This is a genomic window from Streptomyces iranensis (assembly GCF_017874715.1).
Classification (GTDB): Bacteria; Actinomycetota; Actinomycetes; order Streptomycetales; family Streptomycetaceae; genus Streptomyces; species Streptomyces iranensis.
This window is the reverse complement of the sequence record NZ_JAGGLR010000010.1, coordinates 230,686-288,133: the sequence shown is the minus strand read 5'-3', so window position 1 is coordinate 288,133 and position 57,448 is coordinate 230,686. Positions and strand designations below refer to the sequence as shown.

Genomic DNA, 57,448 nt, shown 5'->3' with positions numbered 1-57,448 from the left:
GGCGCCGTCCATGGCCGCGGCCTCGTGCAGTTCGCGCGGCACATTCGAGAGCCCGGCCAGCAAGGTGACCGTGACCTGCGGAAGCCGTGCCCAGATGCCGACCACGACGACGGCGGGCAGGGCGGTGGACAGACTGCCGAGCCAGTCGCGGTGGGTGCCCAGCGTCTCGTTGAGCACCCCCGCGTCGGGGTGGTACACCAGCCGCCACATGATGCCGACCACGACCTCCGGCATCGCCCAGGGGACGATCGCGAGCGCCCGCGACAGCCAGCGGAACCGCAAATCCTGGTGGAGCAGCAGCGCGAGGCCGAGCGCGAGCAGGAACTGCGGTACGGAGACGGCCACCGCCCACACCAGGCCGATCCGGAAGGACTCCCAGAAGAGGGTGTCGCGCAGCAGGTCCTGGAAGTTGAGCAGCCCGATCCACTGAGTGGGGTCGGTGCGGCCCGCCTGGGAGTCGGTGAATGCGAGCGCGATGCCGTAGAGGAGCGGGCCGACGCTGAGGAGGAGAATCGGGATCAGCGCGGGCAGGACCAGGAACCACGCCCCGTGGGCGGAGCCCTGTCGGCGCGTCACGCCGCTGCCCGAACCCTTGGCTGAACCCCGGCCCTTGGCGGAGCCCCGGTCCGAGCGCGCCGGGTCGGCGGTCACGGGTATCACGGCAGGGCCCCCTTCGGACGCGGTGGGAGGGCGGTCCGGGAGGGAGAGCCCACGTCATCGTGCGGAGGGTGGGCGGTGCAGTCAAGCGGTTCTACCTGCGAAGTCGATGCGGCCGTCGGTACGGCGGTCGGTACGGCGGTCGGTACGGCGCTACGGACGTCGATGCGGACGTCGATGCGGCGGGGGTCGCACGGCTCGATGCGAGACTTGGCCGTCGGCAGGGAGAAGTCGACGACGAGAAGTTGGCGACGAGAACTCGGCGAGGAGAAGGGGCATGCGGTGGCGGAGGTCGCGTTCACGGAGGAGCGGGCGCGGGCGGTGCTCTCGGCCGCGCTGCCGCCCTACCGGGCCGGTACGGCGGAGGCCCGGCTGCTGGCCCTCGGTGAGAACGCCGTCTTCGCCGTCGACAGCCTCTCCCTGGTGGTCCGGATCAGCCGCGACCTGGAGGTGTGGGACCGGGCCGCCCGGGAGCTGAGGATCGCCGACTGGCTGGCCCGGGAGGGGCTGCCCGCGGTCCGCCCCGACCGGCGCTTCGGCCCCGAGCAGCCGCTTCCGTTCGCCAACCATCTCGTCACGTACTGGCAGCGGCTTCCCGACCCGGTACGCCCCGCCGGGGCGCGCGATCTCGCGGAGCTGCTGCGGATGGTGCACGCCCTGCCCGACCCGCCCGGCGACCCGGCGCCGCTTCCCCTGCCGCGCCGCGATCTGCTGGGCGGGGTCGAGCGCTGGCTGCGGCTGGCCGGGGACGCGATCGACCCGGCGGACGCGGCGTATCTGCGCGCCCGCCGGGACGACTTCGCGGCCGCCGTCGAGGAGCTGACCCCGCGCCTCACCCCCGGCCCGATCCACGGCGACGCGCTGCCGCGCAATGTGCATATCGGCCCGGAAGGCCCGGTGCTGGTGGACCTGGAGACCTTCTCGCACGATCTGCGCGAGCACGATCTGGTGGTGATGGCCCTGTCCCGGGACCGCTATGGGCTCGACGCGGCGGAGTACGACGCGTTCGTGGCGGAGTACGGCCGGGACGTCCGCGAGTGGCCCGGCTGCGCGGTGCTGCGGGGCGCGCGGGAGACCGCCAGCTGCGCCTGGGTCTCCCAGCACGCCCCGGGCAACCCGGCGGCCCGCGCCGAGTTCGCCCGCCGCATCGCCTCCCTGCGGGAGGGTGACACGGCGGTGCGCTGGCACACGTTCTGAACGAACGGCTCCGCTTCAGGGCCCACCCCGCGGCTGAGCCGCCGATCGATGCTTTCCCCTCCCCGCCCCTTCCCGATACCAGGGGCTCCGCCCCTGGACCCCGGGGCCCAGGGCCGGAGCCCCTGCCACCCGCCGGACCCACATGTCGATGCTGCGGGAAGGGACGAAGCCCCGGCCCGGGGTCCGAGGCGCAGCCCCCGCCCGAGGTCTGAGGCGGAGCCCCGGTCCGGGGTCCGGGGCGCAGCCCCACCCGGGGTCCGAGGCGGAGCCCCGGTCCGGAGTCTGAGGCGGAGCCCCCGCCCGGGGTCCGAGGCGAAGCCCCGGTCCGGGGTCCGAGGCGAAACCCCCACCCGGGGTCTGAGGCGAAGCCCCCACCCGGGGCCTGGGGCGAAGCCCCGGTCCGGGGTCCGAGGCGCAGCCCCCGGTCCGGGGCCCGAGGCGAAACCCCCACCCGGGGTCTGAGGCGAAGCCCCCACCCGAGGCCTGAGGCGAAACCCCGACCCGAGGCCCGACGCGAAGCCCCGGTCCGGGGCCCGAGGCGAAACCCCCACCCGGGGTCCGAGGCGAAACCCCCGCCCAAGGCCCGAGGCGAAACCCCGACCCGAGGTCCGACGCGAAGCCCCCACACCCGAGGTCTGGGGCGAAGCCCCGGTCCGGGATCTGGGGCGAAGCCCCCACCCGGGGTCTGGGGCGCAGCCCCTCGGGGTCTGGGGCGGAGCCCCAGATTTGGGAAGGGGCGGGGAGGGGAACAGCCCGCCGCAGGCGTCCAGATCCGCCGCGCACCCCACACCGGGACGAACGGCCCGGGGCTGCCAAGCGAGCCCCGGCCCGACCGACCGCACGCCGACACGCGGACCGACCAACGCGCCGTGCGGCATTCGCTCAGGCGCGCCATCCCGGGTCGCGGCCGCTCAAGGCGATCGCGCGGTCCAGCCGCGGCGCGTCGGCCGGGACGGGGATCATGGGGCCGAACAGCTCCTTCGGGCGCTCCTCGTCCGGGACCGCCGCCAGCCATTCGATGATGGTCTCGACGCTGCGGGGATCGCAGTCGTAGGGCTGGCCGGTGGCGCGGGCGAGATCCCAGCCGTGGATCACCAGCTCGTCCAGCGCCACGATGCCCATCATCTGGGCGGGCATGGTGACGCCCCCGGCCTCCGTGGTGCCCAGCCAGGCGGACGGCTCGCGCCAGGCCACGGCCAGCGCGTCCAGGCGGCGCGGCAGTTCCTGCCGCCAGTCGGGGTCCAGCCGGTCGGCCGACCCCTGCCCGGGGGCGGGGCCCGCCACGGCCGTGGTCTTCTCGGCGGCGTGGCGCATGGCGAGGGCGAGCCCCATGAAGTGGTCGAGCAGATCTGCGACGGAGTAGGCGCCACATGGTGTGGGCGCGCTGAGCTGCTCGTCCGTGACGCCGCGGAGCAGCGCCGTCACCCGCTGCGCTGTGGGTCCGAAATCGATCATGGTGGTCTGTTCGTCGGTCACGGTCGTCTTCTCCTCGCTCGAGTCCGTGGGCCGCGGTCCGTGGGCCGCGGTCCACGGTCCGTCCCCCCTACCCGTACGGACCGGCCCGCCGCCGGAAACTCATCGGTGCGGCGCGCTCCGATATCCGCCCGGCGGGCCGCTACCCCACCACGGCCCCCGCCGCCCGCAGCGGCCAGCCGCCGTCCACGACCGCGTCCGGCGTGCCCTTGCGGCGCAGCCAGGACTGGAAGTCGGCCGCCCAGTGCGCGTACCACCCCACCTGCTTGCGGTGGAGGTCCCACAGCTCGAGCCCGGCGACCTCGCCGTACCGCTCGGCGAGCGCGCAGGCGACCCGCACCGCCGCCAGCGCGTCCGCCCCGGCGTCATGGGCGCGGTCGTGCACCACCCCGTACTCCCCGCAGACGGCCTCCAGCGTGCGCTTGCCCTTGCGGTAGCGGTCGACGGCGCGGTCTATCGTGTACGGATCCACGACGGGGCCGGTCTCGGTGCCCTCCAGCCGCTCGCTCAGCGGGCGCAGTCCGTGCCGCCCCAACTCGGCGGCGAGCAGGCTGAGATCGAACGCCGCGTTGTACGCCACCACCGGGGCGCCGGCCCGCCAGTGGGCCACCAGCACCTCGGCGACCTCCTCGACCACCTCGCGCGCGGGCCTGCCCTCCGCCGCCGCCCGCTCACCGGTGATCCCGTGCACCGCCACGGCGTCCTCGGGGATGGGCACTTGGGGGTCGGCCAGCCACTCGCGGCGCCCGATCGACTCCCCGCCCCTCACCTCGACCACGGCCGCCGTCACGATCCGTGCCGTGCGCGGATCGGTGCCCGTCGTCTCCAGGTCGAATCCGATCAGCAGCCCCCGGTGCCAGCCCATGGCCGCCCCTCCCTTTGTCGTACTTCCCCCATGTGTGCACCACCTTCCCATGCACCACTGACAACGGCCGGGACACCGGACCAAGTCCTCAGACGTCTGAGGACTCTGTGTTAGAGTCCCCGCCGTCCTCGGATGATCGTTCAGGGAGAGGCGGCGCGGTGGCGGCGGAGACGGCACGCTTGCGGCACGGACCCGTGGTGCCACGGGTCGAGAGCGCCCTGCGCGCGATGCTCGGCGAGGGCCGCTGGCGGCCCGGCGAGCGGCTGCCCAACGAGGTGGCGCTCGCCGCCGAACTGGGCGTCGGCCGCTCCTCGGTGCGGGAGGCCGTACGCCTGCTGGCCCATGACGGGCTGGTCGAGGTGCGCCACGGCTCGGGCACCTACGCCGCGCGGCCCCCGGCGCCCGCCGGGGAGGGCGATATGCGGCGGCTGCTGCGCCGGGCCCGGCTGCGGGAGGTGTACGAGGTGCGCCGCGCCCTCGAGGTCGAGGCCGCCCGGCTGGCCGCCGGGCGCATCCGCCCCGAGGACATCGGGCGGCTGCGGGACCATCTCGCGCTGCGCGAGAAGCGGGCCGGAGGCGATCCGGCCGCCTTCGTGGACGCCGATCTGGCCTTCCACCGGACCGTGGTGGAGCTGTCCGGGAACGCCGTGCTGCTCGGCCTGTTCACCTCCGTCCTGCCGGTGCTGCGCGAGGCGCTGGTGGAGATGGTCAGCCATGAGCCCGCCCTGCCCGATGTGTCGTGCGCCCACGCCGAGCTGCTGGACGGGCTGGCGCGCGGGGACGCCGACACCGCGATCGCGGCCACGGTCTCCCACCTCGAGGCCGTCATGGAACTCTTCGGCGGCGACGACGACGGCGGCGGCGGCAACGACGGCGGCGGCAGCCGCGGCAGCAGCAGCGACACAAGCGAACTCGAAAGCGACAACAGCGAAAAGGAGGTGGCGGCCCCGTGACCGCCCCTGCCGTCCCCGTACTCAGGCTGCGCGAGGTGGATGTGGTGCGCGACGGCACCCCGCTGCTGCGCTCGATCTCGCTCACCGTCCACCAGGGCGAGCACTGGGCGCTGCTCGGCTCCAACGGCGCGGGCAAGTCCACCCTGCTCAGCCTGGCGGGCGCGCTGGTGCACCCCACACGCGGCACGGTGGAGGTCCTCGGCCGCACGCTGGGGCGGGTGGATCTGCGGGAGCTGCGGTCCTTCGTGGGCCATGTGGACCCCCGGCATCCGCTGCGCTCACCGCTGCGGGTGCGGGACGTGGTGCTCACCGGGCTGACCAACACCGTGGAGCCGGTCCCCCGCCACCACCCCACCCCCGACCAGCGCGACCGGGCCGACCGGCTGCTGACCACCCTGGGCATGGGCGGGAAGCTGGACGCGCGCTGGCCGACCCTGTCGCAGGGTCAGCGCGGCCGGGTGCTGATCGCACGGGCGCTGATGCCCCTCCCCCGGCTGCTGCTCCTCGACGAACCGGCCACCGGTCTGGATCTGGCCGCCCGTGAGCAGCTGCTGGAGAGCCTGGACACCCTGCGCCGGGACCACCCCGAACTGGCCACGGTCCTGGTCACCCACCACCTGGAGGAGCTGCCCGCCAGCACCACCCACGCCATGCTGCTGCGCACCGGGGAGTGCCTGGCGTCGGGCGCGGTGGACGAGGTGGTGACCACGGACCACATCACCAAGTGCTTCGACCACCCGGTGCACATCAGCCGCACCGACGGCCGCTGGGCCGCCCGCGCCCTGCGCCCCCCGTACCAGGGCACCGGCTCATAGCGTGAGTTCAGGACACTCATAGCGTCAATTCACGACACCGCCGTCAGTTCAGGACACCGACGTCAGTTCAGGACACCGGCCGGGAGTCCGCCCAGACGCTTTCGAACTCCTCGCGGTAGGTGCCGAAGAGCCCGCCCTCGCCCTCCTCGGCCGCACCCTCGCGGACGACCTCACGGCCCCGTCCGCCGCCGCGCAGCACCAGGACCGGGGCCTCCATGCCCCGGGCCTTGCGCAGATACGACTGGACGACGGCGAGGCCGTCCGCGCCGTCGCCGTTGACCAGGTAGGCGGTGAAGCGGGGCGTCTCGTCGAAGACATGGATCTCGAACGCGTCCGGGTCCCGCAGCCGGGCGCGCACCCGCCGCATATGGAGGATGTTCATCTCCACCGAGCGGCTCATCTCGCCCTTCTTCAGGCCGAGCTCGCGCTCCCGCCGCCGCACCGCGCTGCTCGCCGGGTTGAGGAAGAGCAGCCGGGCCCGGCAGCCGGATTCGGCCAGCCGGACCAGCCGGCGGCCCGAGTAGTTCTGGACCAGGAGGTTGAGCCCGATGCCTACGGCGTCGAGGCGGCGGGCGTTGCCGAAGAGGTCCTCGGCGGGCAGCTGGCGCTGGAGCCGCACCCGGTCGGAATGGACGCCGACCACATCGGCGTAGCGGTCGCCGACGAGATCCTCGACGGCGTCGATGGGCAGCCGGTCGGCGGAGGGGGAGCCGGTGCCGCTGCCGAGGATCTCCAGCAGCCGGGCGGAGGCCCGCTCGGCCTGGGCGAGGACCGTCTCGGACAGGGCGCGGTTGCGGGAGACCACGTTGCGGGAGACTTCCAGCTCGTCCAGGGCCAGCTCCACCTCGCGGCGGTCGTCGAGGTACGGCTCGAAGCACGGCCAGTGCTGGACGAGGAGCTCACGCAGCTGCGGCAGGGTCAGGAAGCTGACGACATTGTCGTCGGCCGGGTCGAGCAGATAGCCCTTGCGCCGGCTGACCTCCCGTACGGCGACCGCCCGCTGCACCCACTCCTGCCCGGCGGGGCCGGCCGCGGCGATGACCCAGTCCTCGCCGTGGACCGGTTCGTAGATGGGCCGCAGCACGGCGCTGACGACGGCGCGCAGCCGCTGTTCCACGAGGTTGAGCCAGATGTAGGCCCGCCCGGCCCGGCGTGCGCGTGTGCGCACCTCGCTCCAGGCTTCGGCGCCCCAGTCCAGTTCCGCTCCGATCTCCATCGGCCGCACCACGGACACCGCGCCGGGAGGTGCGTCGGTGGAGCCGTCACCCCCGGGACCTCCGTCACCGGGGGGCAGCTCCAGCCCGCCCGAGCTCACCTGTGCACCGCCTTCCGCCCCCATCCAACGATCACCGCAGACTACTGCGCTGGCGGGGGCGGTGCGACACTCAGGTCCTGCCTATCAGGTCAACGTTCCTCTTCTGTATGGCCGTTGTGTCCGGACAGTGCAGGCGGCGTGAGGGGATTCATAGCGGTGACATCGCGCGGGGAGAGCTGGAAGCCCTGCCAGTGCACCGGCATCGGCTCCTGGTCCTCATCCCGGGCGATGTGATGGAACCCGATGTTGACCCACACGATGGGGTGTTTGAGGGTCTGCGCGTTGACCCACTTGTCGACGCTCTTACCGGCACCGGCGCCGCAATTGCGCAGATTGTTGCTGGCGAACTGCTCACACTTGTTGTACTCGGTGAAGTAGACGTCGTGTTTGGTGAAACTACGCCCCTGGTACTTGGTGGTGTGGCCCGGAACGATCTCGTAGCTGCGCGGATGGCCGTCCTTGTTCTTGCCCGCCGTGCTGACCACGCGCCACCACCGCGCCGCCGCCGCGTCACCGGCCAGCTCCTTGCCGACCGAGGTGCGGGTGGTCTTGGTCTTCGGGATCCGTCCGGGGGTCGCGGTGGTCTTGGAGTCGTACTGCTCGACCTTGCTCTTGGGCGAGCCGTCCAGCCCGAAGTTCAGCCGCCAGAAGACGTTGTGCGCATGGCTGGTGGCGTAGTCCTTGGCGCCCTTGCCGATGGGCCAGCCGCGGCCGTCGCCCGCGTCGTAGTCCATCGGGGAGAGCGTGCCGGTGGCGCCGGCCTGCATGGTCATGGTGCCGTCGCCGGCGAACCGCCACTCGGTGATGTACTCGTACCAGCCGACCTGATTGACGGTGTAGAGCAGCAGATCCTTGCCCTGGAGCTGGTAGACCTTGTTCTCACTGCCCGCTCCGAAACCGCCCTCGCCCATGCGGTAGGCGTGGCCGCGGGCCCGGGTGGTGGCGCACAGGCCCTTCACATTCGGGTGGTCGGGGTCCCAGGCGTCGGGCACCCGCACGGTCTTGATGGTGCCGCCGGGGCACTCGGCCGGATCCAGCTGCTGCAGCCCCTGGGCGAAGTCCTGCCCGGTGAGGTCGTCGTACTCATTGCTGCCGTCGTCGTAGGGCACATGGATCTGGCCCAGCTTCGCCGAGGTCAGCACCTTGATCGGGGCGCTTTCGCCCTTGGGCTGGTACGAGACGTCGTCGAGTACAAGACCGGCCTTGCTCTCGTAGTGCCAGCACATCCGCCAGGTGGTGCCGCCGTCGAGCTTCTGTTCGATTCTGTACGGGGCGCTGCAGTCCGCCGCGGCAGCGGTCCGCGGGGCCGCCTGGGCGCTGCCGACCGGCCCGGCGGCGATCGCCACGGTGCCGAGCAGCGCCGAGGCGCCGATGGCCGCCGCGACCCGGGCACGGGCGCGGCGGAGCCTGCTGTCAGGCATGGGGAGACTCCTGTAGTGAAGCGTTGAGAGGTGTGCGAGACGCTGGGGCCGGGCCCTAGCCGAGCTTGGTGACCTTGTGGGCGCTCAGGTCGACCACCATCTGCCGGGCGTCGATCCAGGGGCCGTTCACCACCCGGGTGAACAGCCGTACGCAGCGGTGCTTGCCGCAGTCCTGGACCGAGGCCGGACCGGGGTTGCTGCCCTCGCCCGCGCGGTAGACGAAGCCGGTGACGGTCAGCTGGTCCGGTCGGGTCAGCGCCTTGCCGGTGGCGTCCTTGAAGTCCTTCTTCAGCCCCTCGCCCAGCTTGTCGGCCATCAGCAGCCGCGCGGCCTCCATCACCTCGTCGCGGTTGGGCGGCGGCTGCACCGCGCGCTGGGTGTCGGTGCCGGTGACCTTGCCGCTGCCGAGGTCGACCGTCTTGGTGACGTAGGTGTCGTCCTTGTAGTCGTAGTACGTCACCTCGGCGCGGCGCGGCGGGTCGGCGGCCCCCACCTCGTCGGGACTCAGCTCCGCGAGGTCGGTGGAGAGCCGCTCGGGGCCCTTGGCGCCCTTGACGTCCTCGCTGCTCATACGGAAGTCGCGCCCGGCCGCGAGGCTCTGGGCGCGCTTCATCTCGTCGTCGGTCAGCGGATCGCGGCCGCTGCCGGTCTTGCGCTGCTCGGGCGCCTCCTCCACCACTCCGGGCTGCTGCCGGGCCGCCTGGCCCTGCTCCGCCGAGGAGCTCTGGGGTCCCCCACCCGAACCTTCCTCGCCGGACGCGCTCCCCGGGAGCGTCACCCCGACCATGACCGCCGTGGCGGTGATGGCCACGGCCGCGCCGGCCACCACCTTGCCCAGGTGGCGGTGCATCATCTTGCGCACATTCTCCCCCAACCCCCTCTGTCGTCTTATCAGAGCGCATAGCGGGATACGCGTATGCCTCCGGGTCACCCGGTAGGACGAACCGATATGGCCGTAGGTTGCCTCACTTTTGAGGAAGTTCTGCCGAAAGAGCGGATGGCTCCGGCCAGTTGGGAAAGGATTCAGGGTCGGTCATGTTCCGTCCGGTGCCTGGGGTGCTCGCGGCCCCCGGAGAAGAAGTGGAAGAGTCGACGCATGCAGGTCTGGCCGGGACAGGCTTATCCCCTTGGCGCCACCTACGACGGCGCCGGAACCAACTTCGCGGTGTTCTCCGAGGCCGCTGTCCGCATCGAGCTGTGCCTCCTGCACGACGACGGCTCGGAGACGGCGGTCGAGCTGCGGGAGTCCGACGCGTTCGTGCGCCACGCCTATCTGCCGGGGATCATGCCGGGGCAGCGCTACGGCTTCCGGGCCCATGGCCCGTACGAACCGGAGCTCGGCCACCGCTGCAATTCCGCCAAGCTGTTGCTGGATCCGTATGCCAAGGCGATCAGCGGGCGGGTCGACTGGGGCGAGGAGGTCTACGGCTACCACTTCGGGCGGCCCGACAAGCGCAATGACCTCGACTCCGCCCCGCACACCATGGCGTCGGTCGTGGTCAATCCGTACTTCGACTGGGGCGACGACCGCCCGCCGCGCACCGACTACCACCGCATGGTCATCTACGAGGCGCATGTCAAGGGGCTGACCATGCGCCACCCCCGGCTGCCGGAGGAGCTGCGCGGGACCTACGCGGCGCTCGCCCATCCGGCGATCATCGAACACCTGACCGAATTGGGCGTCACCACACTGGAACTGATGCCCGTACACCAGTTCGTCCACGACCACCGGCTGGCCGACGCGGGGCTGGCCAACTACTGGGGCTACAACACCATCGGCTTCTTCGCCCCGCACAACGCCTACGCCTCCTGGGGCGACCGGGGCCAGCAGGTGCTGGAGTTCAAGTCGGCCGTCCGGGCGCTGCACCAGGCGGGCATCGAGGTCATCCTGGACGTGGTCTACAACCACACGGCCGAGGGCAACCACCTGGGCCCCACGCTCTCCTTCCGGGGCCTGGACAACGCCTCGTACTACCGGCTGACCGAGGACCGCCGGTACTACATGGACACCACCGGCACCGGGAACTCCCTGCTGATGCGGTCCCCGCACGTGCTCCAGCTGATCATGGACTCGCTGCGCTACTGGGTGACCGAGATGCATGTGGACGGCTTCCGCTTCGATCTGGCGGCGACGCTGGCCCGGCAGTTCCACGAGGTGGACCGGCTGTCGTCGTTCTTCGACCTGGTCCAGCAGGATCCGGTGGTGAGCCAGGTGAAGCTGATCGCCGAGCCCTGGGACGTCGGCGAGGGCGGCTATCAGGTCGGCAACTTCCCGCCCCTGTGGACCGAGTGGAACGGAAAGTTCCGGGACACCGTGCGGGATCTGTGGCGCGGTGAGCCGAGGACGCTGGCCGAGTTCGCCTCCCGGCTGACCGGCTCCTCCGACCTCTACCAGGGCGACGGGCGGCGCCCGCTGGCCTCGGTCAACTTCGTCACCTGCCATGACGGCTTCACCCTGCGCGACCTGGTGAGCTACGACGCGAAGCACAACGAGGCCAACGGCGAGTCCAACCAGGACGGCGAGAGCTACAACCGGTCCTGGAACTGCGGGGTCGAGGGCGAGACCGACGACCCGGCGGTGCGGACACTGCGCGAGCGCCAGATGCGCAACTTCATCGCCACCCTGATGCTCTCCCAGGGCGTGCCGATGCTCAGCCACGGCGATGAGTTCGGGCGCACCCAGGGCGGCAACAACAACGCGTACTGCCAGGACAACGAGGTGTCCTGGGTGCGCTGGCCGGATCACGCCAAGGGGCAGGACGGCGAGCGGGAGCACCGCTCGGCGCTGGAGCTGCTGCGCTTCACCCGCTCGCTGGTATGGCTGCGCCGCGACCACCCCGTCTTCCGGCGCCGCCGCTTCTTCCACGGGCGGCCGGTGGAGGGCACCCATGACGAGCTGTCGGACATCGCCTGGTTCACCCATGAGGGAGAGGAGATGACGCCACGCGACTGGCAGGCGGCGCACGCCAAGTCCCTCGCGGTCTTCCTCAACGGCAGCGCGATCTCCGAACCGGGGGCGCGCGGTGAGCGGATCACCGATGACTCGTTCCTGCTGCTGTTCAACGCCCACCACGAACCGCTGGACTTCGTCGTGCCCATCGACCACGGCAAGCAGTGGCAGCTCATCGTGGACACGGCGGTCGCGGAGGGCGTGGAGCCGGGCAGCGGGTCGAAGGTGGCGGCGGGCGACCGGCTGACCCTGGTGGACCGCAGCCTGATGGTGCTGCAGCGGCCCGCCTAGGGTCTGGGGCCGGCTCAGGTCCGGGGTCCGCCCGGTGGGGAGGACCGCGATGAAGGCGCATGAATACTGCGCCCCCTTTCGGCTCCGGCCGGGAGGGGGCGCCTTTGTGCTGCCTTGCGCTCTTGACCGAGGGGTTCTGGTGGATGACCGTCGTAGAAGTCCGTAGAAGCAAAAGGAATGGGTAGAGCCATGACGCTACGGTTCATCGCGAAAGACCCGAACACGAACGGTGACAACTGCCCGACCGTCTGGGTGGATGAGAAATCGAAGGACCTCATCATCCAGGGGTGGAAGGCGGACAGCGCGACGGAGCAGGAGTGCCTGGAGACCGGCAACAGCCCGGAGAACCGGGATGAATGGTGGAACGACTTCCATTCGACCATCGCCGAGGCGGTGGAACGTGGGGTGAAGGTGCGCCGGGCCCGGGTCGTCTCCGAGCCGCTCTCGGAGTACATCCGCTACGAGCACTCCTGCACGTTCCAGAACATCCTGGCGGGTGAGGAGGTCCGGTGGCTCCCGCGCCGCCTGGCCTCGGACCTCTTGCTCCCTGGCAACGACCTGTGGCTCTTCGACAACGACCTGATCCGTTTCGGGCTGTTCTCCGGTGAAGGAGCCTTCGTCGGACATACCCTCAGCGTTGACCCGGACGTGAGCAAGAACGTCTCCGAGGCTTTCGAGAGCATCTGGAGCCGGGCACTTCCGCATGACCGCTACTCCATCTGAGCGCAGGGAATGACCGAGTCACCTACAGCCGCCGTGCAAGCTGCCCGACGCCAGCTCGCAGCCCGTCTCCGGAAGATCCGGACCGAGGCGGGGCTGACGGCCACGGAGCTTGCACGGCGGCTCGACTGGTACCCCTCGAAGGTCTCGCGCATCGAGCACGCCCGCACTCCTCCGGCGATAGCCGATATCCGAGTCTGGTGCGCGGCCTGCGGCGCCGACAACGCTGTGGAGGACCTCGTGGCCTCCGCCCAGTCCGCCGACTCGATGTACATGGAGTGGCGACGGCTCCAGAAAACCGGGCTACGGCACCTCCAGGAGTCCCGGGCGGAGTTGTATGACCGCACTCGCCTGTTCCGGGTGTACTGCTCCACTGTGATCCCCGGGCTCCTCCAGACGCCCGCCTACGCCGCCGCGCTCCTGGAGTCAATCTCGCGGTTCCACAACACCCCGAACGACGTGACCGAGGCCGTAGAGGCCCGGATGAAGCGCTCCCGAGTGCTGTACACCAATGGCAACCGCTTCTCGGTGCTCGTGGAGGAATCGGTCCTGCAATACCAGATCGGCGACACGGAGACGATGGCGGGACAGCTCGGCTACCTGCTGACCCTGATGTCCTTGCCCTCGGTCAGCCTCGGCGTGATCCCGTTCTCAGCCCCGCGCCCGACCTGGCCCCTGGAGACGTTCAATGTCTTCGATGACGCGCGGGTCCACGTGGAGTTGCTCTCGGCAGCGGTGAAGATCACGGCTCCGAGCGAGGTGGAGCAGTACGTTCGGGCCAGCAAGACGATGGCGGGAATGGCCGTATACGGGAGCGCGGCGCGCGAGCTGATCACCGAGGCCATCACCCACCTCGGGTAGACCAGATAGAAAACCGTAGAAACTGATTGAGGACACTTCTCCACCTTCCCTACGGTCGCTGCACACCGGCTTTCCCTCAGGTGATTCCGCCGTCCTTGGCGATCTGGGGCGCGAAGTCGGCGGGTTCCTGCTGATCGTTGGACAGATGTCCGTGACCGCTACACCTCGCCCCACGGGGCACCCCGGATACTCCCAGACCATGCGCCGCGCGCCGGAGAGCGCAGAGGTCGCCCACAAACTGGCACGGACCGCACTGGCCGCCTGGGGCGAGGAGGACCTGATCGAGGACGCCGCCCTGGTGATCAGCGAGCTGGTCTCCAACGCCGTCGACCATGCCCGCCTGGAATCCATCCGGATCGTCGTCACCCGGCCCTCCGAGAAGTTAGTCGGCCTTGGCGTCGTGGACCGCTCCCGCAATGTTCCCTACGTGCGGACGGACTCCGATGGCGACAACACCCGGGGCCGGGGGCTGCTGTTGGTCGACGCCCTCACGGACCGATGGGGGACGGACCGGTACCGCTGGGGCAAGCAGGTCCGGGGTGAGCTGAAGTGCGACTGATCATCCTTGGCGCCGACTATCCGCAGCACTGCCGCCCGCATGACCTCACCGCGGCATGCCGGACGCCCGGCGCCGCATGCGAGACGGGCGAGGCCCTGCTGGCCCCCTACAACACCGCCTCACGCGAGGGCGGACGCGCGGCCCCGTAAACCGGGCGGGCCACTGGCTACCCGGGTCCCCCGTCCCGGGTTCGACTTCGCCGCTGGTGGTCCGCCCCCCAAGCCCCCCCCTGCCGGCCGGTACAACCGAGGCGCACGAGCAGGGTCCTGTTGACGCCTTCGTCCGGGATGTCGTTCTCGGGGTGCCTGATCGGATCCGGGCCCCAGTGCCGGTACTCACCCCGAAGGGTCATCGAAACCCTCAGGTAGATGTCCTTTTTGTGGTGGGGCGCGTCGGGTGGGTACGTACGTTCATATGACCGCTGACCCCGGCACACCCACCGCCACCTATCGCCTCCAGCTCCAGCCCGCCTTCCCCTTCGCGGCGGCGGAGCGAGCGGTGCCGTATCTGGCCTCGCTCGGCGTCTCCCATCTGCATCTGTCCCCCGTGCTGGAGGCGGTGCCCGGCTCCAGCCACGGCTATGACGTGGTGGACCACTCCGCCGTCCGGGCCGAACTGGGCGGCGAGGAAGGGCTGCGCGCACTCGCCCGTACGGCGCGGGCGCACGGCCTCGGGCTGATCGTCGACATCGTGCCGAACCATATGGCCGCCCCCGCCCCCGAGCGGCTCAACGCCCCGCTGTGGGGGGTGCTGCGGGAGGGGCCGGAGTCGCCGTACGCGCGCTGGTTCGACATCGACTGGCGGGTCCACGGTGGCAAGGTGCTGCTGCCGGTGCTCGGCGGTCCGCTCGGCGAGGAGTGGGACCGGCTGCGGGTCGAGGACGGGACGCTGCGCTACTACGACCACGCCTTCCCGCTGCGCCCCGGCACCGAGGGGCTGCCGCTCGCCGAGCTGCTGGACGCCCAGTGGTACCGGCTCGGCTGGTGGCGGCTGGCCCGCACCGAGCTCAACTACCGGCGGTTCTTCACCATCTCCGAGCTGATCGCGGTGCGGGTGGAGGACCCGGAGGTGTTCGACGCGACCCATGCCACGCTGCTGGAGCTGGTGCGGGACGGGGTCGTGGACGGGCTGCGGATCGACCATCCGGACGGGCTCGCCGACCCGGAGGGGTATCTGCGGCGGCTGGACCGTGCGGTGCGGGCGGCGGCGTCAGAAGGCGACATCGGCCAGCGGACAGCGCCGGAAAGGGGCGGCGCCCGCTGGACCGTCGTCGAGAAGATCCTCGCCCGGGACGAGCGGCTGCCCGCCACCTGGCCGGTCGCCGGGACCACCGGCTATGACGCGCTGCACCACATCGACGGGCTCTTCGTCGACCCGGACGGTCTGGAGAAGCTGACCGCCCTCTACCGCGCCTTCGCCGCTCCCCCGGCCGACCTGGGCGGCGACTGGGCCGCCACGGTCCGCCGCGCCGCCCATGAGGTGGTCACGCATGAGCTGGCCGCCGAGGTGGAGCGGCTGACCCGCACCGCCTCCCGCATCTGCGCGGCCGATCCCCGGCTGCGCGACCACGCGCCCTGGGCGCTGCGCACGGCGATCCGCGAGCTGCTGGTGCGGCTGCCGGTCTACCGGCCGTACGCCGCCGTGGGCGGGCCGCCCGCGACGGACGCCGACGCGGTGATGCTGCGCTCGGCGGCGGCGGACGCCCGGGAGGCGTTCAGGGTGGCGCAGGAGGCCCGGGTGGTGCGGGTGGTGCGGGACGCGGCGCTGGGCGGGCTCGGGGACGGCCCGGACCACCGCGACTTCTGCGCCCGCTTCGCCCAGACGGCGGCCGCGCTGCGCGCCAAGTCGGTCGAGGACACCGCCTTCTACCGCTACACCCCGCTGCTGTCGGCCGCCGAGGTGGGCGGCGATCCGGGACGGCCTGCCGTGGCCCCCGAGGAGTTCCACGCCTTCGCGGCACGGCGCTCGACGGACTGGCCCGCCACCGGCACGGTGCTCTCCACGCACGACACCAAGCGCAGTGCGGACGCTCGGGCCCGGCTCGCGGCGCTCACCGAATCCCCGGGCTGGTGGGGGCGGACGGTCGAGGAACTGACCCGCTCGGCCCCCGCCCCCGATCCCCAGCTGGCCTGGACGGCCTGGCAGACCGCGCTCGCGCTGGGCCACGGGGACCCCGAACGGCTGGTCCCGGCCGTGCTCAAGGCGGTGCGCGAGGCGGGGCTGCGGACGACGTGGACGGAGCGGAACGCGGCGTACGAGGCGGAGGTGACCGCCTTCCTGGAGGCCGGGCCGTGCGCGGCCGACCCGTCGGTGTGGGCCGCGATCGGCGCCGAACTCGACGGACCGGCGCGGGCCAACGCGCTCGGCGCCGCCCTGCTCCAGCTCACCATGCCGGGCGTCCCCGACCTCTATATGGGCACCGAACACGTCTATACGGCCCTGGTCGACCCGGACAACCGCCGCCCGACCGAGCTGGGCGGCGAGCCGACGGACGGCCCGTCGGCCGAAAAGCTGCTGCTCACCCGAGCCGCACTGAACCTGCGCCGGGCGCATCCGGAGTGGTTCGGCCCCGGGAGTACGTATACGCCGCTGCTCGCCTCCGGTCCGTCCGCCGAACACTGCGTGGCCTTCTTACGGACGGACAGCAGCCCGGACGGCATGGACAGTACGGACGGCGGCATGGGCAGTACGGACGGCATGGACAGCACCGGCGGCACACCCGGCGGCGCCGTCACCGTGGTCACCCGGCTCTCGCGGCGGCTGGCGGAGGCAGGTGGCTGGGGCGCGGCCCGGCTGCCGCTGCCACCGGGCCGCTGGCGGGACCTGCTGACCGGGCGGACCGCCGAGGGTTCGGCAGCGCTGGATGAGCTGCTGTCCCGGCTTCCGGTGGCGCTGCTGGTCCGGATCTGACGGGCCAACCGGAAGCCGCCCGTCCGGGCCCATCCGAACGGCCCACCGGAACGGCCCGTCCAGCCCCCTCCCTGACGGGCCGCCAGAAAGCCTGCGGCCTTCATGTCCTGAAGCATTTACAGCTGCCCTGGGGCGCGCTACGTTCACCAAGAAATTGGGAGCGCTCCCACGCCGACGGTTCCTGACCCGTTCACGTCGAAGGGAAAGCACGCGCAATGCCTCGACGATCACTGGCACTCGCCTCATCCGCACGCCCTCCGGGCGGCTCCCGCGCGCGCAGGTCCGTACTGCTGGTCCTGCTCTCGGTCCTGCCCGCCCTGGGCCTTGTCTTCTTCTCCGGCGGCAGCGCCTCCGCACACGGCGCACCGATGGCGCCGGGCAGCCGCACCTATCTCTGCTGGAAGTACAGCCTGTCCTCGACCGGTGAGGTCAAGCCGACCAACCCGGCGTGCAAGGCCGCGTACGACAAGAGCGGCGCGACGCCGTTCTACAACTGGTTCGCGGTGCTCCGCTCGGACGGCGCGGGCCGCACCAAGGGGTTCATCCCGGACGGCAAGCTGTGCAGCGGCGCGGCCACCGTCTATGACTTCTCCGGTTTCGACCTGGGCAGCAAGGACTGGCCGGTGACCCATCTGACGTCCGGCAAGTCGATGCAGTTCTCGTACAACGCCTGGGCCGCGCACCCGGGGTCGTTCCGCAGCTATGTCACCAAGAGCCCGATCGACCCGACCAAGCCGCTCACCTGGAACGACCTGGAGGACCAGCCGTTCAACACGGTGACGAACCCGCCGCTGTCCGGTCAGGTCGGCACGGTGGACGGCAAGTACACCTGGACGGCCGATCTGCCCTCCGGCAAGAGCGGACGCCACATCATCTACACCGTGTGGACGCGCTCGGACAGCCAGGAGACCTTCTACAGCTGCTCCGACGTGGTCTTCGACGGCGGCAACGGCGAGGTGACGGTCCCGGGCGCGAGCAGCGGCGGCGGTGGCGGCGGTGGCGGCGATCCCACGGACCCGCCGGGCAACCCGCCGACGGCCTCCTGCGCCGCCACCCAGAAGGTGACCAGCACCTGGAACGGCGGCTACCAGGCCGAGGTGACGGTCTCCAACTCCGGTGTCACACCCATCTCCTCATGGATGGTCGACTGGACGGTGCCGTCCGGGCAGCGGATCGACAGCGTCTGGAACGGCAAGCTGAGCGCCAGCGGTTCCTCGGCATCGGTCACCAACGCCGACTGGAACGGTTCACTGGCCACCGGGACGTCGACGACCTTCGGCTATACGGCCGGCGGCGGCTCTCCTGACCCAACGGCCGCGCCGATCTGCATGGTGCACTAGTCTGCGTCTCACATTGGTCCACGCAGGTGCTCCGACCCGCTCATTGATCTGTCAGGTGCACCTCATCCCGCGCGCCGGTCTGCCGCTCCTTCCCCCTCGCGGGCGGCAGACCGGCCCCGCCGGAAAATATCGCGTGGACACGGAGACATCGGCGCCCATAGAGTGCGGCCACGCCCTTGATCGAGGAAGGAGGCGAGAGCAATGAACATCACGACGTTTCCGCGCTCCCGCCCCCTGTCCCCCGGGCGTACCCGCGTCTGATCACACTTCGTTCGATCAGGCATCCGACCGGGAGCGCATCTCTCTCCTGGAAGGAATTCCATGACCGATCTGGTCATCCGTCCCCTCACCGAGGGCGACGCCCATCTGTTCCATGACCTTCAGGTCCCCTCGCTCGTCGGCCGGGGCGTCTTCGGCCACACCTACGCCACCGTCGGCCAGGGCGGCGAGTACCGCCCCGACTGGACCTGGGTGGCACTGCGCGAGGGGCGGGTCGTGGCCCGCGCCGCGTGGTGGGCGGGGCCGGAGGACTCCGCGCCCATCGCCATGGACTGGTTCGACTTCGCCGAGGGCGAGGCCGACGCCGCCGCCGAACTGCTGCGCACCGCGCCGCTGCGCACCGAGTACGCCCTGCTTGCCCCGCCCGGCTGGCGCGAGCAGCCCGAGGTGCGGGCCGCCGCCCAGGCCCGTGTCGACGCCGCCGTGGCGGGCGGGCTCACCCCCCTGGTCGAGCGCTACCGCTATGAGTGGACGCCGGAGTGCGGACTGCCCGCCCGCCCGGGGCGGCTGGAGTTCCGGCCGGAGCCCGATGACGCGGCGATCGAGGACGTGCTGCGCCGCATCATGCCGGGCTCGCTCGACGCCCACGACCGCCGCGCCATCGAACGAGGAGGTGTCGACGCCGCGGTGCGGGAGCTCATGGACTTCTTCTCCTGGTGTCCGTCGCCGCGCGAGTGGCGGCGGCTGGCCTGGACGCCCGAGGGCGAGCTGGTCGGCATCCAGGTGCCCGCGCACAATCCGTCGGGCCCCTGCGTGAGCTTCATAGGGGTCGTCGCCGAGCAGCGCGGCCACGGCTACGCGTACGACCTGCTCGTGGAGTGCACCCACGACCTGGTGGAACGGGGGGCCACGAGGATCGCGGCGGCGACGGACCAGCCCAACCTCCCCATGGCCGCGCACTTCGCCAGGGCGGGGTATCCCATCACCCAGGAGCGCATCGACCTCGTCTGACCGATGTCGCCCTGCTGTGCCGCCGGCGCCGCGTCCCGCAGCATGGTCGAGGATCGTAGCCAGGTCGAGGATCGTCGCCAGGTCGAGGTGAGGAGACGCCAGTGCTGTTCGAGGTGTGGGCGCCGCACGCCGAGCGGGTCGGGCTCCAGGTGGACGGGCGGGACCGTCCCATGGCGCCCGACCCGGGCCGCGCGGGGTGGTGGCGGGCCGAGGCCGAGGCCGGGCCCGGCACGCGGTACGGCTTCGCGCTCGACGGCGGCCCGCCGCTCCCCGATCCGCGCTCCCGCCGCCAGCCGGACGGCCCGGAGGGGCTGAGCGCGGTGGTCGACCACTCCCGCTTCCGCTGGGAGCGGGAGTGGTTCGGGCGGCCACTGCCGGGCGCGGTCCTCTACGAACTGCACATCGGCACCTTCACCCATGAGGGCACCTTCGACGCGGCGGCCGAACAGCTGCCGCACCTGGCCGAGTTGGGCATCACCCATGTGCAGCTGATGCCCGTCTGCCCGTTCCCCGGGACCCATGGCTGGGGTTACGACGGCGTGGCGCCCTGGGCGGTGCACGAGCCGTACGGCGGACCGGAGGGGCTGGCGCGCTTCGTGGACGCCGCGCACGGGCACGGCCTCGGCGTGGTCCTCGATGTGGTCCACAACCATCTGGGCCCCTCCGGGAACCACCTCCCGGCCTTCGGCCCGTACTTCACCGACACCCACCACACCCCCTGGGGCGCGGCGGTCAACCTCGACGCGCCCGGCTCCGACGAGGTGCGCGCGTACTTCCTCGGCAGCGCGCTCGCCTGGCTGCGCGACTTCCGGCTCGACGGGCTGCGGCTGGACGCGGTGCACGCGCTGCGCGACACCCGGGCCCGGCACTTCCTGGCCGAGCTGTCGGCCGCCGTGGACGCGCTGGCCGCCCGCACCGGCCGTCCGCTGTTCCTCATCGGCGAGTCCGATCTCAACGATCCGCGTACCACCGCCCCGCGCGAGGCGGGCGGCCACGGTCTGCACGCACAGTGGAACGACGACTTCCATCACGCCCTGCACACCTTCCTCACCGGTGAGCGGCAGGGCTACTACGCCGACTTCGCCGCCGAGGGGCCCGGGGCGCTGGTCAAGACGCTGATGGGCGGCTTCTTCCACGACGGCACCCATTCGGCGTTCCGGGGCCGCCGCCACGGCAGTCCGCTGAACACCCACACCACCCCCGCGCACCGGCTGCTGGGCTACGCCCAGACCCATGACCAGGTGGGCAACCGCGCGGTCGGCGACCGGCTCTCCGCCCGGCTCTCTCCCGGGCTGCTGGCCTGTGCGGCGGCCGTGGTGCTGTGCGCGCCCTTCACCCCCATGCTCTTCATGGGCGAGGAGTGGGGCGCCCGTACGCCCTGGCAGTACTTCACCGACCACCAGGATCCGGAACTGGCCGAGGCGGTGCGGTCCGGCCGCCGCCGGGAATTCGCCGCCCACGGCTGGGCCGCGGGGGACGTGCCCGACCCCCAGGACCCGGCCACCCGGCTGCGGTCCTGCCTCGACTGGCGGGAGCCGGAGCGGGAGCCGCACCGGGCGCTGCTCGACTGGTACCGCCGGTTGATCGCGCTGCGCCGCGCCGAACCGGCCCTGACCGACCCCACCTGGTCGTACACGGGCCTGTCCTCCGGTTCGGACGGCTGCTTCAGCTTTCAGCGCGGCCCGCTGCGGGTCCTGCTCAACCCGGGCGACCGGCCGGTCAAGACCTGGCTCGGGCCCCGGACCGGCGAGGTCACCGAGGTGGTGGCCGCCTGGCGGCGGATCGAGCTGCCGGGCCCGGACGGCATGCTGAGGCTGCCGCCCGAGACCGCCGCCGTGCTGCGCTGCGGCTCACGGCGATGAGCGCGAGGCTCAGGCCGAGGCGCCTGAGCCTCTCCGCGGGGTCTCCCCGGCCGTCAGCTCTCCTCTGGGCTCAGCCGCAGCGAGATGGAGTTGATGCAGTACCGCTGGTCGGTCGGGGTGGGGTAGCCCTCGCCCGCGAAGACATGGCCGAGATGCGAACCACAGCGGGTGCACCGCACCTCGGTGCGGACCATGCCGTGCGAGCGGTCCTCGATCAGTTCGACGGCCGAGCTGTCCGCCGGGTCGTAGAACGACGGCCAGCCGCAGTGGCTCTCGAACTTCGTCTCCGAGCGGAACAGCTCCGCCCCGCACGCCCGGCAGGAGTAGACGCCGACCGTCTTGGAATCGGTGTACTCACCGGTGAAGGCACGCTCGGTACCGGCCTCCCGCAGTACGTGGTACTCCTGCGGAGTCAGCTCCGCGCGCCACTGCTCCTCCGGCTTGTCGATCTCGTACGCCATGGGGACGGACCTCCTCAGTTCTCCGGGCTCTGCAGGCGGGCGAGGATCTCAGGACCGAGGTCCGTCACATCGCCGGCGCCCATGGTGAGAACAAGGTCACCGGGCTTCGCCATTCCGCCGATCAGCTCGGGCACCGCGTCCCGGTCGTGCTCGGCGGTCACATCCGCCCCGTGACGGGCCGCGGCGTCGATGATCAGGGCGCTGGTGACGCCGGGGACCGGGTCCTCGCGGGCGGGGTAGATGTCCAGGACCACGGAGGCGTCGGCGAGCGCAAGCGCCTCGCCCATCTCGGTGCCCAGCTCCTGGGTGCGGCTGAACAGATGCGGCTGGAAGACCACCAGCACCCGGCCCTCCCCGGCGCCGCCGCGGATCGCCTCGAGGTCCGCGGCGATCTCGGTGGGGTGATGGGCGTAGGAGTCGATCACCTGCACCCCGGCCGCGGTGCCCTTGAGCTGGAGCCGCCGCTTGACGCCCGTGTACGAGGCGAGGGCGGGGGCCAGCTCGGCGGCCGGGACGTCGAGGGCGGCGCCCGCGGTGAGCGCGGCCACCGCGTTGAGCGCGTAGTGGCGGCCGGGGACGGAGACGGTGAAGGTGAGCTCCGCGCCGCCCAGGGACTGCGCGAGCCGTACGGTGACCTCGCTGGTCAGCCCGTGCGGCTCGACGGCCAGGACTCTCACGTCCGCGCCCGCGTCCGCGCCGTAGGTGAGCACCCGCAGACCGTCGCGCCCGCCGACCCGGGCGGTCAGCTCACGGGCACCGGGGTGATCGGCGGAGATCACCAGCGCGCCGCCGGGCCGGACCCGGCCGACGAAGGTCTGATACGACTCGTAGATCTCGTCCATCGAGGCGTAGTTGGCGTGGTGGTCGAGCTCCACATTGAGGATGATCGCCACCTCGGGCGCGTACTTGTGGAAGCTGCGGTCGCTCTCGTCGGCCTCGGCGACGAAGATCTCGCCCTCGCCGTGGAGGGCGCTGGAGCCGGGGGCGTCCAGATCGCCGCCGATGACGTACGACGGGTCCAGGCCGAGGGTGCGCAGCGAGACGGCCAGCATCGAGGTCGTGGTCGTCTTGCCGTGGGTGCCCGCGACCGCGATCGGCCGGGAGCCGTCCATCAGCGCGGCGAGCGCGTCGGAGCGGTGCACCACCGGGATGCCGCGCTCCCGCGCCGTGACCAGCTCGAGGTTGTCGTCGCGGATGGCGCTGGAGACGACGACGCTGGTGGCGTCGGCGGCGAGGTTCGCGGCGGAGTGGCCGATGTGCACCGTCGCGCCGAGCTCACGCAGCGCCCCGACGATCGGCGAGTCCTTGGTGTCGCTGCCCGAGACCCGCGCGCCGCGCATGGCGAGAACCTTCGCCACGCCCGACATCCCGGCGCCGCCGATGCCGATGAAGTGCGGTCGATCCAGCGTGTCGGAGGCGGTGCCGGCCGGTGCCATGTACGGGTCTCCCCTGGTTCGCGGTGTGTGCTGTCGGCCCGATTCTCGCACCCCGGCGGCCCGCCCCCGCCGATGGCCGCCGACGGCCGACGGGGGGCCGGGGGGCTGGGGGCCGGGGGGCCGGGGGGCCGGGGCTCAGCCGCCGGCCGAGGGCTGGTCCTCGTCCACCGCGTGCGCGAAGAGCTTCAGCACCGGGACCCCCACCTTGTGGCGGGCCCGCGAGGCCCAGTCCCGGTGGAAGAACTCCTCCACGAAGTGCGGGGCGGTGAGCACGATCACCTCATCGGCCCGGGTCTCCTCCACCACCCCGCGCAGCACCTCCAGCGGATGACGCTGGACGACATGGCCGCGGGCCCGGCTCCCGGCCGCTTCGAGTGCCGCCACCGAGTGGGTCAGCGCCCGCTCGGCGGGCTCCAGCGCCTCCTTGCCCTCCGGCTCGCCCCCCTCCTGGGCGGCCTGCTCCAGCTCGCCGAGGGCGATGTCGTCGATCGCGCGCAGCAGCCGGTCCTTGCTGCCCCGGGGTTGCATCAGGACGACGAAGGAGACCGGATCATCGCCGTGCAGGGTGGTGACGAATTCAACGTCGGCGGGGGTCAGGGGCTTCTCAATCATCAATACGCTCGTGAACACGGCGGATGCCCTTCTCCTTCGCGATCCCATTCGCGGGTTTACAGACGTTTTTATGAGTTATTGGTAAATCCGACGGTAGCGGGTGAAAAGAAACCCGGCTTCCTCCAGAACGGAAGCGAGAGTGAAGCGTTCCGGTTCCCCCAGTACGGGGCCGTTCATGATCCGCTTCGCGTCCCCCGCGGTGACCAGGGGGGCCACCGCCAGACACAGCTCGTCCAGCACCCCGGCCGCCGCGAACTCCGCCAGCAGCGTGGGGCCGCCCTCGGTGAGCAGCCGGGTGTGGCCGAGCTCCGCGAGCGCGGTCACGATCGCCGCCGCGCCCACCCGCCCGGACGGCCCCGCTCCGGCGAAGACCACCTCGGCCCCCGCCGCACGGGCCGCTTCGATCCGCTCCTCGGCTGCCGTCGCACCCGTGATCACGATCGTCGGGACCAGCGGCTCGGTGAACAGCGGCTGCGAGAAGTCCAGGTCCAGGCTCGCGCTCACGACGGCGATCGCGGGCGCGGGCGACTGGCCGAGCGCCGCCCGCCGCTTGGCGAACGCCTCCCGGGCGCGCGCCGGGCGGTAGCCCTCGCGGCGCGCGGTCTCCGCGCCCACGACGACGGCGTCGGCGAGCCCGCGCAGCACTCCGAAGATCCGCATGTCCGCGTCGGAGGACAGGGGCTTCGACCGGCCGTCGTGTTGGGCCGCCCCGTCCAGCGAGGACACCATGTTGGCCCGCAGAAAGGCGCCGGAGGGGCCGTGCGGCGGCTCCGGGTACGCATAGGCGTCGGCCAGTTCGCCAAGGGCCCATTCGCGGTTCTCGGCGGGCGTTTCGGCGGAAATGCCCGCAGTCGTCGCGTCGGACGTTCCGACAGGTGTTCCGGCGGACGTTCCGGCGGGCGTTTCGGCAGGCCTTCCGGTGGGCGTTCCGGTGGGCGTTTCGGCAGGCGCGGGGACAGGCACGGGGAACAGGCGTCGCATAGGCCGCAGTGTGACATGCCTCCCTCTCGGACAGTGGTCGGGTGAAGAGCGACTACCCTGGACATCCGTGTCTGCACCAACCACCGCATCCGGCTCGGCAGGCCGCATAGCCGCCGAAGCCACCGAAGCCCCCGCAGCCCTCACCGCCCGTGCGCCGCAGGTTCCGGCGGAGCGTCTGGTCGCCGAGATGGTGCCGCCGCCCCGCTTCGCCACCGTGAGCTTCGACAACTACCTCACCGACCCCGGCCAGCCCAGCCAGGCCGAGGCGGTCGAGGCGCTGAGAGCCTTCGCCGCACGGCTCGGCGACGGCGCGGCCGCGAAGGGCGGGCGCCGCAGGCACTGGTTCCGCCGGGAGGCCAAGCCCGCCGCGAACGGCGGCCCGCGCGGGATGTACCTCGACGGCGGCTACGGCGTCGGCAAGACCCATCTGCTGGCCTCCCTGTGGCACGCCACCCCGGCCGCCCCCGAGCTGAAGGCCTTCGGCACCTTCGTGGAGCTGACGAACCTGGTCGGCGCGCTCGGCTTCCAGCAGACCGTGAAGACCCTGAGCGGACACCGGCTGCTGTGCATCGACGAGTTCGAGCTGGACGACCCGGGCGACACCGTGCTGGTCTCCACGCTGCTGGGCAAGCTGGTCGAGGCGGGCGTGGCGCTCGCCGCGACGTCCAACACGCTGCCCGGCAAGCTGGGCGAGGGCCGGTTCGCCGCCGCCGACTTCCTGCGCGAGATACAGGGGCTGTCCGCCCGCTTCCGTACGCTGCGCATCGACGGCGAGGACTACCGCCACCGCGGTCTGCCCGCGGCCCCGGCCCCGCACTCCGACGAGACGGTCACCCGGGCCGCGCACCGCGTCCCCGGCGCCTCCCTGGACGACTTCCCCGCCCTGCTGGACCACCTCTCCCGGGTGCACCCGAGCCGCTACGGCGCGATGTGCGACGGCCTCCAGGCCGTCTGCCTGACCGGGGTCGCCCCGGTCCCCGACCAGTCCACCGCGCTGCGGCTGGTGGTGCTGGCCGACCGGCTCTACGACCGCGAGGTGCCGGTACTGGCCTCCGGGGTGCCGTTCGACCAGCTCTTCAGCGAGGAGATGCTGAGCGGCGGCTACCGGAAGAAGTACTTCCGGGCGATATCCCGGCTCACCGCCCTGGCCCGGGACGCGAAGGGGCTGGCCGACGCGGCGTACAAGCGCTGATCGGATAGTTCTTGCGCATCGTTTAGTTATTGGGCATCGCTTAGTTCATGCGCATCGCTGATCGAATGGTTCCCGCGCGCCCGCGCGCGTGATACACACATCCGGTCATCTTCTCTGTCCGCCAGCAGGGAGTTACCGCATGTCAGCGACACGACGTCAGCTTCTCGGCCGCACCGGCGCGCTAGGGGCCACCATCGCCTTCACCGGCAGCGTCTCCGAGCTCTTCGCCGGAGCGGCCGCGGCCGCCGAACCGGATTCCCCACCACTCGGCCGGGGTGGCTACGGCCCCCTGGTGCCCGACCCGGACGGACTGCTCGACCTCCCGGAGGGATTCCGCTACCGGGTGCTCTCGCGCGAGGGCGACGAACTCCGCTCCGGCGAGGGCAAGGTCCCCAGCCACTGCGACGGCATGGCCGCCTTCCCGGGCCGCGCCGGCGGCCACCGCGGCCGTACGCATCTGGTCCGCAACCATGAGAACCGTAACGACGCCGCGATCCGCGTCCCCGCCGTGAACGGCCTCACCTACGACCCGATGGGCCTGGGCGGCTGTACCGCCCTGGAGCTCGACTCCGGCAATCACGTACTGTCCGAGCGGGTGGCCATCGCGGGCACCGCGGTCAACTGCGCGGGCGGCCCCACCCCCTGGCACACCTGGCTGACCTGCGAGGAGACCGAGGACCGGGCCGGTACGAACGGCTACACCAAGGACCACGGCTTCATCTTCGAGGTCGACCCCTACGATCCGCGCCGCACCGGCGCCGTGCCCCTCACCGCCATGGGCCGCTTCCAGCACGAGGCCATCGCGGTCGATCCGCGCAGCGGCGTCGTCTACGAGACCGAGGACGCCTTCGAGAGACCCTTCGGGCTCTTCTACCGCTTCCGGCCGAAGAAGCCGCTCGGCGGCATCGGCTCGCTGCGCGCGGGCGGGCGGCTTCAGGCGCTGCGGGTGCCGGGGGTGCCCGATCTGTCCACCATCCAGGAGCCGGGCACCACCTTCGACCGCGTCGAGTGGGTGGACGTCCCCGACCCGCTCGCCCGCCAAACCCCCATCCGCTTCCAGGACTTCGGCCCCGGAGGCATCACCCACGCCCAGAAGCTGGAGGGGTGCTACTGGGGCGGTACGTCGGTCTACTTCGTCTCCAGCTTCGCCAAGAGCGCGGACGGCTCGGCGGCCGACCACTTCGGCCAGATCTGGCGCTACGACCCCGACCGGAGGCGCCTCACGCTGGTGATCGTCTTCGGCCCCGAGACGGATGTCCAGCTGCCCGGCGAGTCCCCCGACAACATCACGCTCGCGCCCAGCGGCGGCCTGATGGTCTGCGAGGACGGCAACGGCGCACAGCATGTCTTCGGGGTGACCCGGCGCGGCGAGGTCTACGCGATGGCGCGGGGGCAGCAGAACATTGGCACGCCGGACGAGCCGGAGTGGGGTGAGTTCGCGGGCGTCACCTTCGCGCCGGACCGCCGCACGATGTACGTGAACTGCTACACCCCGGGCACAACGTTCGCCGTGACGGGCCCCTGGCGTCGCTGAACGCCGCCCGGCGGAGCGGAGCTTCGTGGTGCTGCGTGGTGCTGCGTGGTGCTGCGTGGCCGCCCGCTGGGGCAAGCAACGCACGGGCGCTCGCTAGCCGGAGCACGCCGTGCGCTGGGCCTCCTGCCATTCGCAGACGGGGCACAGCGTCGCTCCGGGGCGCGCGGCGGGGTACTCGGTGGGCTCGCCGCACTGCACGCAGTCGGCGTACGGCGGGCCCTCGGGAAGGTCCGTACGGTCGTCCATGACCCGAACCCTACGACCGGCGGGAGCTCAGCGCGCAGGCCAGCGCGGTCGCCCCGGCGGCGGCCGCGCCGGCCAGGGCCAGGGGCAGCAGGGGCATCGGCACGGTGCCGCTGTGCGAGCCGTCGACCAGCCCCGACACGGCCGCGTTCGCGGGCGAGGCACCGGCCACCGACACCAGCAGCGCGGCGAGCAGCGTGGCCGGGATCGCCCAGCCGGGGCGGCGCAGCAGCGGCCGGTTGCACAGCGCGCCGACGGCCGTGCCGAGCAGGGCGCAGGCGACCGCGGTGAGCAGCCCGGAGACGGTCGCCTCGGGCACGGGGATCTCGTGCAGGTGATCCGCGGTGTACGGATCGCTGACCGCCGCGACGAACAGCGTCCCGGCGGTGCCCAGCACCAGCGCCGCGCCCAGCGCGGTCAGCACCGAGGCGAGGTGCACCCGGCCCGGCCCCACCGCAGCCGACGCGCAGTCGCGGGCCGCGGCGGGCTCCTGGGTGACGCACGCCCGCACCAGCCAGGCGGCGACGGGCAACAGCGCGGCGGCGGCGTAGCCGAGCGAGTCGAGGATCGGCTGCCCGGTCTGCACCCCGATCCCCAGGAACGCGCCGTAGAGCAGCAGCGGCGGCAGCCAGCGGTGCGAGCGGGCCAGCAGGGCCGCCTGATAGCGCAGCAGCGCGGTCATGCCTTCTCCTTCGCCCCTCGGGCGGGCTCCTGGGCGTCGTTGTCGTTGATGGTCGTCACCGCGCGGATGTGCCAGGGCGGCTCGGCGGTCAGGAGGGTGCGGAGCAGACCGTCGGAGTCGGCGGCGCCGACCTCGACCGTCAGCCGTACGCCCCGCCCCGCCGGACCGTCGGCCCCGCTCCCGTGCGCGGGCGCGGGCGCGGGCACGGGACCGTACTCACGCACCACCGCACCCGCCGGCTCACCGGGCAACCCGGCCCCCGGCGCTCCCTCGGCCTCCACCCGCACCCGTGGCCCGGCACCGGGCCCGTCCTGCGCCGCCGACGGCCGAACCGTGCCGTCCACCGGCTCCAGCCGGGTCTCGGTGACGCGCAGGACGCGGTCCGGGGCCCCGGCCAGACGGCGTGGGTCGTGGTCGACGAAGACGACCGCGCCGCCGTCGGCGACGCGCTCGGCGACCGCCGTGTCCAGCACCCGGCGCGCGGCCTGGTCGAGGCCGGTCCACGCCTCGTCCAGGATCAGCAGGCCGGGGGATGCCAGCAGCGCCTGTGCCACGGCGATCTTCTGGCTGGTGCCCTTGGACAGCTCGGCGAGCGGGGTGCCCGCATAGCCGTCCGCGCCGAACCGCTCCAGCCACTCCCCCGCCCCGCGCGCCGCCGCGGCGCGGGACAGCCCGTGGATCCGGCCCAGGTGGGCGAGGTAGCCGAGGGCGGAGAAGGGCAGCTCGGCCGGGAACCGCTCGGGGACGTAGGCGGTGGGCGGGCGGCCGGTGATCCGGCCCGCGCTGGGTGCGTCGATCCCGGCGAGCAGCCGCAGCAGCGTGGACTTGCCGCTGCCGTTGCGCCCCTGGATACGGGTCAGCGAACCCGGCGGCACCTCGAGATCGACACCCCGCAGCACCCAGGGTCCGCCCAGGCCGTAGCGGCGGCCGACTCCTCGCAGTCTCATGCCGGTTGAGCATAGGCGCGCCCTTCTCCGAGGGGAGGCCCTCGGCGCGCGGAGGCCTTGGGCCTTGTCCGGCGGAATCGTCGCGGGCCCCGCGACGCCTGGCACGGCGCCCCCGGTCAGCCGCCATGTCACAGGCGCGAAGATCCCGGACAGGGCTTGACCCGCTGTCCTGGCACACTTGGCGCGTGACCAGCACCGACGCCGACACCGAGACCGGCACCCAAACCACCGCTCACCAGGGCTCCGGATCCGCCGCCCGCAGCAGCCCCTTCCGGCACGCCGAGATCGACCGGGACGCCGCACCGCAGTTCGTGTTGCCCCTGGTGGTCCGGATCGAGAAGGCCGCGCCCCCGGCGCGTACGGACGCCCTGGAGACGGCGGCGCGCGCGGTGCTGGTACTGCTGTCGGACGAGCGGGCGACGGCCGCCGACGGCGAGTGGGCCCAGGCCGTACGGGACTGGCAGGACGCCCGGATCCGCAAGGTCGTACGGCGGGCGCGGGGCGCGGAGTGGCGGCGCGCGTCCGGGCTGCCGGGCACCACGGTCACGGGCCGGGCACCCGCCGCGACCCCGGCCGAAGACGTAACCGGGCACGAGGACGGGCACGGGGGCGGGGACGGGCACGAGGACGGGGACGGGGCTTCGGCGGCGGCCGCCGAGGTGCGGGTGTTCCCGCCGGTGCCGCTGGACGGCTGGCCCAAGGAGCTGGCCAAGCTCCAGGTCTCCGGCACCGACCTGAGCGACCCGGAGCCGCCGCCCGCTCCCGACCCCACCGGTCCGGTGCTGTGGCTGAGCCCCCATGTGGAGATGTCGGCGGGCAAGGCGATGGCCCAGGCCGGGCACGGCGCCCAGCTGGCCTGGTGGGAGCTGGACGACGCGGCGCGGGCGGCCTGGCGCGAGGCCGGGTTCCCGCTGGCGGTGCGTACGGCCTCGCCCGAGCGGTGGGACGAGCTCACCGCGAGCGGCCTGCCGGTGGTGCGCGACGCGGGGTTCACCGAGATCGCGCCGGGGTCCTGCACGGTCGTCGCGGACCACCCGGCACTGCGGCGGCGGTAAGGCCGTCCGCGGCGCCGGGGGTCTTGGGAGCCCAGGGACCGACTCTTGGGAGCCCAGGGACGGACTCTCGGAGCCCGGGGACCGACTCTGGGAGCCCACGGCCACGGCCCCCCTGGCTCCCCTCCGCGCCCGGGGGAGCTATCCCTTGCGGCGGCGGATCGCCCGGGTGACGACCGGCGGAAGCACATCGGCGGCGAACCGCCGGACCGCGGTGGGGCGGCGCGCCGCGGGTGCGGACGCCGGTGCGGTGGACGCGGAGCGCGGCTCGGGAGCCGGGTCGCGCGGCTCGTGGGCGAAGCGGGAGGTGGGCGGGGTCGGGTTCGCGGGCTTCCCCGAGAACCGCAGCACCCTGCGGCCCGCGATCTCCTGCACGCTGGTGTGCATCCCCTTGCGCCACTCCTCGTCCGCGAGCATCTCGTCCTGGATCGGCTCCGGGTCGCCCCAGGTGCCGTAGAGCTTCTGTGTGGACAGGCAGATGGGCCGCAGCCCGCGGGTGAACACCGCCTCCCAGGTCGCGGCGGCCACGCCCGGGGTGTGCTCGGAGCGGAAGTCGTCGAGGACGACGAGACCGTCGGGCACCAGCGTGTCGTGCGCGGTGTCGATGTCGCCCGCCACGTGCTCGTACAGATGCGAGGCGTCCACGTGGATGAAACGGCAGGTGTTCGTGCCGACGTGGTCGGGCACGACGGAGGTGGGGCCCTGGATGACGTTCGGCAGCTCGTCCCAGAAGGCCAGGTAGTTCTGCTCGAAGGCGGTGCGGGTCAGGGTGGCGTACGACTTGCGCGCCTCCGCCGCGTTCTTCTCGTCCGGCGCCTCGGCGTCGAAGAGGTCACAGATCGTGAACCGCTCGTTCGCCCGCAGATAGGTGGCGGTGAAGATGGCGCTCTTGCCCATGTAGGCACCCATCTCCATCAGGTCCCCGCGCTGGCCGAGGCGCTCCTGGCGGCTCAGAAAGCGGTCGAACAGCACTTGGTCAAGGCTCGGGAACCATCCCTTGACGTCATTGAGGCAGCGGGGACGCTGGGCCGCGGGGGCGGTGGTGACCGTCATGTGGCTCTCTGTTCGTCGATGGCGGCGGTCTTGAGAGACGTGTCCGGTTGAACGTGTCCAGTTGAACGTGTCCGTTTGAACGTGTCCGTTTGAATGTGCCCGGGAGCCCCAGGAAGACAGGCCTCGGGGACGGGGTCCCAGGGGACGCGAGTGGGCGCCACGGTCGCAGTGAAAGGCAACGCGGGGCAGTCCCCCTTGTGACCGTTCTGTGACCACGCCTCCTCCGGAAGGTCTTACGGAGCGGTGACGGAACGGCGCGGGGGCGGGCCCAGGCGCCCGCTCGGGCCTAACGTCGCCCCCATGCGCGTACTGGTCACCGGAGGTGCGGGCTTCATCGGCTCGCATATCGTCACCGCCCTCGTCGAGCACGGCCATGAACCGGTCGTCCTCGACGCCCTGCTTCCCGCCGCTCACCCGACGGCCGCCCATCCGGCTCCGCCATCCGTGGACGGGGAGTGGATCCACGCCGATGTGCGGGACCGGGAGGCGGTGGTCACGGCGCTGCGCGGAGTGGACGCCGTATGCCACCAGGCGGCGATGGTCGGTCTCGGCAAGGACTTCGCGGACGCCCCGGCCTATGTGGGCTGCAACGACCTGGGCACGGCGGTACTGCTGGCGGCGATGGCCGAGCGGGGGTTGCGCGAACTGGTCCTCGCCGGGTCGATGGTCGTCTACGGCGAGGGGCGCTACGACTGCCCCCGCCACGGCCGGGTCCGTCCCGGTCCGCGCGCCGAGGCGGATCTCGCGGCGGGCCGCTTCGACCCCCTCTGCCCCGAGTGCGGCACCCCGCTGCGGCCCGGCCTGGTGGGGGAGGACGCACCGGCCGATCCCCGCAATGTGTACGCGACGACGAAGCTGGCCCAGGAACACCTGGCGGCGGCCTGGGCCCGGTCGGTGGGCGGCCGTGCGGTGTCGCTGCGCTACCACAATGTGTACGGGCCGGGGATGCCGCGCGACACCCCCTACGCGGGCGTCGCCTCCTTCTTCCGCTCGGCCCTGGCGCGCGGCGAGGCGCCCACGGTCTTCGAGGACGGGGGCCAGCGCCGGGACTTCATCCATGTCCGTGACGTGGCCGCCGCCAATGTCGCCGCCCTGGAGGCGGCGCCGGAGGTGGTGTCCCCGGCCGCGCTGACCGCGTACAACACCGGCAGCGACGACCCCCACACGGTGGGCGAGATGGCCACGGCCCTGGCCACGGCGTTCGGCGGCCCCGCGCCCGTGGTGACGGGCGGCTACCGACTGGGCGACGTCCGGCACATCACCGCGGCGTCCCGCCGGATCCGCGACCAGCTGGGCTGGCGCCCGGCGGTCTCGTTCCACGAGGGCATGACCGAATTCGCCCGCGCCCCGCAACGAGCGGGGGTGTGAGGGAAGGGATGTGAGGGGAGTGGGGTCGCTCAGGACGTGACGGCGGCGGGGAGGCGGACCTCGAAGCGGCAGCCGCCGTCGACGTTGCGGACCGCCGCCTGGCCGTCGTGGGCCTCGACGATGCCACGGACGATGGCCAGGCCCAGACCGGCGCCCGCCGGGGGTGTGCGGGCGTCGCTGCCGCGCCAGCCGGTGTCGAAAACGCGCGGAAGGTCCTCCTCCGGAATCCCGCCGCAGCCGTCGGTGACCGACAGCACGACCGTGTCCGCCTGGCGCTCGGCGGACACCGCGACCGTGCCGTCGGCCGGGGTGCGGCGGACCGCGTTGACGAGGAGGTTCCCGAGCACACGGGTCATCTCCTTGCCGTCGACCTCCACCGGGACGGGGTCCACGCGGTCGCCGATCAGCTGGACGCCCAGCTCACGGGCGAGCGGATCGACCCCGGCGAGGGCATCGCCGACCAGGTCGTAGACGGAGATCCGGGTGGGAGCGAGGGAGAGCGCCCCGGCGTGGATGCGGGAGAGCTCGAAGAGGTCGCCGACCATCGTGTTCAGCCGCTCCACCTCGGTGCGTATCCGGCGGAGGTAGCGGTCCGGGTCCGGGGCCACCCCGTCCTCCAGCGCCTCGGACATCGCGCGCAGCCCCGCCAGCGGGGTGCGCAGATCGTGGGAGATCCAGGCGACCAGCTCCCGGCGGGAGGACTCCAGGGCGCGCTCACGCTCGCGGGAGGCGGCCAGCTTGGCGCTGGTGGCGGCCAGTTCACGGCCGAGCGCGGCGAGTTCGGCGGTGGCCTGGCCGTCGGGGGCGGCGAAGCTCCCGCCGTCCCCGAAGGAGCGGGCGGCGAGGGCCAGCGCGTTGCTGCGCGCCACCACCCAGCGGCCCAGCAGCAGCGCGGTGGCCAGGGACACCACGGCGGCCATGGCGCAGACGGTCGTGACCACCGTCAGGTCGTGCGGGGACAGGAACATCGCCCAGGCGACGGCCAGAGTCCCGGTGAGCATCGCCGTGACCGCGACGGCGGCGACGACGGCGAGGGACACCGCCACCGAACGGCCGCGCACCAGCCGCAGCGCCAGCGCGCCCAGCAGACCGGCCGCCGCCGCGCCGAGGAAGGCGAACACGGCCATGAGGAACACATCACGCATCGGAACCCGGCCCCCGTCCCTCGCCCCGTCCCTCGCCCTGCCCCTCGCCCTGCCCCTGGTCCGCGCGCCCCTCGCCGTGGGCCTTGTCGTTGGTCTCGGGCGGGGCATCGAAGCGATAGCCGATGCCCCATACGGTCTGGATGAGCCGGGGCGCGGCGGGATCGTCCTCGACCTTTCCGCGCAGCCGCCGCACATGGACGGTGACGGTGGACAGATCGCCGAAGTCCCAGCCCCACACCTCGCGCATCAGCTCCTCGCGGGTGAAGGCCACCCCGGGGTGGCGCAACAGAAAGGCCAGCAGGTCGAACTCGCGCACGGTCAGGGCGAGCTCCCGGCCGTCCCGGGCGGCCCGCCGGGCCAGGGGGTCGAGGGTGATCCCGGCCCGGTGCGTCACCTCGTCCGAGCCGAGGCCGGGGCCCGAGCCGAGACCCGGGCCGGGGCCGGACGAGCCGGGGGCCCGCGGACCGGGCCGGCCACGGCGCAGCACCGACTCCACGCGCAGCACCAGTTCCCGGGGACTGAACGGCTTGGTGACGTAGTCGTCCGCGCCGATCTCCAGGCCGAGGATCCGGTCCTCCTCGTCGCCGCGCGCGGTGAGCATGATGACCGGCACCGGGCCCTTGTCCCGCAGCGCCCGGCACACCTCGAGCCCGTCCATACCGGGCAGCATCAGGTCGAGGACGACCAGGTCCGGCCGGCGGGCGGCAGCGCGGGCGAGTGCCCCGGGACCGTCGGCGGCCCGGTCCACGGCGAAACCGGCCCGGCCGAGGTACCCGGCGACGACCTCGGCGACGGTCGGGTCGTCGTCGACCACGAGCACGCGGGTGGGAGAGGGGTTCTGCTGCATGCCCCACAGCGTGACACCGGGGGCGGCACCAGGGGGCGCCGGGGAGCCCGCTGCCCAGCCGACGTCCGTGTTTCGTAAGAACCTGAAGCCCGAAATGTCGCTTTCTTCTTCGTAGTGTGGTGCGGGTGACAAACTCGACCACCCCCTGTGCGGACGTCGTCCTGCCGTGTCTGGACGAGGCCGCCGCCCTGCCCTGGGTGCTGGCCCGCATCCCCGACGGCTGGCGCGCCATCGTCGTCGACAACGGCTCCACCGACGGCTCGGCCACGATCGCCCGTGACCACGGCGCCACCGTCGTCCACGAACCCCGCCGTGGCTTCGGCGCCGCCTGCCACACCGGGCTCCTCGCCGCCGAGGCCGACATCGTCTGCTTCTGCGACTGCGACGCCTCGCTCGACCCCGGACTGCTGGCCGCCTTCGTGCGGACCGTGGCGGCGGGCGAAGCCGACCTCGTGCTGGGCCGGCGACGCCCCCAGGAGCGGGGGGCCTGGCCGGTGCACGCCCGGCTCGGCAACCTCGCGCTGACCCGCATGCTGCGGCGGCGCACCGGCCTCACGCTGGGCGACCTGGGCCCGCTGCGGGCCGCCCGGCGCGAACCGCTGCTCGCCCTCGGCCTCACCGACCGCCGCAGCGGCTACCCGCTGCAGATGGTCGTGCGGGGCGCCGACGCCGGATGGCGGATCGAGGAGCGCGAGGTGCCGTATCGGCCGCGCACCGGGAAGTCGAAGGTCACCGGCACCTGGCGGGGCACCTGGCACGCGGTGCGCGATATGCGCGCCGTGCTGCGCCGACCGCCGGAGGCCCCCGACCTGGCCGCCCCCACGAGGGCCGCGCGGTGAGCCCCGCGCCACACGAGGGTGCCCACGCGGCGGAGGCCCCCTCGGCTCCGGACCGCGCCAACTCCGGCCCAGGTGGCGCCGACGGGCGTCCGGTCGCCGGTGCGGACGTCCGCACGGGCACCGGCTCCCGGGCGGCCCACGGAGAGGGGACGACGCTGCTCATCATCGCCAAGGAGCCGGTGCCCGGACGGGTGAAGACCAGGCTCACTCCCCCGTACACCCCCGCCGAGGCCGCCTTGCTCGCCGAGGCGTCCCTCGCCGACACGCTGCACGCCGCGCTCGCCATGCCCGCGCGGCGCCGGGTGCTGGTGCTCGACGGACACCCCGGGCCATGGCTGCCGCCGGGATTCGAGGTGGTGGGGCAGTGCGACGGCGGTCTGGACGAACGGCTCGCCGCGGCCTTCGCCGCCTGCCGGGGCGCCACCCTGCTGATCGGCATGGACACCCCGCAGGTCACCCCCGCCCTCCTCGCCCCCGCGCTCAACCCGGGGAGCCGGCACGACTGCGACGCCTGGTTCGGCCCGGCCGCCGACGGTGGCTTCTGGGCCTTGGGCCTGGCGGAACCGGACCCCGAACTGCTGCGGGGCGTGCCGATGTCCACCGCCACCACCGGTGCCGCCCAGCGGCGCCGGCTGACGGACGCGGGGCTGCGGGTGCGCGACCTGCCGATGCTGCGCGACGTGGACACGGCCGAGGACGCCGTATTGGTGGCGTCCGACGCCCCGGGCGGGCGGTTCGCCCGGACCCTCGCCCGTCTGTCGTCCCGGACCACCACCCGATGAGCACGGCCGAGACAGTGCGCGACGGTTCGGTGCGCGACGGTTCGGTGCGCGAAGGGTCCGTACACGACGGATCGGTGCGCGAAGGATCCGTACACGACGTGTCTGTGCACGGTGGAGCGGTGCGCGAGCGGACGCCCGCTCGCCGCGCGGCCGCGCCCTGGCACGCCGATCCCTATGTCCGAGCGCTCCACGCGGGCCGGGGGCCGCTGTTCCTGCGCCGGGCCGACGGCTGGATGCTGCCCCTGGACGTCGAACGCTGGTGTGCGGACGCCGACGCGGCCGACCGGACCGTGCTGCGGCGCTGCCAGGGCCCGATACTCGACATCGGCTGCGGCCCCGGCCGACTGGTGGCCGCGCTGACCCTGCACGGCCACCCCTGCCTGGGCATCGACGTCAGCCAGGCCGCGGTCGCCCGTACGGTCCGCGCGGGCGGGCCCGCGCTGTGCCGCTCGGTCTTCGAACCGCTGCCCGGCGAGGGACGCTGGGGCACGGCGCTGCTGATCGACGGCAATATCGGCATCGGCGGCGATCCGCGCGCCCTGCTGGCCCGCGTCGCCCAACTCACGGCCCCCGACGGGCTGCTGATCGCGGAGGCCGCCGCGGCGGATGTGGACGAGCGGGTGCGGGTGCGCGTGGACGACGGCCGGGGCGACGTGGGAACGGCCTTTCCCTGGGCCCGCGTCGGCGTCCGGGCGCTGCTGCACCACGCACAGGCGGTGGGCTGGAGCCCGGTCGAGCAGTGGACCGCGCGGGACCGAGGCTTCGTATCGCTGCGCCGCACGCCACCGCTGCCCCGGTCCGGCACGGAGCGCTGAGCCGTGCCCGCATGGCCGCGCCGTCCGCCGCGCCGCCCGCCGCGGCCCGGCCGACTCGCCCGGTGGCCCAGCCGGGCGCCCGATCGGGCGCCCCCGCCATACTCCGCCCCGGGCCCTCGACCACCGGCCCGCGACCGCCCCGCACCACCGCCCGACGGCACGGACGAGCCCCGTCCACCCGAGCGCCCCGCCCCGCCCGCGCGGGCACGGACCGCCCGCCGCTGGATCACCCCGCTCGCCCTGGCCACGCTGCTCGGCTCGCTGGTCGCCGTCCTCGCCCTCACCTTCCGCAGGGACGACTTCCACACCGCGCCCGGCCCGCTGTCCCGCTGGTACGCCATCGCCTGGGCACTGTTCGCCGCGGCCGCCTGGACCGTCCGCTGCCTGGGCGCCCGCCAGGCCGCGGTGTTCGTGCTCGCGGGCAGCGCGGCGATCGCCGCCACGGGTCTGCTCGCACCCCCGCGCACCAGCACCGACGCCTACCGCTACGCCTGGGACGGGCGCGTGCAGGCCGCTGGCATATCCCCCTATGACCACGCACCCGAGGACCCCGCGCTCGCCCCGCTGCGCGACCGCTGGCTCTTCCCGCAGGGCACCGCCTGCCATGGCCCCGACCGCGCCCCCGTCCGCCCCGCGCCCGAACATCCCACGCCCGTCCGCCCCACGCCCGAACAACCCACGCCCGGCGCCGCCGTGCGCGCCGGTCCGGAGCCCGATCGCCCGCCAAGCGCCTCCGCCGAGCCACAGTGCACACGCCTGAACCGCCCCTCGGTCCATACGATTTATCCTCCCGCCGCAGAGGGCTATTTCTTGCTTGTACACCGCTCGGCGCCGTCAGGTTCCACCCTCCTCCCCCTCCAGACCGGCGGCGCGCTGCTGTCCGTCGCCACCACCGCCGTGCTGCTCGCCGCGGCACGGCGCCGCCGCGATCCACGGCTCGCGACCGCCCGCGCCGCGCTCTGGGCCTGGTGCCCGGCCGTGCCGGTGGAGGCGGTGAACAACGCGCATGTCGACGCGCTGGGCGTGCTGTTGACCGTCGCCGGCCTCGTCGCCGTCCCCCGCCGCCGCGCCCTGGGCGGTGCGCTCCTCGGCGCGGCGACCGCGGTCAAGCTGCTGCCCGCCGTGACCCTGCCGGGCGCGCTCTCCGGCGTCCTCGCCACGGCCGTCCCCAAGCCCCTCACCGCACTCAAGAGGCCCGCAGAAAGCCCCACCTCGCCGACCGCGGCGATCCGCCGCGCCGCGGCCGTCGTGCTGCCCGCCACCGCCGTCGTCGCGCTCGGCTACCTCCCGTACGTCCTGCTCTCGCACTCCTCCGTCCTCGGCTATCTCACCGGCTATGTGGCCGAGGAGGGCTACGAGACGGGCTCCACCGCCGCCGCCGACAAGAACCGCTACGCGCTGCTGCGCCTGCTCCACCCCGACCCGGAGGCCTGGGCCCTCCCCGTGATCGCCGCCGCCCTGCTCGTGGTCGTGGCCTGGGTGCTGCTGCGCGGCGACCCCCAACGGCCCTGGCGCGGCGCGCTGGTGGTGACCGGGGCCGCGTTCCTGTTGATGACGCCCGGCTACCCCTGGTACGCGCTGCTGGTGGTGGCGCTGGTGGCCCTCGACGGGCGCTGGGAGTGGCTCGGCCTGCCGCTCGCGGGAGTCGCCCAGTATGTGACGGCCCGTGCGGTGGACGACGGCGCGTGGGTCGGGACGCTGGGGTACGCGGTCGCCGGCGCGGCGGTCATGACCGGCTGGGCCCTGCGGGCCCGGCAGGTCCCGCGGGCGGCTTCCGCTCCCCGGCGGAATCGGCGGAATCGGCCGAAGCGGCCGACGCGGCCTCCGGAGCCCCGCCCCGAGCCCCCGGACGACGCCGCCACCCCCGGATCGCCGCCCGGATCACCAGCCACAGCGCCGAGGCGCCGAAGAGTACGGCGGTGATCAGCAGCCAGCGCGGCCAGAAGACGTCGGCGCTCAGCCCGGTCGCGTTCTCGTAGCGGCGCTCCTGCCGACCGAGGATCAGCGGGAACCACACCAGCAGCAGCACACCGGAGAGGAAAGCGGGCACCCGCACATGGTTGATCCACCGGGCCGGGGCCGGGAGCACGGCCGCCACGGCACGGTCGGCGAGCGCGTACAGCGGAAGCAGCACCAGATCGTGGAGGACGGCGGCGCCGACGAACCACAGCGCGATGCCGAACCAGTCGCCGCTCAGCAGCCTCACCCCGGCGTAACCCGTCAGTGCGAAGGAGCACAGCAGCAGCACCAGCCGCAGCGGGGACTCCCCGTCCAGCCGCCGCAGCCCAACACGGCTCCGCCCGAGAAACCTCATACCGTCCCCCCGAAGGTCAGTCGGCCGACCCACTTGGTGTTGTGCACACCCGGAGCCCCGGGCACGATCACGCGCGCCGGATAGCCGTGGTCCGGCGACAGATCCGCGCCGTTGACCCTCAGCGCCAGCAGCGAGCGCGGGTCGCGGACCTGGTGCTCGCTCAGCACGACGCTGCGGAAGGAGCCGTGCCGCTGCACGGACTCGACCAGGACCCTCGGCGGCCGGTCGGCATGCCCCGCCAGCGCGGCGAGGTCGGCCAGCCGCACCCCCTCCCACCGCTGGTCGGGCGTGGACCACCCCTCCACACAGGCGATGGGCAGCGCCGCGCCGTGATGCTCCAGCCGCAGCAGCCGCTCCCGGGTGAGGACGGTCTCGTGGCCCGCCGCACCCCGCACCACCAACCGCCAGTCGGGCCCGATGTCGCGGGCGCGGATGCCGACGGCCACGGTGGTCTTGTTGATCTGGAAGCCGTTCGGCCCCCGGCCCGGCTCACGCCCGTGCGGGGCGAGCAGCGCGCTCGTACGCAGCGGGCCGCCGATGCTCTGACCGGCCGTCACCACCAGCAGCGCGAAGGAGCCGGTGCCGACCATGGCGAGCGCGCCCCGCCGCGACATGGTCGGCGCGGCGGGCCGCGGGCTGACCAGGCCGGTCTCGTCGGGCGGCTCCGGCCGGGTGTCGGCGGTGCGGGTGCGCAGCTCGGCCCGCAGCTCGCGGCTCCGCAGCGTCCGCACCATGAGCGGGATCCGCAGCGCCACATGGACCACGAGGGCGGCCATGAAGATCCACGCCCCGTAGAAGTGCAGCGGATAGAAGGAGCCGGGGAAGACGTAGTCCAGCTGGACGTTGAGCACGCCGGTGGCGAATTCGAACAGTCCCCCGCCGACCAGCAGGAGCAGGGAGAGCCGCTCCAGCGCGTGCCCCAGGGACCGCACCGGCGGCCAGGCGAACAGCTTGGGGATGACCGACCACAGCTTGGCCAGCAGCACGGGGACGAGCACGACCCCGAGCGTCACGTGCACTCCCTGGGTGACGCGGTAGAGCCAGGAGGGGTCGGTCGGCCAGGAGAAGAGATAGAAACCGAGCAGCCCCTTGTCCGGTGTCTTGTCGTTGACCGGGGACAGGTCGGGGTTGTAGGCGGCGTACGACAGCAGTCCGGTCACGAAGAGCACGGGGATGCCGAAGAGCAGGATCAGGCCGAAGACGGACGTCAGCCAGGGGCCGCGCAGCGGGCTGCGCCACAGGGCGCGGCGATCACGGTCGGTACGGGGAGGGTGGCTCATGGCATGACCGTAGGACCGCCGCACCGCCGCCAGTGGGCTTGAGGCCATGACGAAACGGTGACGTCACGGGCCCTGCCGGGAAGATCTGACGGTCCGGTGACGGCGCGCGGCGCGGCGGCCCGGCGGCGGGCTCGGCGACGTAGCGTGACGTCGTGAAGCTCCCTCTCCGCGACGACGTCGACATCCAGCCCACCCAGGACGACACACGGACCGGCCGTCGCCGGGACGTGTTCGCCGCCGCTGCCGCCGCCCTGGTCTTCGCCGTCGCCGCCGTCGTCGGCACCCTGATCGAGCGGGCCGATCACTCCCTGTACGTCGACTGGGCGCCGCTGTACGCCGACTGGCTGCCCCATGTGGGCCCCGGTACGCCCCTCGCCCTGGCCGTCGCCGCGGCGGTCGTCCTCCACGGCCACCGGCTGGCGGCGCGGCTGCCGTGGCGGGGGCTGCTGGGCGCCGTCTGGGCGGCGGCCATGGCCTGGATCTGGTCGCTGGCGCTGGCCGACGGATGGCGGCGCGGGGTGGCGGAGCGGCTGACGGCGCGCCACGAGTATCTGCGCGGCATCGACCGGTTCCAGGACATCGGCGCGGCCCTGCGCGGCTTCACCGGCCATATCCTGCTCACTCAGCCCGACCACTGGCCCGCCCATATCGCGGGCCATCCGCCGGGTGCCGTGCTCACCTTCGTGGGCCTGGACCGGCTGGGCCTGGGCGGCGGCGGTTGGGCGGGGGCCTTCTGCGTCACCGTGGGCGGCTCGGCGGCGGTCGCGGTCCTGGTCACGCTGCGCGCCCTGGGGCAGGAGCGGGCGGCGCGTACGGCCGCCCCGTTCCTGGTCCTGGCGCCCGGGGCGGTATGGGTGGGCGCCTCGGCCGACGGCTACTTCGCGGCCGTCGCGGCCTGGGGGCTCGCGCTGCTGGCGCTCGCGGCGACGCGTACGGTCCGGGCGCCCGTGGCGGTCGCGCTGGCCTCCGGGCTGCTGCTGGGGCTGACGGTCTATCTCTCGTACGGGCTGACGCTGCTGGCGCTGCCCGCCGCCGCCGTACTGCTGCTGGCCCGCACCGCGCGGCCGCTGCCCTTCGCGCTGACCGGGGTGGCGGTGGTGGCCGGGGCGTTCACGCTGGCCGGGTTCCGGTGGTGGGAGGGGTACTCCCTGCTGGTCGAGCGCTACTACCAGGGCGTGGCCTCCGATCGCCCGTACGCGTACTGGGTCTGGGCCAATGTGGCCGTCGCTTCGGTGGTCGCCGGTCCCGCCTGTGTCGCGGGCGCGCGGCGGATGCTGTCGGCGGTGCCCGACGCCGCCCGGCGGCTGCGCCTGGGCAGGCCGGTCGGTCCGGGCGGTCCAGGCGGTCCTGGCCATCCTGACCGTCCGGGCAGTCCTGGCCGTCTGGATGGTCCTGGCCGTCTGGGCGATCCTGGTGCGCCGTACGGGCTCGTCGTGCTGACCTTCGCCGCGCTGCTGGCGCTCGTCGTGGCCGATCTGTCCGGGATGAGCAAGGCCGAGACGGAGCGGATCTGGCTTCCGTTCATCGTCTGGCTGCTGCCCACCACCGCGCTGCTGCCCGCCCGTGATCGCCGCCGATGGCTCCTGGTCCAGGCCTGTCTCTCACTGCTCGTCAACCACCTGCTTTTGACCGGTTGGTGAGGATGACTGATGTGAAGGGCACGTGATACTTCTGTGATACTGAGGGGGACGTACATCTGTACTGTTGCCAGGGGGCGGGACCCGTGAAGGCGCTGAAGATCGTGAAAGCGTTGAAGGCTTTAAACGCGAAGAACGCCTATGGCGTGGCCGCGCCCATAGGCGCGCTGACGGCCGTGGCCGTCGTGGTGGCGCTGCTGATAGCCCTGACCTCGCCGGGGGACGCGGGGGGCGCGCAGGACGGGGACCTCCCCGCGGCCGCGGCGTCCCCCAAGTCGGACCGGGTCCCCAAGGAGCCCAAGAAGGAAGACAAGTACGCCCATTGGGACGGCAAGGACAAGGTGCTCGGGGACGGCTCCACGTCCTACACCGGACCGCAGCCGCACCAGCTCAAGCCCGAGAAGCTCAAACCGGGCGAGAAGCCGCCGCAGTTCGTGGTGTTCTCCTGGGACGGGGCGCTGGAGAACGACGACCATCTCTTCTCCCGCTTCCGCGAGGTGGCCAAGGAGACCAACGCCACCATGACGTTCTTCCTGAGCGGCATGTATCTGCTGCCCAAGTCGAAGAGCGACCTCTATCGGCCGCCCCAGCACAAACCGGGCTCGGCCGCCATATCCTTCCCCACCGACGAGCACATCAGGGAGACCCTGGAACAGCTGCGCGGGGCCTGGCTGGACGGCAATGAGATCGGCTCCCACTTCAACGGCCATTTCTGCGGCGCCAAGGGCGGGGAGGACTGGTCCACCGAGGAGTGGAAGAGCGAAACGGAGCAGGCATATTCGTTTGTGAAGCAGTGGAAGACGAACACCGGCTTCACCGACATCAAACCGCTGCCGTTCGACTATGACGTGGAGCTGGTGGGCGGGCGCGCGCCGTGCCTGGAAGGCCAGAAGACGCTGATTCCGGCGATCAAATCCCTCGGCTGGCGCTATGACGCGAGTTCCCCGGGCGACTTCCAGCTCTGGCCCTCCAAGATCGATGGAATCTGGAACTTCCCGCTGCAGCTGGTGCCGTATCCGGAGAGCGAGAAGCAGGTCCTCTCGATGGACTTCAACTTCCTCTTCAACCAGTCCGGTGACAGCACTGAGGGCGATCCGGCGAAATACGCGGAGTGGGAGCGGCTGACCCGCGAGGGATATCTGAACGGATTCGAGCGGGTCTACAACGGAAGCCGGGCGCCGCTGTTCATCGGCAACCACTTCGAGACCTGGAACGGCGGCATCTATATGCAGGCCATCGAGGACGTGATGAGGAGCGTCTGCCGCCGCGACGGAGTGCGGTGCGTGTCGTTCAAGCAGCTCGCCGACTGGCTGGACGCCCAGGACCCGAAGGTCCTGGAGAAGCTGCGGATGCTGGACCCGGCGGAATCGCCGGACTGGTCCACGTACGCCAAGAGCAAGTGAGCGGTCCCGTTGCGGGGCCCTTTCCGCCGGTGCGGCTCAGGCCGAGGCGGCTCACGCCGGTGCGGGTCATTCCGCCGCCCCGTCCGTCATATAGCTCTTCCAGATGTCCATCGGGTAGGTGTCGCCCGAATTATCGGCGCCTCCACCGCCCATTCCCTTGAGCGGCATCAGCTCCTGCGACTTCGGATCCACCCGGGACAGCGAGACCGCCGTCGAGAGCTTCTTGGTGTACCCGACGAACCAGGCGGAGGTGCCGTCCTGCGCCGTGCCGCCCTTACCGGCCACCTCGCCACCGCCCACCTCGCCACCGCCCACGGCTGCCTCGCGCGCCGAACCGTCCGGGCTCTGGACCGCGCCGCGCAGCGCGTCGTCCACCTGCGCCGCGACCGCCGCGCTGAAGGCCCGCTTGGCGCTGTCCTTGCGCAGCTCGAGCTTCTGCCCGCCGTGGGTGAGCCCGCTCACCGAGTACGGCGCGTAGTGCGTGCCTTCGGCCGCGAACGTCCCGTAGGCGCTGGCCATACGGATCGAGCTGGGGGTCGCGGTGCCGAGCGAGAACGCGGGCACCCGCGCGCCGAAGCTGCTGGGCAGCAGCCCCGCGTCGATGGACGCCTGCCGGACCCGGTCCAGGCCGACGTCCATGCCCAGCTGGATCATCGGGGTGTTGATGGACCGCACGATCGCCTGGCGCAGCGAGACCTGCCCATAGGAGGCGTCGTCGTCATTGGTGGCCCGCACGATCTTGCCGCCGCGGTCCCAGTACGGGCCCTCGGGCGTATGCACCGCGATCTTGTTGTCGCCGTCGTAGAGCGTCGAGGGCGTCACGGCCTTCCGCGCGCCGTTGCGCTCCAGCAGGACGCCGTCGCGCAGCGCCGCGGCGTAGACGAAGGGGGTGAAGGAGGTGCCGGCCGGGACGGTGGAGGCGTTCGCGTCGTTGAATCCCTGCTCCAGATAGCCGGGGCCGCCGTACAGCGCGCGTATGGCGCCTCCCGGGGCCACCGAGGCGGCGCCTATGCGCACATGGCGGTCCTCGGGGCGCTGCTCGGGGTCGAGGTCGTCCCGGGTCTCCTTTACCGCCTTGGCGAGCGCCTGGACCTTCGGCTTCTCGAAGGTGGTGTGGATCTGATAGCCGCCCAGGTCGAAATCGGCGTCGGATATGTCGGTGTGGGAGCTGACATACGCCTTGGCCGTCTCCACCAGATAGCCCACCTGCCCGGTGAGCCCCACCGGCTTGGGCTGTGCCTTGGGCTCGGGGAACGTCGTATAGCGCGCCCGCTCGGACTTGGAGAGCTTTCCGATGTCCACCATCCGGTCCAGCACCCACTTCCAGCGGTCGACGGCCCGCTTGTGGTTCTTGGTGCTGAGCGTCGGATCGAAGGTTCCGGCGCCCTTGAGCAGCGAGGCGAGCAACGCGCCCTCGCTCGCGTTGAGTTCCGAGACGTCCTTGCCGTAGTACGCGTACGCCGCCCGCTGAATGCCGTAACTGCCGCGTCCGAACCAGCTGGTGTTCAGATAGCGCTGGAGGATCTCCGGCTTGCTCATCCGGTCGTCCAGCTTGATGGCCATGAACATCTCGGTGAGCTTGCGGGAGAAGGTCTGGCGCTGGTTCAGATAGGCGTTCTTCACATACTGCTGGGTGATGGTGGAGCCGCCCTGCGTCTCACCGCCCGTCACCATCCGCGTCACCGCGCGCATCAGCCCACTCGGGGACACTCCGCTGTCGGTGTAGAAACTGGCGTTCTCGGCGGCCAGCACCGCCCACTGGACGTCTTCCGGCACCTTGTCCAGCGGCACTTCCTGCCGGTTGACCGGGCCGGTGCGGGCCATCTCGGTGCCGTCGGCCCAGTAGTAGACGTTGTCCTGCTGAGTGGCGAAGTCATTGAGGTTCTTCGGGATGTCGGTCTGCAGATACAGAAAGCTCAGCAGACCGGTCAGACTGCCGAGGCAGAAGAGGAAGAGCAGGGCTATCTGACGCCACGACGGCAGCCATCGCGTCACACCGCGCCGCCCCGCCCGGGGGTAGTCCAGCCGGATCCGCGTGGCCGCCCACCGGCGCAGCCGCATCCCCCGGCTCCTCGATGGCGGCTTACGGCGGTGCTTGCGGTGCTTCCCCATGGCGTTGTCGCTGCTGCCCAGCACGTGTTTCCCCCACGCTCGCTCCGCGCGCGGGCGCGGCACAAAGGTGTGATCTTCCATCCCCCCAGACCAGACCGATCCTATTTTCCCTTCTGAACGTCTGTCGCCACAGGGCCGGAATTTTTTGTAACAGTGACCATATTCAGGGACTCCACCCACCCGGTGACCTTTCGCACCGCCCGTGCCGCCCCCTGGCCAGCGTCCGGACGGCCACCGCCCGCGGGCCGTCCCCGCCGTGACACCCCGAAGCTCAAATGAACCTCTGAACCATGCGGCCGGGGGATTCGTCCTCCCTGTATGGGGTCATGACTCCGGCACGCGAGAACACACCGCGGGGGACGCGGTACGGAACGAGGAGGGGGAGCCATGGTGCGCCTCGGTACCGGAATCGGCTGGCGACCGGAGATCGCCGATGACATCGCGCGGCTGCCCGGCATCGACTGGGTGGAGGTGGTGGCGGAGAACATCTGCCCCGACCATGTGCCGGACGCGCTCCGGCGGCTGCGCGAGCGCGGGACCACGGTGGTCCCGCATGGGGTGTCGCTCGGCCTCGGGGGAGCCGAGCGGCCCGACCCCGGCCGCCTCCGGGCGCTGGCCGAACGGGCCGAGGCGCTGGGCTCGCCGCTGGTCACCGAGCACATCGCGTTCGTCAGGGCCGGGGGGCCACTGACCGCGTCACCGGCCATGGAGGCCGGGCATCTGCTGCCGGTGCCGCGGACCCGTGACGCGCTGGACGTGCTGTGCGAGAACGTGCGCATCGCGCAGGACGCGCTGCCGGTGCCGCTCGCGGTGGAGAACATCGCGGCGCTGATCTCCTGGCCCGGCGAGGAGATGACCGAGGGCCAGTTCCTGGCCGAGCTCGTGGAGCGCACGGGGGTGCGGCTGCTCATCGACGTGGCCAATCTGCACACCAACCACGTCAACCGGGGCGAGGACCCGGCCAAGGCGCTGGACGAGCTGCCCACGTCGGCGATCGCCTACGTCCATGTGGCGGGCGGGGTGGAGCGGGACGGGGTGTGGCACGACAGCCACGCCCATCCGGTGACCCAGCCGGTGCTCGACGTGCTCGCCGAGCTGTGCGCCCGTACGATGCCGCCCGGGGTGCTGCTGGAGCGCGACGAGGACTTCCCGGCGTCCGAGGAGCTCGCGGGCGAGCTGGACGCGATCCGCGCGGTGACGGCGGCGGGGGCCGGGGGCGGGGGCGGGGGCGGGGCCGGGGCCGCCGAGGCCTCGGTGAGGGCGTCCGCCATGCCCGACGCACTCATGCCCGACGCGCCCGTTCCCGACGCACTCGCGCCCGACGCGCCCGTGCCCGACGCCGTCCGGGAGCGGCTGGCGCTCGCCCAGGCCTCGCTGCTGTCCGCGCTGGTCGGGGACACCCCGCCGCCCGAGGGCTTCGACCGGCGGCGGCTGCGGGTGCAGAGCGCGGCGCTGACCGCCAAGCGGGCGTCCGTGATCGCCAAGGTGGCCCCTGAGCTGCCCGAGATCCTGGGCACCGGCTACCGCCCGGCGTTCGCGCGGTACGCCGACGGCCGCCCGATGACCGGCGGCTACCGCCGGGACGCGATGTCGTTCGCCGAGCATCTGCTGGCGGACGGCCGGCCCGACGACGCGGCCGCCCGGCGTCGGCTGACGCGGTGGTGGCAGGAACGGTCCGGGCCCGCGCCCCTGCCGTCCCATCCGGCGGCGCGGCTGGCCCGCCGGGTCCGGCTCGCGCTGAGCGGGGGGCGGTGAGCGGCATGGGCGCGATCGTGACCCTGGTCTACCTGGCCGTCGCCGTGTCGTCGGTGGTGCTCATCACGGGTACGGTCCGGGCCCGGCGCAGGGAGGTCTCCGGGCCGGTGTACGCCCAGGTACACAACCTGCTGGAGGCCGCGTTCCTGGCGGGCGGGCCGGGGCGGGTGGCGGACACCGTGATCAGCGCGATGTACGCGGACGGGCGGCTGGCGATCGGCGACCCCGGCGTGGTCTCGGTACGGCAGCCGGTCGCGCGCGGCCCGGTCGAGGAGGAGCTGCTGCGGCTGTGCGCCATCTCCCCGCACGGCGGCCTGAAGTGGCTGCGCCGGGAGCTGATGCGCAGCCCGGTGGTGCAGGCGATCGGCGACCAGCTGGCGGGCCGCGGGCTGATGGTGCGGCCGGACGCCCTCCGGTTCTGGCGGGGCGTGGCACGGACGCAGATCGGGCTGTGCGCGATGGGGGTGTTTCTGGCCGTCCTGATCAGTATCGGCTCCGTCGCCGACGGCGGGCCTCCGCTGATCTTGACGATCGCCCCCGCGCTGTTCACCGGTTTCCTCATCGGCGGAATCTGCTCCAGTGCGGGCAAGCGCAGGCTGACCGCCGCCGGGCAGCGGGCGCTGGCGACGTACCGGAGGGACTCGGGGGTCGGCATACGGCGCGCCCGGTCCATCGGCCATCCGGCGACGGTCCCCCTGGCGGTCGTCGTCGCCCTGACCGGTGTGGCCGCCCTGGCGGACGACCCGCTGCTGCGGGCCCAGCTACTGGATGCGCAAAAGGTGCCCGTCACCTCGGGTTCGTCGACCGACTCGGGGTCGTCGGGGTCGTCGGGACCCACGGACTCCGGCGGCGGATCGTGGTGCGGAGGTGGAGGCGGCGGAGGCGGTTCCGGTTGCGGAGGCTCCTCGTGCGGCGGCTCGTCCTGCGGCGGAGGCGGCGGCGGTTCGGGCTGCGGTGGAGGCGGGGGCTGCGGTGGTGGTGGCGGGGGCGGCGGCTGCGGAGGCGGCGGCTGAGCCGCCGCACGATGGGCCGCGCTGCGGCCGGGAGGCCTGGCGGAGCCCGCCGGGCGCCACCACCGGCGGGCGCCGGGCGCGGGCTGGGGTGCCGGGCTTGGGCGGGTGCCGGGGGCGGGCGGGTGCCGGGCACGGGCGGGTGCCGGGGGCGGGCTGGGGTGCCGGGCACGGGCGGGTGCCGGGGGCGGGCGACCGCGGCCCGACCGAGCCGAGCAGCGGCTGGTCGAGCCGCCCAGGCCACGGGCGCCTATGACGGCCGGCGAGGCGTCCTCGCCGATTCGTGGCGGCTCGGCCACCGGCATCCCGCGCCGCAGCTGTACGGAAAGCCCGCGGCCCCATCGCGGTCCCGAGCAGAGTTGCGGGGCGTCCGGCGGACCGCGCGGCGGAGCCGCGTATCGACGCTTTGTTTTCCCCACCCCGCCCCTTCCCGATACCAGGGGCTCCGCCCCTGGACCCCGGGGGCAAAGCCCCACCACGCGGCGGAGCCGCATACCGACGCTGCGGGAAGGAGCAGACCCTCGGCCCGAGGCCTGAGGCAAACCCCCGACCCGGGACCTGAGGCAGACCCCGACCCGGGACCTGGGGCTCTGCCCCAGCCCGGGGCCTGGGGCAGAGCCCCCACGCGGCGGAGCCGCATACCGATGCCGCGCGAAGGAGCAGAGCCCCGACCCGAGGCCTGAGGCAGACCCCCGACCCGGGACCTGGGACAGACCCCCGATCCAGGGCCTGAGGCAGAACCCCGACCCGAGGCCTGGAAAGACCCCCGGTCGGACCCTGGGCAGACCGGGGGCCTGAGGCCTGGGGCAGACCCCGGCCCGAGACCTGAGGCAGAACCCCCACGCGGCGGAGCCGCATACCGATGCCGCGCGAAGGAGCAGAGCCCCGGCCCGAGGCCTGAGGCAGACCCCCGACCCGGGACCTGAGGCAGACCCCCGGCCCGGGACCTGAGGCAGAGCCCGACGGGCAGACCCCGACCCGAGACCTGGGACAGACCCCCGACCCGAGGCGTGGCGCAGACCCCGGCCCGAGACCTGGGGCAGAGCCCCCCCCACGCGGCGGAGCCGCATACCGGTGCTGCTGTGGGGAGGGGCGGGACCGCCGCGGGTGTCATGGTCCGTCGGACGCCGCGTCGTGGGTCTGCGCGGCGCTCGCCGCATTCGTGCGAGTCGTTCATATCGTGAAAACCGTGGCGCGGTGATGGCCGGGTCGAGTAGAACTCGGCCATGTTGTGGGTCCTCTTCCTGCTCGTCGCGTGGGGCGCGGCGGTCGTCAGTTGCACGCGGCTGTGCCTGGCGGCGGTGGCCGCCGCTCAGCCGATGGAGCCCGAGCCGGGGGCGGATGGGAAGGGCCTGAGCCTGTACGAGGCGGCGTTCCTGTCCGGTGGGCCGCGGCGGGTGGGGGATCTGACGCTCGTCACGATGTACCGGGAGCGGCGGCTGCTGCTCGCGCACACCGGCTGGGTCACCGTGGTGGATCCGGACGGGCGGGACGAGCTGGAGCGGGCCGTGATCAGCGCGATAGGACCGGAGGGGCAGGCCCCGGTGCGGCCGGTGCGGGCCGTGCTCGACACGGCCGCCCCGGTGCGGGCGCTGGGTGACCGACTGGTGACGGCGGGGCTCGCGGTGCCCGCCTCGGCCCGTACCAATGTGGCGGTCGCGGTGCGGCAGGTGCGGGCGGCCTGCGCGCTGGTGCTGGCGATGGCGGCCGCCGCGCTGCTGCTGGTGCCGCCCGCGGCGGGGCGCGGTCCGGTGGCCGCGTGGTTCGTGCTGCCGCTGCTGCTGACGGCCGGCTGTCTGCTGATCGCCCGGGTCGAGGCGCATCCGTACTCGCGGTGGGCCTCCCCCGTCGGTCAGCGGCTGCTGGGCCGGATCGACGTGCCCCCGCGGCGGACCCTCGCCCAGCGCTCCGGAGGCGGCGCGGACGGCGGTGGCGACGACGGCGACCTGCTCACCGCGCTCGCCGTGCACGGCACCGCCACCCTCCCCGACCCGGCGCTGCGCGCGGCCCTGAAGACGCATTGGGGTCATTGACCCCGACACCGCGGCCCGGTGCTTTACATGGTCATCCGGCGCGCCAAATATCCCTTTCATCGCGCGATGCACGAAGGGATGGCCAGTGAGAGCAGCAGCGCTGTACGGCATCCTCGGGCCGCTGTCCCTGTCGCTGGCCATGAGCGCGCTGCTCGCGACGCCCGCCACCGGCCGCCCGCTCGCCGCGCCCACCGTCCCCGCCCCTACCCCCGCCGCCACGAATCCCGCGACGCCCACCGCGTCCACCAGATCCGCCACGGCCCCGGCCGGTGCGGCGGGCGCGCCCTCCGCGACCCGTTCGGCCCCCGCCGCCTCCGCCGCGCCCACCTGGACCACCTGGTCCGCCCCACCCATCTCGGCCGCCCCAGCCCTCCCGGCCGCCGCCCCGCCCGGCAACGCGGCCGCGGCCCGTGGCGTGGCGTTCGCCGCCCGGCGCGCGGCGCAACGCGGTATCGCCTTCCGCCGCTGCCCCCGCGCCGAGGCGCTGGCCGCCCCCATCACCTGCGGAAAGGTCTCCGTACCGCTCGACTACGCCCGTCCCCGCGGCAAGCACGTCTCCCTCACCGTCAGCCGGATCCGGGCCACCGGCCCGAAGGCGCGGCGTCAGGGTGCGCTGATCTACAACCCCGGCGGACCGGGCGCCTCCAGCATGGCGTTCCCCGAGTACGCGGCCGAGGACGCCTTCCGCCGGGTGGCCGCCGCCTACGACTTCGTCGGCTACGCCCCACGGGGTGTGGGCCGCTCCGCGCCGCTGTCCTGCCAGCGGCCGTCGGCCTATGCCAAGGCGCCGACCAGTTCCCCGCCACACCCCACGGCCGCCTTCAAACGGCGGCTGGTGGCGCGGGCGCGCGCCTACGTCCGGGGCTGTGTGCGCCGCTCGGGCCGCGCACTCGCGCACTACACCACCTTGAACAACGCCCGCGACCTGGAGGTGCTGCGCGCCGCGCTGGGCCAGCGGCGGCTCACCTTCGTCGGCGCCTCGTACGGCACGTACTACGGGGCCGTCTACGCCACGCTCTTCCCGGGGCGGGTGCGCCGGATGGTCTTCGACAGCGTGGTCAACCCCGCCCCCGGGCGGATCTGGTACCGCGACAACCTCGACCAGTCGCTGGCCTTCGAGCGGCGCTGGCGGGACTGGCGCCGCTGGGTCGCCCGGCACCACGCCGTCTACCACCTCGGCGCCACCGCGGACCGGGTGCTCGCCTCGTACGACACGGCGCGGCGTCGGCTGGCGCGGAAGCCGGCGGGCGGGGTCGTCGGCACCGCCCAACTCCAGAGCGCGTTCCTGAGGACCGGCTACAACGACGCCTACTGGGATCCCGCCGCCCGAGCGCTGGCCGCGTATCTGCGCGGCGACCCCGAGCCGCTGATCGAACTCGCCGCGCCCGATCCGGCGGAGGCGGCCGACGACGAGAACGGCAATGCCGTCTACACCGCCGTGGAGTGCAACGACGCGCCCTGGCCGCGCGACTGGGCCACCTGGGACCGCGACAACACCGCCCTCGCCCGCCGCGCGCCCTTCGAGACCTGGGACAACGTGGCGATGAACCTGCCGTGCGCCTTCTGGCCGCTGAAGCCCGGCCGCCCCCTCGACGTGGGGAACCTGGAGGCCGTGGGCCCCCGGACCGGGCGCGTCGCGCTACCGCCGGTGCTGCTGCTCTCAGCGGAACGGGACGCGGCCACGCCGTACGCGGGGGCGAAGGAGCTGTGGCACCGGCTGCCCGGCTCCTCGCTGGTGACCGAGCGGAAGGCGGGGACGCATGGTCTGTGGGGCGGCCCGAACGACTGCGTCAACCGCCATGTGGACACCTATCTGCTGACCGGGAAGACCCCCGGCCGGTCTGCCTTCTGCGCCCCGCGCCCGGAGCCCGCGCCGCTGCCGGAACCGGCCCCGCTGCCCGAGTCGGGCAAGCAGCCGGCCGCGATCCCGGGCACGCCGTAGGAGAGCGCCGGGGCCGGTGCGGGACGGCTGTAAGGCCGTCCCGACCTCCGTAAGGCCCTGGGAGGTGTCCGACGGATGGTGTCCGACGGATCTTGATGCCTGCGGCGGGCTGCTCTTCCGCTCCCCGCCCCTTCCCGACGCCTGACGACATCCGGGTCCAGGCGGAGCTGCGGGTCCGGGGCGGAGCCTCCGCCACGCGGCGGACACCCCGTAAGGGCGTCAGGCCAGACCGGCGACGAGCTCGGAGACCGCCCTGCGCCGCCCGGTGTAGAACGGCACCTCCTCGCGCACGTGCCGGCGCGCCTCGGAGCCCCGCAGATGGCGCATCAGGTCGACGATCCGGTGCAGCTCGTCCGCCTCGAAGGCCAGGATCCACTCGTAGTCGCCGAGCGAGAAGGACGCCACCGTGTTGGCGCGCACGTCGGGGTAGCCGCGGGCCATCTTGCCGTGGTCCGCGAGCATCCGGCGGCGGTCCTCGTCGGGCAGCAGGTACCAGTCGTAGGAGCGGACGAACGGGTACACGCTCACGTACTCGCGCGCGTTCTCGTCCGCGAGGAACGCCGGGATGTGGGACTTGTTGAACTCGGCCGGGCGGTGCAGCGCCATGTTGGACCACACCGGCTCCAGGTGCCGTCCCAGCCGGGTGCGGCGGAAGAGGTTGTACGCCTCCTGGAGGGCGTCGGAGGTCTCCGAGTGCCACCAGATCATGACGTCCGCGTCGGCGCGCAGCCCGGACACGTCGTAGGTGCCGCGCACGGTGACGTCCTTGGCGGCGAGCTGGGAGAAGAGCTCCTCGACCTCGTCGGCGTAGCCGGTACGGTCCTCCGGCAGCACATCGCGCAGCCGGAACACCGACCACAGGGTGTAGCGGATGACCTCGTTGAGGTCCTTGGCCTTCTTACCGGCATTGGGAGTCTTCTCAGGTGCAGCAGTCATGGCCCTATTCTCGCTCTCCGGCTCCGGCGCCCGGCTCCAGGGGGCCCGCCAGGGCGCCCAGCAGCTCATCGGCCGCCTTACGGGCGCTGCCGACGCACGCGGGGATGCCCACCCCGTCGTAGAGGGCGCCGCACACCGCCAGCCCCGGCACCTTGGCGACCTCGGCGCGGATGCGGGCGACCCGGTCGAGATGGCCCACCGGGTACTGGGGCAGTCCGCCGTCCCAGCGGTCCACGCGGCTCGCGACGGGCTTCGCCGTCAGGCCGACGGCCTCGCCGAGATCGGCGAGCGACATCCTTACCAGATCGGCGTCGTCCCGCTTCAGATCCGCCTCGTCGTCAAACCGCCCGATCGAGGTACGCAGCACGAAGAGATCGGGACCGGCGTCGCGCAGCCAGCCCCACTTGCGGCTGGAGAAGGTGGCCGCCTTGATCGTCCGGCCGTCGACCGGCGGCACCAGGAAGCCGCTCCCCTCGGCGAGCGAGGCCACATCGGTGCGCCGGAAGGCCATGGTGACCAGCGCCATCGAGGCGTAGTCCACGGTGGCCAGCTCGGCGGAGGCGGCCGGGGCCCCGGCGGCCAGCAGCCGGGCGGCGGCGGGCGCGGGCACCGCAAGCACCACGGCGTCGGCCGCCACCACCGAGGGGCCACCTGTGCCGCGTGTGCCGTCCGCGCTGCCTGTGCCGCCTGTGCCGTCCACGCCGCCCGTGCCGTCCGTGCCGCCCGTACCGTCAGCGCCGTCCACGGCGACGGTCCAGCCGTCGGCGGTGCGCCGCAGCTCCCGTACGGGCGCCCCGGTGCGGATCTCGCCGCCCGCGGCCCGTACGGCGTCGGCGACCGCGAGCGGCAGCCGCCCGATCCCGCCGTCGATGCCCATGAACACGGGGCCGTCCTGCCGTCGCGCGGAGCGCTCGGCCAGCTCCCGGACGCCCTCGGTCAGCGGGCGGCCGGACTGGGCCACCTCGAAGAGGGTGGGGACCGACGCGCGCATCGAAGTGCGATACACATCGCCCGCGTACACCCCGCCCAACAGCGGTTCCACCAGCCGGTCCACGACCTCGCGGCCGAGCCGCTCCGCCAGGTACCCGCCGAGCGCCACGTCCTCGCCGACCGGCGTGGGCGGCAGCTCGCGGTCGCGGGCGATCCGGGCCATCCCCTCCTCCGAGATCACGCCGGACGCGGCCAGCGGCTCCAGATCGCCGGGGACGCCCATCACATGGCCCTTGGGCATCGGGCGCAGCCCGCCGCGCGTCCAGAGGAAGGCGGTCGCGGTCGCGGGCGGCTGCAGCCGGTCGCCGAGGCCCACGGCGCGCGCCAGCTCGACCGCCTCCGGGCGACGGGCGAGCATCGACTCGGCGCCCAGGTCGACCGGTACGCCCTCGATCTCGCCCGAGCGCAGCTTGCCGCCGAGCCGCCCCGACGCCTCCAGGACCGTCACCCGCGCCCCGCCGTCCAGCAGCCAGTGGGCCGCCGCGAGGCCCGCGATTCCGCCGCCGATGACCACGACATGGCCGGTGCGCCCCGCCCCCGGGGTGTTCGCCGCTCTCATGCCCCCACTCTCTCACCCGCCCCCAGGGCGTGCTGCGCCGAGGCCGTGGCCAGGTCGGCCTCGATACGGGCCGCGGTGGCGCGCAGCGCCGGGAGGAGCTCGCCGCGGGCGCTCTCGGCGGTGCCGCGACCGGCGTGGGTCGCCACGTTGAGCGCGGCCGCCACCCGTCCGCGCGCATCCCTCACGGGCACGGCGAGCGACCGCAGCCCCTCCTCCAACTCCTCGTCGGCCAGGGCGTACCCCTCGGCCGCCGCGCGCTCCACGACGCGCGCCAGCTCGGCCACGTCGGTCACGGTGTGCCGGGTCAGCGGCTCCGGCCGCACCCCGGCGAGGTGGGCGGCGCGGGCGTCGGCGTCCAGGCCCGCGAGCAGCACCCGGCCCATGGAGGTCGCGTAGGCGGGGAAGCGGGTGCCGATGGTGATGTTGACGCTCATGATGCGGACGGTGGGGACACGCGCGATGTAGCGGATGTCGCCGCCGTCGAGGACGGCCAGGGACGCCGACTCATGGACGATGCGGACCAGTTCGCGCATGTGCGGCTGGGCGATGTCGGTGAAGCCGAGCTCCGCCAGGGGGGCGTAGCCGAGCTCCAGCACTCGCGGCAGCGGCCGGAAGGTCCGGCCGTCGGCCTCCGCGTACCCCAGCTCGACCAGGGTGAGCAGCGAGCGCCGGGCGGTGGCCCGCGCCAGCCCGGTGGCCTCCGCGACGGCGCTGAGCGTCATCCCCCCGCCCCGGCCGCCGCCAGGCCCCGCGCCGACGAGGCCGTACGTCATGCCCCCGGTGGCGCCGGAAGCGCCGCGCGCCGCGTCCTCCACCGCGCGGGCCTCGCCCTGGTGCGGGCCCCGCGCCCCGCCCAGGGCCGCCCCGGCCAGGGCCGACCCGCCCAGGGCCCGCAGCACGGCCAGTCCGCGCGCGAGGGACTGCAGGAAGCCCGCTCCCAGCTCCCGCTTGGCCATCCGCGCGGGATCCTCGCCCACGGCCGTGCCGGAGTCCGCCGTACCCGAAGCGACCGAAACAGCCGAGGCAACCGAAACAGCCGAGGCGACCGAAGCGACCGAAGCAACCGACCGTGGCCGACGCGCCGTCAAAGCCGCCTCCATCGCCGGGAGTTCCGCACCCAGCGGCCCCAGCACCGCCGCCCGCAGCGAGTCCACGTCATGGCGGCTGGTGTGGCTGACCACGTTGACCGCGCAGACGGTACGGCCCGAGGCGTCCCGTACCGGAACTGAAACCGCCACCAGCCCCGGTTCGATCAGCTGGTCGTCGACGGCCCAGCCGTCCCGGGCGGCCTCCTTGACGCGGGCCTCGAAGTCCTCGCCGGAGGCGGGCCGATGGCGGGGCGGGACGGCCGGGAACGCGGTGTCCAGGGGGTCCTCGGCGCGACGGGCGCGCCAGGCGGCCCAGTCGGCCCCGGACCACTCGGCGGCGAAGAGCGCGCCGGGCGAGCAGCGCTCGGCGGGGAGCAGATCGCCGATCCGGAAGGCGAGGGACATGGTGCGGCGGCGGGTGACCTGGACGACGAAGCGCACCCCGCCGCCGTCGGGGACGGCGACCGAGACCGACTCGTCGAGCCCGTCCGCGAGCCGCTCGGCGAACGGGCCGAGCGCGGCGGGCAGTCCGCTCGCGGCCAGATACGCGTTGCCCAGCTCCATCAACCGGACCGCCAGGCCGATGTCGCGGCCGTCGAGCGTGACGTAATCGAGCTGTTCGAGCGTGCCCACGACGCGGTCGACCACGGACCGGGCGAGCCCCGTGCCGCGCACGAGATCACCGGGCCGGACGGCGGTCCGTCCCTCGTGTGCGGCCAGCCGGGTCAGCTCGCGCAGCACGGCGAGGCCGCGCTCGAGAGGCCCGACGGGGCCATTGACAGGTGGTGGCACCGGGCTGAAACTCATCACCAGTCGATTATGAACGAAATTTCACTCAGCGAACAAGTGGCGAAGGCGAAACGGGCCGCATGGATCACCACAGCGACATGGACCACCACGGCAAGGGGACGATGTGATGCGCACGACCGTCGGCATCATCGGTGGCGGGCCCGCCGGGCTGCTGCTCGCCCGGCTGCTGCA

48 protein-coding genes (2 of these 48 running past the window's edge) are annotated in these 57,448 nt (G+C 73.0%); 27 read left to right on the top strand and 21 right to left on the bottom strand.

The genetic code is table 11. The annotated features are described in order from the left end of the window. On the bottom strand, window positions 1-576 hold the 5' portion of the coding sequence (locus J2Z30_RS20340) for a carbohydrate ABC transporter permease (protein ID WP_044581268.1). The gene continues 294 nt to the left of window position 1, outside the view; 576 of the gene's 870 nt are visible here — the first part of the coding sequence; its start codon is at window positions 574-576; its stop codon lies beyond the left edge, outside the window. A gap of 282 nt (window positions 577-858) precedes the next feature. On the opposite strand from J2Z30_RS20340, the gene J2Z30_RS20335 reads away from it, so the two are divergent. Then, window positions 859-1,854: a phosphotransferase enzyme family protein gene (locus J2Z30_RS20335; protein ID WP_245388207.1), complete on the top strand. Its 996-nt coding sequence runs from the start codon at window positions 859-861 to the stop codon at window positions 1,852-1,854. Window positions 1,855-2,736: 882 nt separating this feature from the next. Here the strand turns inward: J2Z30_RS20335 and J2Z30_RS20330 are convergent. After that, the gene (locus J2Z30_RS20330; RefSeq protein ID WP_209468756.1) at window positions 2,737-3,330 is read right to left on the bottom strand and encodes a TIGR03086 family metal-binding protein; all 594 of its coding nucleotides are present in this window, start codon (window positions 3,328-3,330) and stop codon (window positions 2,737-2,739) included. A gap of 139 nt (window positions 3,331-3,469) precedes the next feature. After that, a complete protein-coding gene (locus J2Z30_RS20325) occupies window positions 3,470-4,192 on the bottom strand; it encodes a 3'-5' exonuclease (RefSeq protein ID WP_044569178.1) in 723 nt (240 codons plus the stop codon). Window positions 4,193-4,371: 179 nt separating this feature from the next. On the opposite strand from J2Z30_RS20325, the gene J2Z30_RS20320 reads away from it, so the two are divergent. Then, complete coding sequence (locus J2Z30_RS20320) at window positions 4,372-5,145, top strand: FadR/GntR family transcriptional regulator (RefSeq protein WP_245388206.1); 774 nt, start codon at window positions 4,372-4,374, stop codon at window positions 5,143-5,145. Beyond that, on the top strand, window positions 5,142-5,960 hold the full coding sequence (locus J2Z30_RS20315; RefSeq protein ID WP_044569180.1) for an ABC transporter ATP-binding protein: 819 nt from the start codon (window positions 5,142-5,144) through the stop codon (window positions 5,958-5,960). The genes J2Z30_RS20320 and J2Z30_RS20315 overlap by 4 nt, the downstream gene beginning before the upstream one ends. 67 nt (window positions 5,961-6,027) lie before the next feature. Here J2Z30_RS20315 and J2Z30_RS20310 read toward each other — a convergent pair whose 3' ends face one another. The 3 genes from J2Z30_RS20310 to J2Z30_RS20300 form a co-directional block, all read right to left on the bottom strand. Next, the gene (locus J2Z30_RS20310; protein WP_078956579.1) at window positions 6,028-7,299 is read right to left on the bottom strand and encodes a DUF5919 domain-containing protein; all 1,272 of its coding nucleotides are present in this window, start codon (window positions 7,297-7,299) and stop codon (window positions 6,028-6,030) included. 65 nt (window positions 7,300-7,364) lie between these two features. Beyond that, a complete protein-coding gene (locus J2Z30_RS20305; protein WP_044569184.1) occupies window positions 7,365-8,696 on the bottom strand; it encodes a copper amine oxidase in 1,332 nt (443 codons plus the stop codon). A 55-nt stretch (window positions 8,697-8,751) separates the two neighbouring features. Further along, window positions 8,752-9,549: a Tat pathway signal sequence domain protein gene (locus J2Z30_RS20300; RefSeq protein ID WP_209468755.1), complete on the bottom strand. Its 798-nt coding sequence runs from the start codon at window positions 9,547-9,549 to the stop codon at window positions 8,752-8,754. A gap of 243 nt (window positions 9,550-9,792) precedes the next feature. Here J2Z30_RS20300 and glgX point away from each other — a divergent pair, with 243 nt between their 5' ends. From glgX to treZ, 9 genes are all read left to right on the top strand, one after another. Beyond that, window positions 9,793-11,937, top strand: a complete 2,145-nt coding sequence (gene glgX, locus J2Z30_RS20295) for a glycogen debranching protein GlgX (protein WP_044569186.1) — start codon at window positions 9,793-9,795, stop codon at window positions 11,935-11,937. Between the two features lie 189 nt (window positions 11,938-12,126). Next, window positions 12,127-12,660 (top strand): DUF6879 family protein, encoded by a 534-nt coding sequence (locus J2Z30_RS20290; RefSeq protein WP_052701316.1) that lies wholly within the window; start codon window positions 12,127-12,129, stop codon window positions 12,658-12,660. A gap of 9 nt (window positions 12,661-12,669) precedes the next feature. Beyond that, window positions 12,670-13,518 carry a helix-turn-helix domain-containing protein gene (locus J2Z30_RS20285; RefSeq protein WP_044569188.1) on the top strand — a complete coding sequence of 283 codons (849 nt, stop codon included), beginning with the start codon at window positions 12,670-12,672 and terminating at the stop codon, window positions 13,516-13,518. 145 nt (window positions 13,519-13,663) lie between these two features. Next, on the top strand, window positions 13,664-14,077 hold the full coding sequence (locus J2Z30_RS20280) for an ATP-binding protein (RefSeq protein WP_044569189.1): 414 nt from the start codon (window positions 13,664-13,666) through the stop codon (window positions 14,075-14,077). Next, window positions 14,068-14,226 carry a hypothetical protein gene (locus tag J2Z30_RS20275; protein ID WP_209468754.1) on the top strand — a complete coding sequence of 53 codons (159 nt, stop codon included), beginning with the start codon at window positions 14,068-14,070 and terminating at the stop codon, window positions 14,224-14,226. The genes J2Z30_RS20280 and J2Z30_RS20275 overlap by 10 nt, the downstream gene beginning before the upstream one ends. A gap of 265 nt (window positions 14,227-14,491) precedes the next feature. Continuing rightward, complete coding sequence (gene treY, locus J2Z30_RS20270) at window positions 14,492-16,987, top strand: malto-oligosyltrehalose synthase (RefSeq protein ID WP_044569190.1); 2,496 nt, start codon at window positions 14,492-14,494, stop codon at window positions 16,985-16,987. Between the two features lie 215 nt (window positions 16,988-17,202). Further along, a complete protein-coding gene (locus J2Z30_RS20265; RefSeq protein WP_044569191.1) occupies window positions 17,203-18,327 on the top strand; it encodes a lytic polysaccharide monooxygenase in 1,125 nt (374 codons plus the stop codon). 321 nt (window positions 18,328-18,648) lie between these two features. After that, entirely contained in the window at window positions 18,649-19,557 is a 909-nt protein-coding gene (locus tag J2Z30_RS20260) for a GNAT family N-acetyltransferase (protein WP_044569192.1), read from the top strand. 101 nt (window positions 19,558-19,658) lie between these two features. Then, entirely contained in the window at window positions 19,659-21,419 is a 1,761-nt protein-coding gene (treZ, locus tag J2Z30_RS20255; protein WP_044569194.1) for a malto-oligosyltrehalose trehalohydrolase, read from the top strand. A gap of 53 nt (window positions 21,420-21,472) precedes the next feature. On the opposite strand, the gene msrB is transcribed toward treZ, so the two are convergent. From msrB to J2Z30_RS20235, 4 genes are all read right to left on the bottom strand, one after another. Continuing rightward, window positions 21,473-21,880 carry a peptide-methionine (R)-S-oxide reductase MsrB gene (gene msrB, locus J2Z30_RS20250; RefSeq protein WP_044569195.1) on the bottom strand — a complete coding sequence of 136 codons (408 nt, stop codon included), beginning with the start codon at window positions 21,878-21,880 and terminating at the stop codon, window positions 21,473-21,475. Window positions 21,881-21,894: 14 nt separating this feature from the next. Continuing rightward, entirely contained in the window at window positions 21,895-23,316 is a 1,422-nt protein-coding gene (gene murC / locus J2Z30_RS20245) for a UDP-N-acetylmuramate--L-alanine ligase (RefSeq protein ID WP_044569197.1), read from the bottom strand. Window positions 23,317-23,451: 135 nt separating this feature from the next. Next, the gene (locus J2Z30_RS20240) at window positions 23,452-23,928 is read right to left on the bottom strand and encodes a hypothetical protein (RefSeq protein WP_044569198.1); all 477 of its coding nucleotides are present in this window, start codon (window positions 23,926-23,928) and stop codon (window positions 23,452-23,454) included. Window positions 23,929-24,003: 75 nt separating this feature from the next. Further along, the gene (locus tag J2Z30_RS20235; protein ID WP_078956580.1) at window positions 24,004-24,909 is read right to left on the bottom strand and encodes a pyrimidine reductase family protein; all 906 of its coding nucleotides are present in this window, start codon (window positions 24,907-24,909) and stop codon (window positions 24,004-24,006) included. A gap of 67 nt (window positions 24,910-24,976) precedes the next feature. Here J2Z30_RS20235 and zapE point away from each other — a divergent pair, with 67 nt between their 5' ends. Further along, window positions 24,977-26,101, top strand: a complete 1,125-nt coding sequence (gene zapE / locus J2Z30_RS20230) for a cell division protein ZapE (RefSeq protein ID WP_078956581.1) — start codon at window positions 24,977-24,979, stop codon at window positions 26,099-26,101. A 139-nt stretch (window positions 26,102-26,240) separates the two neighbouring features. Further along, entirely contained in the window at window positions 26,241-27,635 is a 1,395-nt protein-coding gene (locus J2Z30_RS20225; RefSeq protein ID WP_044569199.1) for a PhoX family protein, read from the top strand. A 93-nt stretch (window positions 27,636-27,728) separates the two neighbouring features. Here the strand turns inward: J2Z30_RS20225 and J2Z30_RS20220 are convergent, their stop codons facing one another. Genes J2Z30_RS20220 through J2Z30_RS20210 form a run of 3 tightly spaced genes read right to left on the bottom strand, consistent with a single transcriptional unit; the run spans window position 27,729 to window position 29,507 of the window. Continuing rightward, entirely contained in the window at window positions 27,729-27,881 is a 153-nt protein-coding gene (locus J2Z30_RS20220) for a hypothetical protein (protein WP_167442760.1), read from the bottom strand. A 10-nt stretch (window positions 27,882-27,891) separates the two neighbouring features. After that, window positions 27,892-28,560 (bottom strand): hypothetical protein, encoded by a 669-nt coding sequence (locus J2Z30_RS20215; RefSeq protein WP_044569200.1) that lies wholly within the window; start codon window positions 28,558-28,560, stop codon window positions 27,892-27,894. Beyond that, window positions 28,557-29,507, bottom strand: coding sequence for an ABC transporter ATP-binding protein (locus tag J2Z30_RS20210; RefSeq protein WP_044569201.1), 951 nt, complete (start codon window positions 29,505-29,507; stop codon window positions 28,557-28,559). Before J2Z30_RS20210 ends, J2Z30_RS20215 begins: the two co-directional genes overlap by 4 nt. Before the next feature lie 185 nt (window positions 29,508-29,692). Here J2Z30_RS20210 and J2Z30_RS20205 point away from each other — a divergent pair, with 185 nt between their 5' ends. Beyond that, window positions 29,693-30,562 carry a peptidyl-tRNA hydrolase gene (locus J2Z30_RS20205; protein WP_107073271.1) on the top strand — a complete coding sequence of 290 codons (870 nt, stop codon included), beginning with the start codon at window positions 29,693-29,695 and terminating at the stop codon, window positions 30,560-30,562. A 138-nt stretch (window positions 30,563-30,700) separates the two neighbouring features. Here J2Z30_RS20205 and J2Z30_RS20200 read toward each other — a convergent pair whose 3' ends face one another. Beyond that, window positions 30,701-31,612, bottom strand: a complete 912-nt coding sequence (locus tag J2Z30_RS20200) for a class I SAM-dependent methyltransferase (RefSeq protein ID WP_044569203.1) — start codon at window positions 31,610-31,612, stop codon at window positions 30,701-30,703. Between the two features lie 300 nt (window positions 31,613-31,912). Here J2Z30_RS20200 and J2Z30_RS20195 point away from each other — a divergent pair, with 300 nt between their 5' ends. Beyond that, window positions 31,913-32,980 carry an NAD-dependent epimerase/dehydratase family protein gene (locus J2Z30_RS20195; RefSeq protein ID WP_044569204.1) on the top strand — a complete coding sequence of 356 codons (1,068 nt, stop codon included), beginning with the start codon at window positions 31,913-31,915 and terminating at the stop codon, window positions 32,978-32,980. A 29-nt stretch (window positions 32,981-33,009) separates the two neighbouring features. Here the strand turns inward: J2Z30_RS20195 and J2Z30_RS20190 are convergent, their stop codons facing one another. Further along, window positions 33,010-34,125, bottom strand: a complete 1,116-nt coding sequence (locus tag J2Z30_RS20190) for a sensor histidine kinase (RefSeq protein WP_044569205.1) — start codon at window positions 34,123-34,125, stop codon at window positions 33,010-33,012. Beyond that, entirely contained in the window at window positions 34,118-34,972 is an 855-nt protein-coding gene (locus J2Z30_RS20185; RefSeq protein ID WP_044569206.1) for a response regulator transcription factor, read from the bottom strand. The genes J2Z30_RS20190 and J2Z30_RS20185 overlap by 8 nt, the downstream gene beginning before the upstream one ends. Before the next feature lie 116 nt (window positions 34,973-35,088). On the opposite strand from J2Z30_RS20185, the gene J2Z30_RS20180 reads away from it, so the two are divergent. The 4 genes from J2Z30_RS20180 to J2Z30_RS20165 all read left to right on the top strand — a co-directional run bounded on the left by J2Z30_RS20180 (window position 35,089) and on the right by J2Z30_RS20165 (window position 39,331). Beyond that, on the top strand, window positions 35,089-35,811 hold the full coding sequence (locus tag J2Z30_RS20180) for a glycosyltransferase family 2 protein (RefSeq protein ID WP_044569207.1): 723 nt from the start codon (window positions 35,089-35,091) through the stop codon (window positions 35,809-35,811). 155 nt (window positions 35,812-35,966) lie between these two features. Beyond that, window positions 35,967-36,593, top strand: a complete 627-nt coding sequence (locus J2Z30_RS20175; protein ID WP_044581275.1) for a TIGR04282 family arsenosugar biosynthesis glycosyltransferase — start codon at window positions 35,967-35,969, stop codon at window positions 36,591-36,593. Further along, window positions 36,590-37,408 (top strand): methyltransferase domain-containing protein, encoded by an 819-nt coding sequence (locus J2Z30_RS20170; RefSeq protein WP_078956582.1) that lies wholly within the window; start codon window positions 36,590-36,592, stop codon window positions 37,406-37,408. The genes J2Z30_RS20175 and J2Z30_RS20170 overlap by 4 nt, the downstream gene beginning before the upstream one ends. 225 nt (window positions 37,409-37,633) lie before the next feature. Then, window positions 37,634-39,331: a glycosyltransferase 87 family protein gene (locus J2Z30_RS20165; protein WP_078957291.1), complete on the top strand. Its 1,698-nt coding sequence runs from the start codon at window positions 37,634-37,636 to the stop codon at window positions 39,329-39,331. A gap of 387 nt (window positions 39,332-39,718) precedes the next feature. Here the strand turns inward: J2Z30_RS20165 and J2Z30_RS20155 are convergent, their stop codons facing one another. After that, window positions 39,719-41,002: a molybdopterin-dependent oxidoreductase gene (locus tag J2Z30_RS20155; protein WP_044569208.1), complete on the bottom strand. Its 1,284-nt coding sequence runs from the start codon at window positions 41,000-41,002 to the stop codon at window positions 39,719-39,721. 152 nt (window positions 41,003-41,154) lie between these two features. Between J2Z30_RS20155 and J2Z30_RS20150 the strand changes: the two genes are divergently transcribed. Both J2Z30_RS20150 and J2Z30_RS20145 read left to right on the top strand, forming a co-directional pair. Further along, window positions 41,155-42,642: a hypothetical protein gene (locus J2Z30_RS20150; protein ID WP_044569209.1), complete on the top strand. Its 1,488-nt coding sequence runs from the start codon at window positions 41,155-41,157 to the stop codon at window positions 42,640-42,642. Window positions 42,643-42,752: 110 nt separating this feature from the next. Next, window positions 42,753-44,042 (top strand): polysaccharide deacetylase family protein, encoded by a 1,290-nt coding sequence (locus tag J2Z30_RS20145; protein ID WP_044581278.1) that lies wholly within the window; start codon window positions 42,753-42,755, stop codon window positions 44,040-44,042. Between the two features lie 66 nt (window positions 44,043-44,108). Here the strand turns inward: J2Z30_RS20145 and J2Z30_RS20140 are convergent, their stop codons facing one another. Beyond that, window positions 44,109-46,178, bottom strand: coding sequence for a transglycosylase domain-containing protein (locus J2Z30_RS20140; protein ID WP_308279978.1), 2,070 nt, complete (start codon window positions 46,176-46,178; stop codon window positions 44,109-44,111). A 363-nt stretch (window positions 46,179-46,541) separates the two neighbouring features. Between J2Z30_RS20140 and J2Z30_RS20135 the strand changes: the two genes are divergently transcribed. The 4 genes from J2Z30_RS20135 to J2Z30_RS20120 all read left to right on the top strand — a co-directional run bounded on the left by J2Z30_RS20135 (window position 46,542) and on the right by J2Z30_RS20120 (window position 52,894). Beyond that, window positions 46,542-47,909 (top strand): MbnB/TglH/ChrH family RiPP precursor modification enzyme, encoded by a 1,368-nt coding sequence (locus tag J2Z30_RS20135; protein ID WP_209468752.1) that lies wholly within the window; start codon window positions 46,542-46,544, stop codon window positions 47,907-47,909. Window positions 47,910-47,914: 5 nt separating this feature from the next. Further along, window positions 47,915-48,922 carry a TIGR04222 domain-containing membrane protein gene (locus J2Z30_RS20130; RefSeq protein WP_052701319.1) on the top strand — a complete coding sequence of 336 codons (1,008 nt, stop codon included), beginning with the start codon at window positions 47,915-47,917 and terminating at the stop codon, window positions 48,920-48,922. A gap of 1,223 nt (window positions 48,923-50,145) precedes the next feature. Next, a complete protein-coding gene (locus tag J2Z30_RS20125; RefSeq protein ID WP_044569214.1) occupies window positions 50,146-50,952 on the top strand; it encodes a TIGR04222 domain-containing membrane protein in 807 nt (268 codons plus the stop codon). An 85-nt stretch (window positions 50,953-51,037) separates the two neighbouring features. After that, complete coding sequence (locus tag J2Z30_RS20120) at window positions 51,038-52,894, top strand: alpha/beta hydrolase (protein WP_063790887.1); 1,857 nt, start codon at window positions 51,038-51,040, stop codon at window positions 52,892-52,894. 219 nt (window positions 52,895-53,113) lie between these two features. Here the strand turns inward: J2Z30_RS20120 and hemQ are convergent, their stop codons facing one another. Genes hemQ through J2Z30_RS20105 form a run of 3 tightly spaced genes read right to left on the bottom strand, consistent with a single transcriptional unit; the run spans window position 53,114 to window position 57,274 of the window. Then, complete coding sequence (gene hemQ, locus J2Z30_RS20115) at window positions 53,114-53,830, bottom strand: hydrogen peroxide-dependent heme synthase (protein WP_020867857.1); 717 nt, start codon at window positions 53,828-53,830, stop codon at window positions 53,114-53,116. Window positions 53,831-53,834: 4 nt separating this feature from the next. Then, window positions 53,835-55,379: a protoporphyrinogen oxidase gene (gene hemG / locus J2Z30_RS20110; protein WP_044569215.1), complete on the bottom strand. Its 1,545-nt coding sequence runs from the start codon at window positions 55,377-55,379 to the stop codon at window positions 53,835-53,837. Beyond that, window positions 55,376-57,274, bottom strand: coding sequence for an IclR family transcriptional regulator domain-containing protein (locus J2Z30_RS20105; RefSeq protein ID WP_044569216.1), 1,899 nt, complete (start codon window positions 57,272-57,274; stop codon window positions 55,376-55,378). Before J2Z30_RS20105 ends, hemG begins: the two co-directional genes overlap by 4 nt. A gap of 109 nt (window positions 57,275-57,383) precedes the next feature. On the opposite strand from J2Z30_RS20105, the gene J2Z30_RS20100 reads away from it, so the two are divergent. Continuing rightward, window positions 57,384-57,448, top strand: the 5' end (the start) of a protein-coding gene (locus tag J2Z30_RS20100; protein ID WP_044569217.1) for a 4-hydroxybenzoate 3-monooxygenase. The gene runs 1,117 nt beyond the window's last position; 65 of the gene's 1,182 nt are visible here — the first part of the coding sequence; the start codon lies at window positions 57,384-57,386; the stop codon falls past the right edge of the window.

Coding starts and splice junctions, on each gene's coding strand:
- hemQ (WP_020867857.1), bottom strand. CDS start 53,830: ATGACTGCTGCACCTGAGAAGACTCCCAATGCCGGTAAGAAGGCCAAG.
- J2Z30_RS20310 (WP_078956579.1), bottom strand. CDS start 7,299: ATGGGGGCGGAAGGCGGTGCACAGGTGAGCTCGGGCGGGCTGGAGCTG.
- msrB (WP_044569195.1), bottom strand. CDS start 21,880: ATGGCGTACGAGATCGACAAGCCGGAGGAGCAGTGGCGCGCGGAGCTG.
- J2Z30_RS20200 (WP_044569203.1), bottom strand. CDS start 31,612: ATGACGGTCACCACCGCCCCCGCGGCCCAGCGTCCCCGCTGCCTCAAT.
- J2Z30_RS20195 (WP_044569204.1), top strand. CDS start 31,913: ATGCGCGTACTGGTCACCGGAGGTGCGGGCTTCATCGGCTCGCATATC.
- J2Z30_RS20335 (WP_245388207.1), top strand. CDS start 859: ATGCGAGACTTGGCCGTCGGCAGGGAGAAGTCGACGACGAGAAGTTGG.
- J2Z30_RS20235 (WP_078956580.1), bottom strand. CDS start 24,909: ATGCGACGCCTGTTCCCCGTGCCTGTCCCCGCGCCTGCCGAAACGCCC.
- J2Z30_RS20300 (WP_209468755.1), bottom strand. CDS start 9,549: ATGATGCACCGCCACCTGGGCAAGGTGGTGGCCGGCGCGGCCGTGGCC.
- J2Z30_RS20265 (WP_044569191.1), top strand. CDS start 17,203: ATGCCTCGACGATCACTGGCACTCGCCTCATCCGCACGCCCTCCGGGC.
- J2Z30_RS20260 (WP_044569192.1), top strand. CDS start 18,649: ATGACCGATCTGGTCATCCGTCCCCTCACCGAGGGCGACGCCCATCTG.
- J2Z30_RS20305 (WP_044569184.1), bottom strand. CDS start 8,696: ATGCCTGACAGCAGGCTCCGCCGCGCCCGTGCCCGGGTCGCGGCGGCC.
- J2Z30_RS20190 (WP_044569205.1), bottom strand. CDS start 34,125: ATGCGTGATGTGTTCCTCATGGCCGTGTTCGCCTTCCTCGGCGCGGCG.
- J2Z30_RS20280 (WP_044569189.1), top strand. CDS start 13,664: ATGTCCGTGACCGCTACACCTCGCCCCACGGGGCACCCCGGATACTCC.
- J2Z30_RS20130 (WP_052701319.1), top strand. CDS start 47,915: ATGGGCGCGATCGTGACCCTGGTCTACCTGGCCGTCGCCGTGTCGTCG.
- J2Z30_RS20240 (WP_044569198.1), bottom strand. CDS start 23,928: ATGATTGAGAAGCCCCTGACCCCCGCCGACGTTGAATTCGTCACCACC.
- J2Z30_RS20285 (WP_044569188.1), top strand. CDS start 12,670: ATGACCGAGTCACCTACAGCCGCCGTGCAAGCTGCCCGACGCCAGCTC.
- J2Z30_RS20215 (WP_044569200.1), bottom strand. CDS start 28,560: ATGACCGCGCTGCTGCGCTATCAGGCGGCCCTGCTGGCCCGCTCGCAC.
- murC (WP_044569197.1), bottom strand. CDS start 23,316: ATGGCACCGGCCGGCACCGCCTCCGACACGCTGGATCGACCGCACTTC.
- J2Z30_RS20220 (WP_167442760.1), bottom strand. CDS start 27,881: ATGGACGACCGTACGGACCTTCCCGAGGGCCCGCCGTACGCCGACTGC.
- glgX (WP_044569186.1), top strand. CDS start 9,793: ATGCAGGTCTGGCCGGGACAGGCTTATCCCCTTGGCGCCACCTACGAC.
- J2Z30_RS20170 (WP_078956582.1), top strand. CDS start 36,590: ATGAGCACGGCCGAGACAGTGCGCGACGGTTCGGTGCGCGACGGTTCG.
- treY (WP_044569190.1), top strand. CDS start 14,492: ATGACCGCTGACCCCGGCACACCCACCGCCACCTATCGCCTCCAGCTC.
- J2Z30_RS20135 (WP_209468752.1), top strand. CDS start 46,542: ATGGTGCGCCTCGGTACCGGAATCGGCTGGCGACCGGAGATCGCCGAT.
- J2Z30_RS20210 (WP_044569201.1), bottom strand. CDS start 29,507: ATGAGACTGCGAGGAGTCGGCCGCCGCTACGGCCTGGGCGGACCCTGG.
- J2Z30_RS20325 (WP_044569178.1), bottom strand. CDS start 4,192: ATGGGCTGGCACCGGGGGCTGCTGATCGGATTCGACCTGGAGACGACG.
- hemG (WP_044569215.1), bottom strand. CDS start 55,379: ATGAGAGCGGCGAACACCCCGGGGGCGGGGCGCACCGGCCATGTCGTG.
- J2Z30_RS20185 (WP_044569206.1), bottom strand. CDS start 34,972: ATGCAGCAGAACCCCTCTCCCACCCGCGTGCTCGTGGTCGACGACGAC.
- J2Z30_RS20290 (WP_052701316.1), top strand. CDS start 12,127: ATGACGCTACGGTTCATCGCGAAAGACCCGAACACGAACGGTGACAAC.
- J2Z30_RS20125 (WP_044569214.1), top strand. CDS start 50,146: ATGTTGTGGGTCCTCTTCCTGCTCGTCGCGTGGGGCGCGGCGGTCGTC.
- J2Z30_RS20105 (WP_044569216.1), bottom strand. CDS start 57,274: ATGAGTTTCAGCCCGGTGCCACCACCTGTCAATGGCCCCGTCGGGCCT.
- J2Z30_RS20155 (WP_044569208.1), bottom strand. CDS start 41,002: ATGAGCCACCCTCCCCGTACCGACCGTGATCGCCGCGCCCTGTGGCGC.
- J2Z30_RS20225 (WP_044569199.1), top strand. CDS start 26,241: ATGTCAGCGACACGACGTCAGCTTCTCGGCCGCACCGGCGCGCTAGGG.